Consider the following 56,568-nt stretch of genomic DNA (forward strand, 5'->3'; position numbering starts at 1 on the left):
ACCATCGACGGTCGCAACCCTGCCGACCCGACTTCGACCACGCCGCTGGCCAACAAGCTGCCGTTCAAGTCTGATGGGACCTTGGACACTGCGGCCATGGCCGCAGGCCCGGTAGCTGGTGGCATGACCATCTCCGCCGACAAGACCTTCACCCTTGACAACTGGATCCCGGCGCAGAAGAACGCTGCCGGCGTATGGAGCCCGAACGGCGCAACTGCCAACCTGGCCGGGGTGAACCTGGACATGCTGGGCACCACTCAGTACAACGCGGCAAGCGCCACCACCGCCAAGAGCCAGGACGGCTTCGCCACCGGTGAGTTGTCGGGGCTGACCATCGACCAGAGTGGCTTCATGTTCGCCAACTTCACCAATGGCCAGGACAAGGTAATTGGCCAAGTGGCGATCGCCAACTTCGCCAACCTGCAGGGGCTGACCCCAATTGGTAGCACCGCCTGGAAAGAGTCCTACGCGTCAGGCGTGCCGGTGATCGGTGCCCCGGATACCGGCACCCTGGGCCAGATTGCGGGTGGTGCGCTGGAAGACTCCAACGTCGACCTGACCGGTGAACTGGTCAACCTGATCAAGGCACAGAGCAACTACCAGGCCAACGCCAAGACCATTTCCACCGAAAGCACCATCATGCAGACCATCATTCAGATGACCTGACATCAACCCTGAATGCGCAGGGACGCGCTGCATTCACAGTCGAAAAGGACAGTTTTATGAAAAGTTTATGCGCACTTGCCGTTCTGGTGGCGATCGGCAGTGGTGCCATGTTGTCTGCCTATGCTGCGCCCAAGCCTTTCTACCTCTGGCAGAGCCTTGCCACCGGGCGCTACATGTGCGCGCAAAACAACCCAGGTTCGGGCTGGATGCAGTTTTCAGGGCCTTATAACAATGCGGGTTGCCGTTAATTTTGCGTTCGGCACGCCGCTACTCAGCGACAACAAACTGACACCGCTAAACAGCCCAGGCTCCGAAATGCCCGATTCATTGAAGGGGTGACAGCTGGTTCAAATATTGCTTAAGCCTCAGCCAATGATCGCGCGGCCGCTACGCGCAGAGGAGATACTGTGGACAAGTTGCTTTATGTGGCCATGACCGGCGCCAGCCAGAACGCGCTGGCGCAGAAGGCCCACGCCAACAACCTGGCGAACATTTCCACCAACGGTTTCCAGCGTGACCTGGAGCAAGCGCGCTCGATGCCGGTGTTCGGCGACAGCTTTCCGTCGCGTGCCTTTGCCATGACCGAGCGCCCGGCCACCGACTTCAGTGAAGGGCCGATGGTCGAGACCGGTCGTGACCTGGATGTGGCGGTGACCGGAAAGGGGTTCATTGCCGTGCAGGCACCCGACGGCAGCGAAGCCTATGTGCGTACCGGCAGCCTGAACATCGATGCCTTGGGCGTGCTGCGTGCCGGCAACGGCATGCCGGTGATCGGTAACGGTGGCCCGATTGCCATTCCGCCGGAGCAGAAGGTAGAGGTGGGGGCTGACGGCACCATCAGCATTCGCTCCATGGGTGAAGACCCGCGGGTAATGGCCGAGGTCGACCGCATCAAGCTGGTCAATCCGGACACCCAAGGCCTGACCAAGGGCCTGGATGGCCTGATCCATACCCGCGACGGCCAGCCGGCCGCCGCCGACGTCAATGTGCGGGTGGTGTCGGGTTTCCTGGAGGGCAGTAACGTCAATGCCGTGGAAGAAATGACCTCGGTGCTGGCGCTATCCCGCCAGTTCGAACTGCACGTCAAGATGATGAACGCGGCCAAGGAAGGCGACGAAGCCATGGCTCGGGTTTTGCAAATCGGCTAATCACTTTTGAACGGGTGCCGTAAAACAGGCGCACGAGGAGAATCAACATGCTTCCGGCTCTTTGGGTCGCTAAAACCGGCCTGTCCGCCCAGGACACCAACCTGACGGTCATTTCCAACAACCTGGCCAACGTTTCGACCACCGGCTTCAAGCGTGATCGCGCCGAATTCGCGGACCTGCTCTACCAGATCAAGCGTCAGCCTGGCGCTCAGTCGACCCAGGACAGCGAACTGCCTTCGGGCCTGCAGGTCGGTACCGGTGTGCGTATTGTCGGCACCCAGAAAAGCTTCGTCGCCGGCAGCCTGCAAACCACCGAGAACCCGCTGGACATGGCGGTCAACGGCCGTGGTTTCTTCCAGATTCTGCAGCCGGACGGTACCGTTTCGTACACCCGTGACGGCACCTTCCACCTGAACTCCGACGGCCAGATCGTCACCGCCAATGGCTATGCCCTGGAGCCTGCCATCGTCGTGCCGAACGACGCGCAGACCTTCACCGTCGGCCAGGACGGCACCGTGTCGATCACCACCGCCGGCAACCCGGCTGCACAGGTGATCGGCAACATCCAGACCGCCGACTTCATCAACCCGGCCGGCCTGCAGGCGATCGGTGACAACCTGTTCCTCGAGACTGCTGCCAGTGGTGCGCCGCAAGTCGGCACGCCGGGCCTGAACGGTTTCGGCACCACCCTGCAGCAGACCCTGGAAAACTCCAACGTCAGCACCGTGGAAGAATTGGTGAACATGATCACCACCCAACGTGCCTACGAGATGAACTCCAAGGTCATTTCCACCGCTGACCAGATGCTGTCGTTCGTTACTCAGCAGCTCTGAAGCAGGTAGCTCCAACCCCGTCACTCTGTTGCACCCGTGAGGTAAGCGTCATGAATCGTCTGTTGTCCGTTTTCGCCCTGGGGGGGGCGGTGTTGCTGGCAGGTTGCGTCGCGCCGACGCCCAAGCCCAACGACCCGTACTACGCGCCGGTACTGCCGCGCACCCCGTTGCCGGCAGCGGCCAACAACGGTTCGATCTACCAGGCCGGTTTCGAGCAGAACCTGTACAGCGACCGCAAGGCGTTCCGGGTGGGTGACATCATCACCATCACCCTCAACGAGCGCACCTCGGCCAGCAAGAACGCCGGCTCGCAGATCCAGAAGAACAGCAACGCCAATATCGGCCTGACCTCGTTGTTCGGCAGCACGCCGAGCACCAACAACCCGTTCGGCGGCGGTGACCTGTCGCTGGAGGCCGGCTACAGCGGCGAGCGTGCCACCAAGGGCGACAGCAAGGCCACCCAGGGCAACACCCTGACCGGTTCCATCACCGTGACCGTCGCCGAAGTGCTGCCCAACGGCATCATCGCCGTGCGCGGCGAGAAGTGGCTGACCCTGAACACTGGCGAAGAGCTGGTGCGCATTGCCGGCATGATCCGCGCCGACGACATCGCCACCGACAACACCGTGCCGTCCACCCGTGTGGCCGACGCGCGCATCACCTATTCCGGTACCGGCTCGTTCGCCGATGCCAGCCAGCCCGGGTGGCTGGACCGCTTCTTCATCAGCCCGCTTTGGCCTTTCTGAGTACGGATGACCATGTTCAACGTGAGGCAGCTGATTGCCGCAACCCTGCTCCTGTCCTGTGCCTTCGGCGCCCAGGCCGAGCGCCTGAAGGACATTGCCAGCATTTCTGGCGTGCGCTCCAACCAGCTGATCGGTTACGGCCTGGTGGTGGGGCTCAATGGTACCGGTGACCAGACCACCCAGACGCCGTTTACCCTGCAAACCTTCAACAACATGCTGTCGCAGTTCGGCATCAAGGTGCCGGCCGGCTCCGGCAACGTGCAGCTGAAAAACGTCGCGGCCGTGTCGGTGCATGCCGACCTGCCGGCGTTCGCCAAGCCAGGCCAGGTGGTGGACATTACCGTGTCCTCGATCGGTAACTCCAAGAGCCTGCGCGGCGGCAGCCTGCTGATGACCCCGCTCAAAGGTATCGACGGCAACGTCTATGCCGTGGCCCAGGGCAACCTGGTGGTGGGCGGCTTCGATGCCGAGGGCCGTGATGGTTCGAAGATCACCGTCAACGTTCCGTCGGCCGGTCGTATCCCTGGTGGTGCAACCGTCGAACGTGCAGTACCAAGCGGCTTCAACCAGGGCAACAGCCTGACCCTGAACCTGAACCGCCCCGACTTCACCACCGCCAAGCGCATCGTCGACAAGGTCAACGACCTGCTCGGCCCAGGCGTGGCCCAGGCCGTGGACGGCGGTTCGGTGCGGGTCACTGCGCCGATGGACCCGAGCCAGCGCGTGGACTACCTGTCGATCCTCGAGAACCTCGAGATCGACCCGGGCCAGGCGGTGGCCAAGGTCATCATCAACTCGCGTACCGGCACCATCGTCATCGGCCAGAACGTCAAGGTGTCGCCGGCCGCGGTGACCCACGGCAGCCTGACCGTGACCATTACCGAAGACCCGATCGTCAGCCAGCCGGGGCCGTTCTCCAACGGCCAGACCGCCGTTGTACCGCGCTCGCGGGTCAACGCCGAGCAGGAGGCCAAGCCGATGTTCAAGTTTGGCCCGGGCACCACGCTGGATGAAATCGTCCGTGCGGTGAACCAGGTGGGCGCAGCGCCCAGCGACCTGATGGCCATCCTCGAAGCCCTGAAACAGGCCGGCGCCTTGCAGGCCGACCTGATCGTGATCTGAGGACGGCGCGGATGAACAGCAAAAGCCTGGTTTCCGGCAGCGTCGACAGCGGCGCCTACACCGACCTCAACCGCCTGAGCGCGCTCAAGCATGGCGACCGCGACAGCGATGCCAACGTGCGCAAGGTGGCCCAGGAGTTCGAATCGCTGTTCATCAGCGAAATGCTCAAGGCCTCGCGCAAGGCCAGCGACGTGCTGGCCGACGACAACCCGATGAACACCGAAACGGTGAAGCAGTACCGTGACATGTACGACCAGCAGCTGGCCGTTAGCATGTCCCGCGAAGGTGGCGGTATCGGCCTGCAGGACGTGCTGGTGCGCCAGCTGACCAAGGGCCGCAGCACATCCATCAACACCAGCCCGTTCCCGCGGGCCGAGGGCAGTGGCCCGGCGTTGTGGGGCAACAAGGTGGCCGAGCCGGTGCATGCCGCCGATTCGGCATCTGCCCGCAACGACGTTGCCGCGCTCAACGCGCGGCGCCTGGCGTTGCCGAGCAAGCTCACCGACCGCCTGCTTGCCGGCATCGTGCCGTCTGCGGCCAGTACCAACAGCGCTGCCGTACCGGCCCGTGACGGCCAGCAGGTGGCCCAGGCGTTCGCCGTGCCGGACAACGGTCTGCGCATCCTCGGCCGCGCCGTGGCCCAGCCGCCACTGGCACCGAACAAGGCGTTCGCCGACAGTGACGAATTCGTCGCCACCATGCTGCCGATGGCCGAACAGGCCGCCAAACGCATTGGTATCGACCCGCGCTACCTGGTGGCCCAGGCCGCGCTGGAAACCGGCTGGGGCAAATCGGTCATGCGCAACACCGATGGCAGCAGCAGCCACAACCTTTTCGGCATCAAGGCCACCGGCAACTGGCAGGGTGAACAGGCGCGAGCGATCACCAGCGAGTTCCGTGACGGCCAGTTCGTCAAGGAAACGGCGGCGTTCCGCAGCTACGACTCGTACCAGGACAGCTTCCACGACCTGGTAAGCCTGTTGCAGAGCAATTCCCGCTATCAAGATGCACTGGCTTCGGCCGATAACCCTGAGCAGTTTGCAAGAGAGCTGCAAAAGGCAGGTTATGCGACCGACCCGGGCTATGCGAAGAAAATCATCAGCATCGCCCGGCAAATGCAAGCAACCCCGCAATACGCCATGGCTGGCAGAACCACGAATCTATAAAAGGACTAAATCATGTCGAGCCTGATTTCGATCGGCCTGAGTGGCCTGAGTGCCAGCCAGGCGGCATTGTCGGTTACCAGTAACAACATCGCCAACGCCGCAACCAGTGGCTATTCGCGCCAGCAGACAATCCAGGCCGCGGGCCCGTCGCACAATATCGGCGCGGGCTTCCTGGGTACCGGTACCACGCTGTCGGACGTGCGCCGCATCTACAGCGCCTACCTGGACAACCAACTGCAGACGGCCACCTCGCTGCAGGCCGACTCGGTCGCCTTCCAGGACCAGATCACCAGCGTCGACAAGCTGCTGGCCGACCGTGATACCGGCATCAGCTCGGTCCTTACCGCATTCTTCTCGGCCCTGCAGACCGCAGCGGCCAAGCCCGGTGATGTTGCCTCGCGGCAGCTGCTGCTGACCCAGGCGCAGACCTTGAGCAACCGCTTCAACGCGGTGTCTACCCAGCTGAACCAGCAGAACGAGGTGATCAACTCCCAGCTCGATACGCTGGCCGGGCAGGTCAACAAGCTCAGCGGCAGCATCGCCGAGTACAACAAGCAGATCGCCGCGGCCAGTGCCACCGGCAACACCCCCAACAGCCTGCTGGATGCGCGCAACGAAGCCGTGCGTCAGCTCAACGAGCTGGTTGGTGTGACGGTGCAGGAGCGTGATGGCAACTACGACGTCTACCTGGGCAGTGGCCAGTCGCTGGTCACCGGCAACAAGGCCAACACCCTGTCGGTGCAGCCGGGTGTTGCCGACAAGAGCCAGGCCAGCCTGCGCATCAACTACGAGTCGTTCAGTTCCGACGTGACCTCGGTGATTACCGGTGGCGCCATCGGTGGCCTGTTGCGCTATCGCCAGGACGTGCTGACGCCGTCGATGAACGAGCTTGGCCGTGTCGCCCTGGTGGTGGCCGACAGCATCAACAGCCAGTTGGGCCAGGGCCTGGATGCCAATGGCCAGTTCGGCAGCTCGCTGTTCTCCAGCATCAATAGCGCTACCGCCATTGCTCAGCGCAGCCTGGCCTCGTCGAACAACAGCTCCGGCTCTGGCAACCTCGACGTGACCATTGCCGACAGTGGCAAGCTCACCACCTACGACTACGAGGTGAAGTTCACCAGCGCCAACCAGTACAGCGTGCGCCGCTCCGACGGCACCGACATGGGCACCTTCGACCTCAGCGCCGACCCGGCGCCGGTGATCGACGGCTTCAGCCTGTCGCTCAATGGCGGTGGCCTGGCGGCGGGGGACAGCTTCAAGGTGATCCCTACTCGTGCCGCAGCCGGCAGCATCACCACCACCCTCACCGATGCCAACAAGCTGGCGTTCGCCGGGCCGATCAGTGCCGCGGCGGGTAGTGGCAACAGTGGTACTGGCACCATCACCCAGCCGACCCTGGGCGAATCGCTGGACATCTACGGTGGCGCCGATACTGCGCTGATCCAGCAATCGATTCGCGACTCGATGCCGGTGCGCGTGGTGTTCGACGCCGCCAGTGGCGGTTCCCAGGGCTACAAGCTGTACGATGCCAAGGGAACCCAGATCGGCACCGGCAGCGTGGTGCCAGGTACCGACAACAAGCTGTCGGTGGCCGTGCCGATGCTCGATGCCGCTGGCAACCCGATTCTCGATGGCAGTGGCAACCCGCGTACCTTTACGGTCGAGACCACCATTGGTGGCAGCCCGGCGGCCAACGACAGCTTCACCCTGTCGTTCAATGCCGACGGCAAGGCCGACAACCGCAATGCCACGGCGCTGCTGGACCTGCAGACCAAATCTACGGTGAACACCGGCTCCGGCGGCGGTACCAGCTTCACTTCGGCCTATGCCTCGCTGGTCGAGCGCGTTGGGGCCAAGGCCAACCAGGCCACCATCGACACCACGGCGACCCAGGCGGTGCTCAAGTCCGCCACCGAAAGCCGCAGCGCGGTGTCCGGGGTGAACCTGGATGACGAAGCGGCCAGCCTGGTGAAGTTCCAGCATTACTACACGGCGTCGTCGCAGATCATCAAGGCGGCGCAAGAAACCTTCAGCACCCTGATCAATGCCTTGTAAGGAGTAGACTCTCGTGCGTATTTCCACCGCTCAGTTCTATGAGTCCAGCGCCAACAGCTACTCCAAGAACTTCTCCAGCATGAACAAGACCAACGATCAGGTGACGTCGGGTATCCGCATCCAGACTGCGGCCGATGACCCGGTCGGCGCCGCGCGCCTGTTGCTGCTGCAACAGCAGCAGTCGCTGCTGGACCAGTACAGCGGCAACATCAATACGGTGAGCAATGCCCTGCTGCAGGAAGAGAGCGTGCTCGCCACCATCAACGATGCCATGCAGCGTGCCAGTGAACTGGCAATCCGCGCCGGTGGCGCCGGGGTTACCGACTCCGACCGCGTGGCCATCAGCACCGAGCTGAAAGAGATCGAGGCGAACATTTTCGGCCTGCTCAACTCGCGCGATGCCAATGGCGACTACATGTTCGGCGGCTCCAAGAGCACCTCGCCACCCTATGTGCGCAACTCCGATGGCACCTACAGTTACCACGGTGACCAGACCCAGTTGAGCCTGCAGGTGTCCGACACCCTGAACCTGGCAACCAACGACACCGGCTTCACCATATTCGATTCGGCCAGCAACAAGAGCCGCACCCAGTCGACCCTGCTGGTGCCAGCCACCGACGATGGCGTGGTCGGGGTGTCGCCAGGCCTGCTGACCTCGAGCAGCAGCTACAACAACAGCTTCACTGCGGGCCAGCCTTACAAGCTGACCTTCACCAGCGCGACCCAGTACGTCATTACCGACGCCAATGGCAATGACGTCACCGCTGAAACCCCCACCAACGGTACCTTCGACAGCAAGACCGAAGGCGCCAACCGCATAGCCTTGCGTGGCGTGGAGTTCGAAATCACCGTCACCCTGGAGGAGGGCGCCGATGCCGACGCCGCCGTGGCGGGGCGTGAGTTCTCCCTGGCGGCGCGCCCGGACACGTTCAACACCACCCGCAGCGCTGGCAATACCTCCAGCGCCCAGGTCACCAGCAGCACCGTGACCGACCAGGCCGCGTATCGCAGCACTTTCCCCAGCAATGGTGCGGTGATCAAGTTTACCGGGCCGGGCAGCTACGAGTTCTACGCCCAGCCAATGACCGCCGACAGCAAGCCGGTGGCCACGGGTACCTTCACTGCGCCGGCCTTGACGGTGGCTGGTGTGACCTACCAGGTCTCTGGCGCGCCGCAGGCGGGTGACCAGTTCGCGGTCACGGCCAACACCCACCAGAACCAGAACGTGCTGGAAACCCTCAGCCAGTTGCGCGCGGCGCTGGATACGCCGGTGACCGGTACTGGCCAGGCCAACGCCTTGAAGGATTCGGTGGCGTCGGCAATCGCCAACCTGGCCAGCGCCCGTGAGCAAGTTGATATCACTCGCGGTTCGATCGGTGCCCGTGGCAACTCGCTGGAGATCCAGCGCCAGGAGAACACCAGTCTGGGCCTGGCCAACAAGACCACCCAGAACGCCATCGGCAACACCGACATGTCTCAGGCGGCCATCACCCTGACCCTCCAGCAGGCCATGCTCGAGGCCTCGCAGCTGGCCTTCTCGCGCATTTCTCAGCTGAGCCTGTTCAACAAGCTCTGATCGGTGGTTTAAAAAGATGGGGCTGCTTTGCAGCCCTTCGCGGGCGCGCCCGCTCCCACAGGAACTGCATGGGCTTCAAGCTCATGCCAAACCTGTGGGAGCGGGCATGCCCGCGAAGGGGCGCAAAGCGGCCCCGGCTTTTTCCTGTCTGCGAAAAACTCCAGTACCCACCCTCGGCACGGCTTTCGTAGCATTTCAATGTGACCAATGAGTCAAAACGGTCATCTTCCCTGTATTCTATGCAACAGCTGTTGCAGCATTTTGTTACCGGTGCGCAGGCGAGCACTGCCTTCAGCCCCCAGCGGTGACGTTCCGGTATTTGGCGCCCTCAATTCATCGAGTGGTGGTCTTTGGCTGTTTTCATTGGGAAGCCAGAATGATTGGCATCAAAAGCATCGCGAGTTACGTGCCCACCGCTGGCCTGGACAACTATGTCCAGGGTGCGAAGTTCGGCAAGGACGAAGCGTTCATGTTCGGCAAGATCGGCGCCTCGTTCCTGCCACGCAAGGCCGCCGAGCAGGAAACCTCCGACCTGTGCGTGGAAGCCGCCCAGGCGCTGTTCGCCAGCAACCCCGACCTCGACCCGCAATCGATCGATGCGTTGATCGTGGTCACCCAGAACGGTGACGAAGAAGGCCTGCCGCACACCGCCGCCATCGTCCAGAGCAAACTCGGCCTGTCCACCCGCGTGGCGGCGTTCGACGTGTCGCTGGGCTGCTCCGGCTACGTGTACGGCTTGTACGCCATCAAGGGCTTCATGGAAGCGGCGGGGCTGAAGAACGGCCTGCTGATCACCGCCGACCCGTATTCGAAGATCGTCGACCCGGAAGACCGCAACACCACCATGTTGTTCGGTGATGCCGCCACGGCCACCTGGATGGGTGAAAACGCGGTCTGGAACCTGGGCCAGGCGCGCTTCGGTACCGACGGTTCCGGTGCCGAGCACCTCAAGGTGAGCGATGGCAAGTTCTTCATGAACGGCCGCCAGGTGTTCAACTTCGCCCTGGTCAAGGTGCCGGCGCACCTGCACGAACTGCTGGAGGCCAGCGACCTGAAGTCTTCGGATATCGATGCCTTCTGCATCCACCAGGGCAGTGCGGCGATTGTCGATGCCGTGGCCCGTCGCTTTGAAGAAGAGCATCCGGAGAAGTTCGTCAAGGACATGCTGGAAACCGGCAACACAGTGTCCTCCAGCGTGCCGCTGCTGCTGCAGAAGCACATGCTCGACGGCAGCTGGAAGCGCGTGGCGATCAGCGGCTTTGGCGTAGGCCTGTCGTGGGGTTCGGCGATCCTCTATCGCGACTGATCCCCAGCAGTCCCAAAAAAAGCGCCCGGCGACCACCGCCCGGCGCTTTTTTCATGCCCGAAAGAAAATCGTGTCTGCCACGCAGTTTCTGTGGGAGCGGGCATGCCCGCGAACACCGGCGAAGCCGGTGCCATCCATCGCGTTGCCTTCTTCGCGGGCGCGCCCGTTCCCACAGGGGAGGGTGATGCTCCTGATATGGCATTTCGCCTGTTCCCGCACGGTTTTTGACGCCAATAAACTGCCCTTAAGCCCTTGATTTCTCAGGGCTGGCCCCATGCCAGCATTTTTTTTTCAAAAAGGCCCTCAAGCAACCCGCGCACCCGACGATAACTATTACGAAGGTTCTCTAGGCCAATCCGGCGGTTGCCAAGGCCGGAAGCCGCAGTACCCATCCAACGAGGATTTCGTCATGCCGTTAACCGTTAACACCAACATTGCGTCGATCACTACTCAGGGCAACCTGACCAAGGCCAGCAACGCTCAGACCACTTCGATGCAGCGTCTGTCCTCGGGTCTGCGCATCAACAGCGCCAAAGACGACGCCGCCGGCCTGCAGATCGCCAACCGCCTGACCAGCCAGATCAACGGCCTGGGCCAGGCTGTGAAGAACGCCAACGACGGTATCTCGATCGCTCAGACCGCTGAAGGTGCAATGCAGGCTTCGACCGACATCCTGCAGAAAATGCGTACCCTGGCCCTGTCCTCGGCTACTGGCTCGCTGAGCGCCGACGACCGTAAGTCGAACAACGACGAATACCAGGCTCTGACCGCTGAGCTGAACCGTATTTCCACCACCACCACCTTCGGTGGCCAGAAGCTGCTGGACGGCTCGTACGGTACCAAGGCCATCCAGGTCGGCGCCAACGCCAACGAAACCATCAACCTGACGCTGGAAAACGTTGCTGCGAGCAATATCGGTTCTCAGCAGGTCAAGAGCACTGCGATTGCCCCAAGCGCAGCTGGTCTCGCTGCTGGCAGCATGACCGTTACTGGTAACGGCCAGACCAAAACTGTTTCTTACCTCGCTGGTGCTTCGGCCAAGGACATCGCAGCTGGTTTGAATGGTTCGATTGGTGGCTTGACTGCATCCGCCAGTACTGAAGTCAAACTTGATGTTGCCGCTGCCACTCCTTCGAACTTCAAGCTGGCTGTTGGCAGCAGCGGCACTGTCGACTTTGTTGGCGTGACTGATCTGGCTAGCCTGGCCGACCAGTTGAAATCCAACGCTGCCAAACTGGGTATCAGTGTTAACTATGACGAAGCGAACAAGAGCCTGAGCGTCAAGTCGGACACCGGCGAAAACCTGAACTTCTCCGCTGCTGATGCCAACGCCCAAACGAATATCCTGATCGGTGCCAAAGATGGTGCTGGCAACTTCGCTACCCCTGCTGCATTGGGCGCTGCTGCCATCGTAGTCAACGGCCAGGTCTCCCTGGACTCGGCTAAAGGCTACTCGCTGAGCGACGCTGGTACCGGTGTAAGCGCCGTGTTCGGTAGTGCCACTGTTTCGTCGACCAAGACCACCATTGCCAACACAGACGTGACTGATGCGACCAAGGCCCAGAACGCCCTGGCCGTTATCGACAAGGCCATCGGTTCGATCGACAGCGTCCGTTCGGGCCTGGGTGCTACTCAGAACCGTCTGCAAACCACCGTCGACAACCTGCAGAACATCCAGAAGAACTCCACCGCTGCCCGCTCCACCGTACAGGACGTGGACTTCGCTTCGGAAACTGCCGAGCTGACCAAGCAGCAGACTCTGCAGCAGGCTTCCACCGCGATCCTGTCGCAGGCCAACCAGCTGCCATCCTCGGTCCTGAAACTGCTCCAGTAATTCAGGCGCCTGAGTAAAGGGTGAAAGGGTGCGTTTACGTGCCCTTTCACCCTTTTTGACTTGAGGAGTTCGAAACATGGACATGAGTGTCAAGCTGAGCCAGGTGTACCCCTCTGCGTTGCCCCCGGCGCAAGTCGCTGATCGGGACCCGGTGCAGCCTGCCAAGGTGCAGGAGGCTGCAGCCCCCGATAATCAGCCACACTCGCGTGAAGAGCTGGAAAAAGCGGTTGGCGAAATCCGCGATTTTGTCCAGTCGAGCCAGCGTCAGCTGGATTTTTCCATTGATGATTCCACCGGTCGGGTCGTGGTCAAAGTGATCGCTACCGAATCGGGTGAGGTCATTCGCCAGCTTCCGTCGGAAACCGCACTGAAGCTTGCGCAAAGCCTCAGTGAAGCCGGCAGCCTGCTGTTCGACGGTCAGGCATAGGCTGGCATGATTTTTGTTGTTGTCGACTTTTTGATGGATTTATTCGCCAAGGATCCGGCAGCTACTGAACAAGGAGAGCAATGATGGCAGGTACAACAGTCAGCGGTATTGGCTCGGGCATCGATACCCAGGCGATCGTGGATTCCCTGGTGGCCGCGCAGAAGGCGCCGAAGCAGGCGCAGATCAATACCCAAACGCTGAAGGCAACCACCACGTTGTCCTCGATCGGCAAGATTCAGGCAGCCCTGGATGCCTTCCGCGGCGCCTTGACCAACATGACCGATAGCAGCAGTTTCGGTGGTCTTAGCCTGAAGTCCTCGGATGAGAAGGTTGCGACCGTGACCATGGGCACGGGTGCGGCCAACGGTTCGTTCTCGTTGGTGGTCAGCAAGCTTGCGACCGCCTCGAAAGTGTCGACCAAGGTTTATGCGGGCGGCGCCGGCTCGGTAGTCAATTCCGGCTCCACTCCGACCACCTTGAAGATCAGCCAGAGTGGCAAGGATTACGACCTCAGCGTGCCCCCGGGCGCAACACTGCAGCAAGTGCGCGACAGCATCAACAGCCAGTTTGGCGTGGCGGGCCTGAGTGCCAACGTGCTGACGGATGCCTCGGGCTCGCGTTTGATCATCACCTCGACCAAGATGGGCGATGGTTCCGATATCACCCTTTCGGGAAACTCCGGCATCGATACCGGTTACACCGTTATCGATCCGCCAACGGATGCGGAATACACGCTTGATGGCATTGCCATGAAGTCCAAGACCAATGACATCACGGATGCGGTCAGCGGCCTGAACATCAAGCTGGTCGGTACGTCTCCGAAAAACGCCACCAGCGGGGAGCTGACGCCCACCGTGCTCTCGCTGAGTACCAGCAGCACCGCGCTGAAGTCAGGCCTCAAAGGCTTCATCGATACCTACAATGCTTTGCTGACGGTGCTCAACACCGAAACCAAAGTCACCAAGAATGCCGATGGTTCCATGACTGCGGCAGCGCTGACGGGTGATGCGTCGATGCGTGCATTGATGACGTCCATTCGTGAGGAGCTCAATGCCGTATCCGGCAATGGCACGTTGAAGTCCCTTGCCGCATTTGGTGTTACTTCCTCCCAGGACGGCGGCCTGCTGAGTCTGGATGACAAGAAGTGGGACAAGGTGGCTGCCACCAACGCGGCGGACCTGACCAGTATCTTCAATGGCAAGGACGGCATGCTGGCGCGCCTGCAAAAGGTGACCGAGCCGTTTGCCAAGGCCAGTACCGGTACCCTTGCCGAGCGCTCCAAGACCCTCAGCGAAAGCCTGACCAAGCTCAAGACCGAACAGGACACCCTGGACGCGCGCATGGAAGCCCTGCAAAAGAGCCTGCAGGACAAGTACAACAACATGGATACCCTGGTCACTCAGTTGCGCCAGCAGCAGAACTCGGTGCTGAGCACGCTCAATGCGCTGAACAAGAAGAGCGACGATTAATCCGTGAACATTGCATGAAGTCCGGGCATGATGCCCGGCTTCATGTCATCGGCCGGTAAAGTTTTCCGCCGCCTGCCCGATACAAGGAATATCTCCCTTTAAGCCTGCCCGTCACGAGGTCGCAAGATGAATCCCATGAGAGCCCTTCGTCAGTACCAGAAGGTCAATTCCCATGCCCAGATTTCCGAAGCCACGCCCCACCGCCTGGTGCAGATGCTGATGGAAGGCGGCCTCGATCGCATGGCACAGGCCAAGGGTGCCATGGCGCGCGGCGACATCGCGGAGAAGGGCCTGATGCTCGGCAAGGCGATCGATATCATCATCGGCCTGCGTGATGGTTTATCGCCCGAAAAAAGCGAAAACCCGGAGTATGTCGAGAAGCTCGACGCCCTGTATGTCTACATGACCAATCGCCTGATGCAGGCCAACGTCGACAACGATGCGAGCATCATCGACGAGGTTGCCCAGTTGCTGATTACCGTGAAGAGCGGTTGGGACGGTATCGCCGACACCCAGCCTGCCAGCTGACGGCAAGGAGAACACCGTGACCGCACTGCAACGCCTCGACGACACCTGCGATGCCCTGATCGGCGCCTTGGGCGAACGTGACTGGGATGCCATTGCCAAGCTGGATGTGGCCTGCCGTGCGTGCATCGACGAGGTGCTGGCGACTCACGCGCTGGACCAGGCGTTGCTGCGCGAGAAGCTGGAGGGGGTGCTGGAGGTCTACCGCAATCTGATTGATGTGACAACCGGCGAACGCCAGGCAATTGCCGAAGAGATGATGCAGATCAATCAGGCGAAAAATGCTTCGAAGGTTTACCATCTGTTCAGTTAAGATGCGCACAACTGAACAAAAGGCGCCATAAATTTGACTGTGCGGGCCTTTTTGACTTTACTAGTGGCTGTTTTCGAATTTCAGACGTCCGAACACTGACCATTCAGTCGGAATGATGTCGAGCACGCCTTCGGGCGCCGATATGACTAGGGAAGTTGCTATTGCATGTGGCGTGAAACCAAGATTCTGCTGATCGATGACGACAGCGCACGCCGCCGCGATCTCGCGGTGGTGCTTAACTTCCTGGGCGAAGAAAACCTCGCTTGCTCCAGCCAGGACTGGCAGCAAGTGGTCGAGCCGTTGTCTTCGAGTCGCGAAGTGCTGTGCGTGCTCATCGGCACTGTAAACGCTCCGGGCAGTCTGCTTGGGCTCGTTAAGACAGTGGCTGGGTGGGATGAGTTCCTTCCGGTTCTGCTTTTAGGTGAAATTTCTTCTGCGGAGTTCCCGGAAGACCTTCGCCGCCGCGTGCTTTCCAACCTGGAAATGCCGCCAAGCTACAGCCAGTTGCTGGATTCGCTGCACCGTGCCCAGGTCTATCGCGAGATGTACGACCAGGCGCGCGAACGTGGCCGCCAGCGCGAACCCAACCTGTTCCGCAGCCTGGTCGGCACCAGCCGTGCCATCCAGCATGTGCGGCAGATGATGCAGCAGGTGGCCGATACCGATGCCAGCGTGCTGATCCTGGGCGAGTCCGGCACCGGCAAGGAAGTGGTGGCGCGCAACCTGCACTACCATTCCAAGCGCCGCGAAGCGCCGTTCGTACCGGTCAACTGTGGCGCGATCCCGGCCGAGCTGCTGGAAAGCGAACTGTTCGGCCACGAGAAGGGCGCCTTCACCGGGGCGATCACCAGCCGTGCCGGGCGTTTCGAGCTGGCTAACGGCGGCACCCTGTTCCTCGACGAAATCGGCGACATGCCGTTGCCGATGCAGGTCAAGCTGCTGCGCGTGCTGCAGGAGCGTACCTTCGAGCGCGTGGGTAGCAACAAGACCCAGAGCATCGATGTGCGCATCATTGCCGCGACCCACAAGAACCTCGAGACCATGATCGAGGAGGGCACGTTCCGCGAAGACCTGTACTACCGCCTGAACGTGTTCCCCATCGAAATGGCGCCGCTACGTGAGCGGGTGGAAGACATCCCGCTGCTGATGAACGAGCTGATCTCGCGCATGGAGCACGAGAAGCGCGGGTCCATCCGCTTCAACTCCGCGTCGATCATGTCGCTGTGCCGCCACGGCTGGCCGGGCAACGTTCGCGAGCTGGCCAACCTGGTGGAGCGCATGGCGATCATGCACCCGTACGGGGTGATTGGGGTGTCCGAGCTGCCGAAGAAATTCCGTTACGTCGATGACGAAGACGAGCAGATGGTCGACAGCCTGCGCAGCGACCTGGAAGAGCGTGTGGCGATCAACGGCCATACGCCGAACTTCAATGGTCACGCCATGCTGCCGCCTGAAGGCCTGGACCTGAAGGACTATCTGGGTAGCCTGGAGCAGGGCCTGATCCAGCAGGCGCTGGACGATGCCAACGGTATCGTTGCGCGCGCAGCTGAACGTTTGCGGATCCGCCGTACCACCCTGGTAGAGAAAATGCGCAAGTACGGCATGAGTCGCCAGGGCGGCGAGGAACAGGCGGAGGATTGACGCCTGGCGGTTGGCTGCGCCGGCCTCTTCGCGGGCGCGCCCGCTCCCACAGGAACGATGCACGGCTTGAATCCGGTGATATCCCTGTGGGAGTGGGCATGCCCGCGAAGAGGCCGGCACAGCCAACCCAAATCCCTATCTCCGGCACGGCTATTGCTACACCCCTCGCACCACACCGTTTTTATGACGGTCAGCCACGCGAGAGAGCAAGATGCCCCAGGCCGCCCATCTATCCCGAGCCCCCGTTGCGCAGGGGCAAACCCCGGTCGAGCAGGAAAGCCGCCAGGGTGTCGAGCAAGCCTTCGCCCTGTTCAATCAGGTATCCAGCCAGCTGAGCCAGTCCTACAGCCTGCTCGAAGCCCGGGTCAGTCAGCTCAAGGGCGAACTGGCGGTGGTCAGCGCCCAGCGCATGGACGAGCTCAGCGAAAAGGAACGCCTGGCCAACCGCCTGCAGAACCTGCTGGACCTGTTGCCCGGCGGGGTGATTGTGATCGATGGCCAGGGCCTGGTGCGCGAAGCCAACCCGGCTGCGTGCGAATTGCTCGGCGAGCCGCTGGTCGGCCAGTTGTGGCGCCAGGTGATTGCCCGCAGCTTTGCCCCGCGCAAGGACGACGGCCACGAAGTCTCGCTGCGCGACGGTCGCCGCCTGTCCATCGCCACTCGTTCACTGGATGCCGAGCCCGGCCAGTTGGTGCTGCTCAATGACCTGACCGAAACCCGTCGCCTGCAAGACCAACTGGCCCGCCACGAGCGGCTGTCATCACTGGGGCGCATGGTCGCCTCGCTGGCACACCAGATCCGCACGCCACTGTCGGCGGCCATGCTCTATGCCAGTCACCTGGCCGACCCCGAACAGGACCTGAACCCGGAAACCCGCCAACGCTTCGCCGGTACTCTGAAAGAGCGCCTGCACGAACTGGAGCACCAGGTGCGCGACATGCTGGTGTTTGCCCGTGGCGAGCTGCCGATGGGTGACCGGGTCACTCCGAAAGCCTTGTTCCAGGCCCTGCAGCAGGCCGCCCAGGCGCATGTGCAAGGGCACGCCGTGCGCTGGCAGTGCGACAGCCACCTGGGTGAGCTGCTGTGCAACCGCGACACCCTGGTCGGTGCCTTGCTCAACCTGATCGAGAATGCCCTGCAGGCGAGCGATGGCCCGGCGCGGCTGAAAGTGCACCTGTTCCGCCGCTCACGCAGCCTGCACCTGTGCGTGAGCGATGCCGGCAGTGGTATTGACGCCGATCTGCTCGGCCGCCTGGGCGAGCCGTTCCTGACCACCAAGGCCACTGGCACCGGCCTGGGCCTGGCCGTGGTCAAGGCCGTGGTGCGCGCACACCAGGGCACGCTCGGCCTGCGCTCGAAGGTCGGCCGTGGCACCTGCGTGCGGGTGGAGCTGCCGTTGATCGACGGGCAACTGGCGGAGGGCGTGTAATGGCGATCAAGGTGCTGCTGGTCGAGGACGACCGCGTATTGCGCCAGGCGTTGGGGGATACGTTGGAAATCGGCGGTTTTGCCTACCAGGCGGTGGGCAGTGCCGAAGAAGCGCTGGAAGCGGTGCTGGAGGATGCCTTCAGCCTGGTGGTCAGCGATGTGAACATGCCGGGCATGGACGGGCATCAACTGCTCGCCCGGCTACGTCGCCAGCAACCACAGTTGCCGGTGTTGCTGATGACCGCGCACGCCGCGGTGGAGCGCGCGGTCGAGGCCATGCGCCAGGGCGCCGCCGATTACCTGGTCAAGCCGTTCGAGCCCAAGGCCCTGCTCCGCCTGGTCGAGCGACATGCTGCCGGGCGCGTGGCTGACGAGGAGGGGCCGGTGGCCTGCGAACCGGCCAGCCGCCAGTTGCTGGAACTGGCTGCACGGGTGGCGCGCAGTGACTCGACCGTGCTGATTTCCGGCGAGTCCGGCACCGGCAAGGAAGTGCTGGCGCGCTTCATTCACCAGCAGTCGCCGCGGGCGGCGCAGCCGTTCGTGGCGATCAACTGTGCGGCCATCCCTGACAACATGCTCGAGGCCACCCTGTTCGGCCACGAGAAGGGCGCCTTCACCGGTGCCATAGCCGCCCAGGCCGGCAAGTTCGAGCAGGCCGAAGGTGGCACCCTGCTGCTCGATGAAATTTCGGAAATGCCAATGGCTTTGCAGGCCAAGCTGCTGCGCGTGCTGCAAGAACGTGAGGTGGAGCGGGTAGGCGGGCGCAAGCCGATCAGCCTGGACATCCGCGTGCTGGCCACCACCAACCGTGACCTGGCTGGTGAAGTGGCAGCCGGGCGCTTCCGGGAAGACCTGTACTACCGCCTGTCGGTGTTCCCCCTGGCCTGGCGCCCGCTGCGAGAACGCCCGGGTGACATCCTGCAACTGGCCGAGCGCCTGTTGGCGCGTCATGTGGCCAAGATGAAGCACGCCCCGGTGCGCCTGTCAGCCCAGGCTCGGGCCTGCCTGCAGGCGCATGCCTGGCCGGGCAATGTGCGCGAACTGGACAACGCCTTGCAGCGGGCGCTGATCCTGCAGCAGGGCGGGGTGATCGAGGCGGCGGATTTTTGTCTGGCAGGTGCCATTCCATTGTCGGCCGCTATCGAACCATCACCCGAGGTCGCGGCCGACGCAGGCGGGCTCGGCGATGACATGCGTCGCCATGAGTACCAGATGATCATCGACACCCTGCGCGCCGAGCGTGGCCGGCGCAAAGAGGCGGCCGAACGCCTGGGGATCAGCCCGCGTACCTTGCGCTACAAGCTGGCGCAGATGCGTGATGCCGGGTTTGACGTCGAGGCCAGCCTGTTCGGCTGACGGGCAATATATCTCGCTGCTGGCACGGCCCCTGTGTGGGAGCGGGCGTGCCCGCGAAGAATTCGACGCGGTGGCTGGCACCGGCTGCGCCGGTGTTCGCGGACACGCCCGCTCCCACAGGAATCGCGTTGCTCGCCAAGGCTGGCACCTTTGTTGCTTCAGGTTGGCTATTCGCCGCATGACTGTCAAAAAAATGCGGCCGCAGGAGAGAGAAGGGTCATGAGCCAAGGTGTTGAATTCAATCGTCTGATGTTGGACATGCGGGCCATGCAGGCCGATGCCATGTCGCTGCCCAAGGTGGCTGCAGCCCCCGAGCTGGCACCGGGGCAAAGTACCTTTGCCGACATGCTCGGCCAGGCCATCGGCAAGGTGCATGAGACGCAGCAGGCTTCGACCCAGCTGGCCAACGCTTTCGAGATCGGCAAGAGTGGCGTCGACCTGACCGACGTGATGATCGCTTCGCAAAAGGCCAGCGTGTCGATGCAGGCCCTGACCCAGGTACGCAACAAGCTGGTCCAGGCGTACCAGGACATCATGCAGATGCCGGTTTGAGGACGGACGTAAACCATGGCTGAAGCAGTCGTCGACAACGCCCCCGCCAAAAGCGGCCCGCCAGCGGCCAAGCCGCCGCTGTTCGGCATGGCGTTTCTGGAAAACATCGCGCAGATGCCCATGCTGCGTCAGGTCGGCCTGCTGGTCGGTCTGGCCGCCAGCGTGGCGATCGGCTTTGCCGTGGTGCTGTGGTCGCAACAACCCGATTACCGTCCGCTGTACGGCAGCCTGGCGGGCATGGACACCAAGCAGGTCATGGACACCCTGGCCGCTGCCGACATCCCCTACAACGTCGAGCCCAACTCCGGCGCTCTGCTGGTCAAGGCCGACGACCTCTCCCGTGCGCGCCTGAAGCTGGCCGCTGCCGGTGTGGCGCCAAGCGATGGCAACGTCGGCTTCGAGCTGCTCGACAAGGAGCAGGGTCTGGGCACCAGCCAGTTCATGGAAGCCACCCGTTACCGTCGCAGCCTGGAAGGCGAGCTGGCGCGTACCGTGTCCAGCCTGAACAACGTCAAGGGCGCGCGCGTGCACCTGGCCATTCCGAAAAGTTCGGTGTTCGTGCGTGACGAACGCAAGCCAAGCGCCTCGGTACTGGTAGAGCTGTACCCGGGTCGTGCCCTGGAAGCCGGGCAGGTGATGGCCATCGTCAACCTGGTTGCCACCAGCGTGCCGGAACTGGATAAATCCCAGGTCACCGTGGTCGACCAGAAGGGCAACCTGCTGTCCGAGCAGATCCAGGACACCGCCCTGACCCAGGCCGGCAAGCAGTTCGACTACAGCCGCCGGGTGGAAAGCATGCTCACCCAGCGGGTGCACAACATCCTGCAACCGGTGTTGGGCAATGACCGCTACAAGGCCGAAGTGTCCGCCGACCTCGACTTCAGCGCGGTCGAGTCCACTTCAGAGCAGTTCAACCCCGACCAGCCGGCGCTGCGCAGCGAACAGTCGGTCGACGAACAACGCGCCAGCAGCCAGGGCCCGCAAGGTGTGCCCGGTGCGCTGAGCAACCAGCCTCCAGGCCCTGCCTCCGCGCCGCAGACCACCGGTGGCGCTGCTACCCCGGCCGCGGCCATCCAGCCTGGCCAGCCGCTGGTGGATGCCAACGGCCAGCAGATCATGGACCCGGCCACCGGCCAGCCGATGCTCGCGCCGTACCCGTCGGACAAGCGCCAGCAAAGCACCAAGAACTTCGAGCTGGACCGTTCCATCAGCCACACTCGCCAGCAACAGGGGCGCATGACCCGCCTGTCGGTAGCGGTGGTGGTGGACGACCAGGTCAAGATCGACCCGGCCACCGGCGACACCACCCGTGCGCCTTGGGGCGCCGAGGACCTGGCACGCTTCACGCGCCTGGTGCAGGACGCGGTCGGCTTCGATGCCAGCCGTGGCGACAGCGTGACAGTGATCAACGTGCCGTTCGCCGCCGACCGTGGCGAAGAGATCGCCGACATCGCCTTCTACCAGCAGCCGTGGTTCTGGGACATCGTCAAGCAAGTGCTAGGTGTGGTGTTCATTCTGGTGCTGGTGTTCGGTGTGCTGCGGCCGGTGCTGAACAACATTACAGGGGGCGGCAAGCAGGCTGCCCCGGATAGCGACATGGAGCTGGGCGGCATGATGGGTCTGGATGGCGAACTGGCCAACGACCGCGTCAGTCTGGGTGGCCCGACAAGCATTCTGCTGCCTAGCCCGAACGAGGGTTACGAGGCACAGCTCAACGCAATCAAAGGCCTGGTGGCCGAAGACCCGGGCCGCGTTGCCCAGGTCGTGAAAGAGTGGATCAACGCCGATGAGTGATAACCGAGCCGTTACCGCCAAGCTGAGCCGCGTCGACAAGGCGGCGATCCTCCTGCTTTCGCTGGGCGAGACCGATGCCGCCCAGGTGCTGCGGCACATGGGGCCCAAGGAAGTGCAGCGGGTAGGTGTGGCCATGGCGCAGATGGGCAATGTGCACCGTGAGCAGGTCGAGCAGGTGATGAGTGAGTTCGTCGAGATCGTTGGCGACCAGACCAGCCTCGGCGTGGGCTCCGATGCCTACATCCGCAAGATGCTCAACCAGGCCCTGGGCGAGGACAAGGCCAACGGCCTGGTCGACCGCATCCTGCTCGGTGGCAACACCAGCGGCCTGGACAGCCTCAAGTGGATGGAGCCGCGCGCCGTGGCCGACGTGATCCGCTACGAGCACCCGCAGATCCAGGCTATCGTGGTCGCCTACCTCGACCCCGACCAGGCTGGCGAAGTGCTGAGCAACTTCGACCACAAGGTGCGCCTGGACATCGTCCTGCGCGTGTCGTCGCTGAACACCGTGCAGCCGGCGGCGCTGAAGGAACTGAACCAGATCCTCGAAAAGCAGTTCTCGGGCAACTCCAACGCGGCGCGCACCACCCTGGGCGGCATCAAGCGTGCCGCCGACATCATGAACTTCCTCGACAGTTCGGTGGAAGGTGCCCTGATGGACGCGATCCGCGAAATCGACAGCGACCTGTCGGAGCAGATCGAAGACCTGATGTTCGTCTTCAACAACCTGGCCGACGTCGACGACCGTGGTATCCAGGCGCTGCTGCGCGAAGTCTCGTCCGACGTGCTGGTGGTGTCGCTCAAGGGTGCCGACGAGCGGGTCAAGGACAAGATCTTCAAGAACATGTCCAAGCGTGCCTCGGAGCTGCTGCGTGACGACCTGGAGGCCAAGGGGCCGGTGCGGGTCAGCGACGTGGAAACGGCGCAGAAGGAAATCCTCACCATCGCCCGCCGCATGGCCGAGGCCGGCGAGATCGTGCTCGGCGGCAAGGGTGCCGAGGAAATGATCTAAGGTATTCGCGATCTGAAGGCCGACGCCGCCCCTTGTGGGAGCGGGTTTACCCGCGAAGGCGTCGGACCTGACGATAGAGGTTGTCGCTGCCGACGCATTCGCGGGTAAACCCGCTCCCACAGGGACCGTGTCGGCTGAACATGGTTTGAGAACATGACAGCATGCCCACCAAAGAACATCACCCCAGCGACCTGATCCGCGCCCGCGACCTCGAGGGCGTGGACGTGTGGGCGCTGCCCAGCTTCGACCCGGAGCCTGAGCCCGAACCGGAGCCGGAACCCGAACCCGAGGTAATCGAGGAAGAAGTCGAGGAAGTGCCGCTGGAAGAAGTCCAGCCACTGACCCTGGAAGAACTCGAGGCCATCCGCCAGGAAGCCTACAACGAAGGCTTCGCCACCGGTGAGCGCGAAGGCTTCCATAGCACCCAGCTCAAGGTTCGCCAGGAAGCCGAAGAGGCCCTGAAAACCAAGCTGGAAAGCCTTGAACGGCTGATGGCCAACCTGATGGAGCCGATCGCCGAGCAGGACACGCAGATCGAGAAAACCCTGGTCCATCTGGTGGCGCACATGACCCGCCAGGTGATCGGTCGCGAACTGCGGGGCGATTCCAGCCAGATCACCCAGGTATTGCGCGAAGCGCTGAAGCTGCTGCCCATGGGCGCTGACAATATCCGCATCCACCTCAACCCGCAGGATTTCGAGCTGGCCAAGGCCCTGCGCGAGCGTCATGAGGAACACTGGCGGCTGCTCGAAGACGACGCGCTGCTACCCGGCGGCTGCCGTATCGAAACCGCTCACAGTCGCATCGACGCGACCATGGAGACCCGCATCGAGAAAGCCGTAGCGCAACTGTTCGACCAGTTGCACGACCATTCGCTGCACCCGGCGGCACCGGACATGTCGGTAGACCTGGACAACCCGCCAGAGCGCGGCATAGGTAGCCCGGATGCAACTTGAGCGCACCAGTTTCGGCAAGCGCCTGGGCAGTTATGCCGAGGCCATCGAACTGCCGGCCCAGCCCATCGTCGAAGGCCGCCTGCTGCGCATGGTCGGCCTCACCCTGGAGGCCGAAGGCTTGCGCGCCGCAGTCGGCAGCCGCTGCCTGGTGATCAACGACGACAGCTATCACCCGGTGCAGGTCGAAGCGGAAGTCATGGGCTTTGCCGGGCCCAAGGTATTTCTCATGCCCGTCGGCAGCATCGTCGGCATCGCCCCTGGTGCCCGGGTGGTGCCGCTGGATGATGGCGGCCGCTTGCCGATGGGCATGAGCATGCTCGGCCGGGTGCTCGACGGCGCTGGCCGTGCGCTGGATGGCAAGGGCGGGATGAAAGCCGAAGACTGGGTGCCGATGGACGGCCCGGTGATCAACCCGCTGAATCGTGACCCCATCAGCAAGCCGCTGGACGTGGGTATTCGCAGCATCAATGGCCTGCTCACCGTCGGTCGTGGCCAGCGCCTGGGCCTGTTCGCCGGTACCGGGGTGGGCAAGTCGGTGTTGCTGGGCATGATGACCCGCTTTACCGAGGCCGAAATCATAGTCGTCGGCCTGATTGGTGAGCGGGGCCGCGAGGTCAAGGAATTCATCGAGCATATCCTGGGTGAGGAAGGCCTCAAGCGCTCGGTGGTGGTTGCGTCGCCTGCCGACGATGCACCGCTGATGCGCCTGCGCGCTGCCATGTACTGCACACGTATCGCCGAGTACTTTCGCGACAAGGGCAAGAACGTATTGTTGCTGATGGATTCGCTGACCCGTTTCGCCCAGGCCCAGCGCGAAATCGCCTTGGCCATCGGTGAGCCGCCGGCTACCCGGGGTTACCCGCCGTCGGTGTTCGCCAAGCTGCCCAAGCTGGTGGAGCGGGCGGGCAATGGCGAGCCGGGTGGTGGTTCGATCACTGCGTTCTACACCGTCCTGTCCGAGGGCGACGACCAGCAGGACCCGATTGCCGACTCGGCGCGCGGCGTGCTCGATGGCCACTTCGTGCTGTCGCGGCGGCTGGCCGAGGAGGGTCATTACCCGGCCATCGACATCGAAGCTTCGATCAGCCGGGTCATGCCCCAGGTGGTCGATGCCGACCATCTGCGCCAGGCGCAAAAATTCAAGCAGTTGTGGTCGCGCCTGTCGCAAAGCCGTGACCTGATCAGCGTGGGCGCCTATGTGGCGGGCGGCGATCCGGAAACCGACCTGGCCATCGCCCTGCAATCGCAGCTGGTGGAGTTTTTGCGCCAAGGCCTGCGCGAGAACGTGGGCATGGCGCAAAGCCGCGAACAGTTGGGGGCGATCTTCACGCCCCCTGCAGGCTGATAGGCCATGGCGCTGCCCGGACGTGCCGCGCGCCTGGCGCCGGTGGTGGACATGGCCGAGGAGGCCGAGCGCAAGGCGGCCCAGCGCCTTGGGCATTTCCAGCAGCAGGTGGCCATGGCCCAGGCAAAACTGGCCGAGCTCGAGCGGTTTCGTGAGGATTACCAGCTGCAGTGGATCAACCGTGGCGGGCAGGGGGTCAATGGCAGCTGGCTGGTCAACTACCAGCGCTTCCTCGGGCAGCTGGAAACGGCCATGACCCAACAGCGCCAGAGTCTGGTCTGGCACCAGAACAACCTCGACAACGCACGCGGCACCTGGCAGCAGGCCTATGCCCGTGTGGAGGGCTTGCGCAAGCTGGTGCAGCGTTACCTGGACGAGGCCCGGCGGGCCGAGGACAAGCGCGAGCAGCGGCTGCTCGACGAGCTGTCGCAGCGCCTGCCGCGGCAGAATCACCTATAGCCTGTACTGGCCTCTTCGTGGGTAAACCCGCTCCCACAGGTACGGCGCAGGATTCGAATTTGTGAAAAGCCTGTGGGAGCGGGTTTACCCGCGAAGAGGCCGGGACAGGCAATCCACATTTACCGCGCCGCATGCAGAATCGTGTGCTTGCCACCCCCGTCATCGCCTGCTAAACCTGTAAGGAGTTGCATCCGCCATCATCGAAGGAATCGCTAGCATGGCAGTCGAGACTGACTTTTCGCAGGACGGGAAAAAGCTGACGATCAAGATCAAGGGGCGCTTCGATTTCGGCAAGCACCAGGAATTTCGCGACGCCTACGAACGCCAGCCCAGCCGGCCCGATTCGGTAGTCGTCGACCTGAAGGACACCACCTACCTCGACAGTTCCGCGCTTGGCATGCTGCTGTTGCTGCGCGACCACGCGGGCGGCGACGAGTCGGATGTGCGGGTGGTGCATGCCAGCTCCGATGTACGCAAGATCCTCGCCATTTCCAATTTCGAAAAACTCTTCGATATCAGTTGAGCGCCGACATGCCGGCCGAACAGGCGTTGACCGTGCTGGTCGCCGAGGACGGTGCCGCCGACCGCATGCTGCTGGCGCAGATCGTGCGCCGCCAGGGCCATCAGGTATTCACTGCGGAAAACGGCGAGCAGGCGGTGGCGCTGTTCATCGAGCGGCGCCCGCAGCTGGTGCTGCTGGATGCGCTGATGCCGGTGATGGATGGCTTCGAGGCGGCGCGGCAGATCAAGGCCCTGGCCGGCGAGGCGCTGGTGCCGATCATTTTCCTGACTTCATTGAACGAGGAGGAGGGCCTGGTGCGCTGCCTGGAGGCCGGCGGCGACGACTTCATGGCCAAGCCCTATAGTGCGGTGATCCTCGGCGCCAAGATCCGCGCCATGGACCGCCTGCGCCGGCTGCAGGCCACCGTGCTGGAACAGCGCGACCAGATTACCCGGCACCACCACCACCTGCTCAACGAGCAGCGGGTAGCCAAGGCGGTGTTCGACAAGGTGGCCCACTCCGGCTGCCTGGCTGCGCCCAACATCCGCTACCTGCAATCGCCCTATGCGCTGTTCAATGGCGACCTGATGCTGGCCGCGTTCGCCCCGTCCGGCGACATGCGCGTGCTGCTCGGTGATTTCACCGGCCACGGCCTGCCGGCGGCGGTAGGGGCCATGCCGTTGGCCGAAGTGTTCTACGGCATGACCGCCAAGGGCTACGGCATTGCGCAGATCCTGCGTGAGATGAACGCCAAGCTCAAACGCATCCTGCCGGTGGACATGTTCTGTTGTGCGCTGCTGCTCAACCTCAGCATGCAGCGCGGTTCGGTGGAAGTGTGGAACGGTGGCATGCCTGATGGCTATCGCCTGGCAGTGGATGGCCAGGTGCTGTCGGTGCTGAGTTCGCGCCACCTGCCATTGGGCATCCTGGATGCCGAGCGTTTCGATGACAGTACCGAAGTGTTGCCGCTGGCTCCGGGCGAGCGCCTGCTGTTGCTGTCGGATGGTGTGCTCGATACCGCCGACGACCAGGAACGCCTGTTCGGCGTGCAGCGCTTGCGCCAGGTGCTGGCCGACAACCGTGACCCGGCCCTGCTGTTCGACGAAGTGATGCAGGCCCTGGAGCGCTTTGGCGGGCGCCCGCGCGACGACATCAGCCTGTGCGATATCCGGATGTTCAACGCCGAGGAGCGGGTGCCGGCGCCGATAATCTACTCTGACAGTGGCCGCTCCAGCCCGCTGGACTGGTCGCTGGGGTTCGAGGTGCGTGGCGAGAGCCTCAAACGCTTCAACCCGGTCCCGTATCTGGTGCAGTTATTGCAGGAGATTCATGGCCTGCGCACGCAAACCGGCAACCTGCACAGTGTGCTCAGCGAGCTGTATTCCAACGCCCTGGAGCACGGCGTGCTGGGCCTGGACTCGCAGCTCAAGCGCGATGTTCAGGGCTTTGCCGACTATTATCAGGAACGCGCCCGGCGCCTTGGGGTGCTGACCGACGGTTACGTACGCATCGATTTCAAGGTTGAACCGCAGGCTGATGGCGGGCGTCTGAAGATCGAGGTTCGTGACAGTGGCGCCGGGTTCGATGTGCAGCGCGTATTGTCGCGCCCCTCGCTGGAGCAGGGGCTGAGCGGGCGTGGTCTGAACCTGGTACGGCGGCTGGCCAGCAGCGCGCACTGGCGTGACGGCGGGCGCTGCGCGCATGTGGAGTTCGTCTGGTGAGCCACGGGTTGGCTCGGGCATAATCTGGCTTGATCAAGGAGTGAACAAGTGACTGACATGCATATTGACCACAAGGTACTCAGTGACCTGCGTGAGGTCATGGAAGATGGCTACCTGCAGTTGGTGCAAACGTTTCTAGACGACTCCGAACGGCGCCTGGGCCAGTTGCATGCGGCCAAAAGTGCCGAAGAGCTCGGTTCTGCGGCCCACAGTTTCAAAGGGAGCAGCAGCAACATGGGCGCGGTTGCATTGGCCAGCCTGTGTCAGCAGCTGGAAGAGCGCGCGCGGCGGCCCCCGCTGTATGGCATCGAGGACCTGATCAACCGCATCGACCTGGAGTTCGTCGAGGTGCAGCGCTTCTACCGGGATGAGCAGCAACGCATTTCGGCGGGTTGATGCACGACTTGGCGCGAGTTTTGCCTGTTTCTGGCTGGATGATTTTTTTGTTTCTGGCGCGGAGACCGCTCGATGCCTGTCGCACCCAACCCACTGTTGCAAGGCAACGCCATTGCCAACACCTCGCGTTCTGCCAACGCCCCGGCCGACAAGCTGCTGCAGGCGCCGGGCGACAAGGGCGACGGCTTCGGCCAGGTGATGGCCAGGCAGGGTCGCGACAAGGCCGCCGGGCAAGACGACAAGGTTGCCCAGGCCAAGCCCAGGGACAAATCCGAGGCGGCTCAGGGTGGCAAGAAAGACCCCGTCGACACGCCCGCGGTTGCCGATGACGGCAAACAATTGCCAGCTGACGACCAGGTTCAGGCCGACACCGGCTTGCGCGATGCCAGCTTGGTGGCTGGCCAGGTCAGCGATGCCCTGCCTGGCGCACACCTGATCCAGGCACAGGCCGAGGCGGTGGCGCCGGTATTGCAGGCTGCCACGACGCAGGTTACGGCCGCACTGCCCGAGGAACCGGTCACCGAGGAAGTTTTTGACCCTGAAGCCGACCCGCTGGCCAACCTGCCTACCTTGCGCCTGGCGCTGGAGCACAGCGCCCAGGCCAAAGGGGCGACCTCGGCGCATGCCCTGGACCCTTCACAGGCTCAGGGCGAGGAAGCGCAGATGGCCGTCAATACCTTGGCGAATATGGTCGAGAATGCCGAGGGTGAAGCGGGCGAGGCTGGCGACAAGGCCTTTGCCGGATTGCTCGAGGATGGCCTGAAGGACACCAAGAGCGCTGGTAGCGATACGCGTGTCGACGATTTTGCCAACCGCCTGGCCAACCTGACCCAGGCCGCCACGGCCAAGACCGCCAATGCCGTCCCGGCCAATACCAGCCCGTTGCATCAGCCGCTGCCGATGAACCAGGGCGCCTGGGCCGAGGGCCTGGTCAACCGGGTCATGTATTTGTCCAGCCAGAACCTCAAGTCGGCGGATATCCAGCTGGAGCCGGCGGAACTGGGCCGCCTGGACATTCGCGTCAATGTTGCGACGGACCAGTCGACCCAGGTCACTTTCATCAGCGGTCACGCCGGCGTGCGTGACGCCCTCGACAGCCAGGTGCACCGCCTGCGCGAGCTGTTCGCCCAGCAGGGGCTGGCGCAGCCGGATGTCAACGTGGCCGACCAGTCGCGCGGGCAGCAACAGCAACAGGGGCAGGCGCAGGGCAGCAACCTGTCCGGGGTGGCGGCGCGGCGGGCCGGGCAGGATGGCGGCGAGGCAGTCGATAGCGCCCGGCCTGTTGAGCACCAGGTGGTTGTTGGCGACAGTGCGGTCGATTATTACGCCTGATAACCGTTAGCCTGAGCTGGCCTCTTCGCGGGCACGCCCGCTCCCATAGGTACTGCACGGTCCTGTGGGAGCGGGCGTGCCCGCGAAGATGGCAGCACCGTAAAACCTGCTGGAACCCATCCTCTGCAAAATCTGGCATAACACTTGCTCAAGCCAAGCCATCCTCCCTTGAACCCCCGATGGACGACGGATTATTGGCATGGCGAAGAGCGAAGCAGTCAAAGACCCCGCCACTAAAGGCAAACTCAAGCTGATCCTGCTGGCAGTAGTGGGCCTGTTGCTGGCGATCGGCCTTTCGGTGGGCGCTACCTGGTTCATCATGCACAAGAGCGAGCCGGCTCCGGCCGCCGACACTGCAGCCAGCAACGTCAAGCCGGCGGCTATCTACGAAGCGCTGGCCCCGGCCTTCGTGGTCAACTTCAACCAGAACGGTCGCCAGCGCTACATGCAGGTGAGCATCACCCTGCAAGCGCGCAACCAGGCCGACCTGGATGCCCTCAAGGTGCATATGCCGGTGATTCGCAACAACCTGGTGATGATGTTCTCCGGGCAAGGCTTCGATACCCTGGCCGGTAGCCCGGTCGGCCAGGAAATGCTGCGTCAGAAGGCCACCGCGGTGGTTCAGGAAGTGGCGCAGAAGGAAGTCGGCAAGCCGGTCGTCGACCAGTTGCTGTTCACCAATTTCGTATTGCAGTAGGAGTCCGCAATGGCCGTACAGGACCTGCTGTCCCAGGATGAAATCGATGCCCTGTTGCATGGCGTCGACGACGGGCTGGTGCAGACCGAGAGTGCATCCGAGCCTGGCAGCATCAAAAGCTACGACCTGACCAGTCAGGACCGTATCGTGCGGGGTCGCATGCCGACCCTGGAAATGATCAACGAGCGTTTCGCCCGTTACACCCGCATCAGCATGTTCAACCTGCTGCGCCGTTCCGCCGACGTGGCGGTGGGTGGCGTGCAGGTGATGAAATTTGGCGAATACGTGCATTCGCTGTATGTGCCGACCAGCCTCAACCTGGTCAAGATCAAGCCGCTGCGCGGCACCTCGCTGTTCATTCTCGACGCCAAGCTGGTGTTCAAGCTGGTGGACAACTTCTTCGGCGGCGACGGCCGCCACGCCAAGATCGAGGGGCGCGAGTTCACCCCCACCGAATTGCGGGTGGTGCGCATGGTGCTGGACCAGTGCTTCGTCGACCTCAAGGAAGCCTGGCAGGCAATCATGCCGGTCACCTTCGAGTACATGAACTCCGAGGTCAACCCGGCCATGGCCAACATTGTCGGCCCCAGCGAGGCGGTGGTGGTGTCCACGTTCCACATCGAGCTGGACGGTGGGGGCGGTGACCTGCACGTGACCATGCCGTACTCGATGATCGAGCCGGTACGGGAAATGCTCGATGCCGGTTTCCAGTCCGACCTGGACGACCAGGACGAGCGCTGGGTCAAGGCCCTGCGCGAGGACGTGCTGGACGTGGCCGTGCCGCTGACCGCCACGGTCGCCCGGCGCCAGCTCAAGCTGCGCGACATCCTGCACATGCAACCCGGCGACGTGATCCCGGTGGAACTGCCCGAGCACCTGGTGCTGCGCGCCAACGGCGTGCCTTCGTTCAAGGCGCGCCTGGGTTCGCACAAGGGCAACCTGGCGCTGCAGATCATCGACCCGATCGAACGCCGCTGACGGCGTGCCGGTCGCTCATTACGAATTGAATGCCTGTCGAGGAAACCATGGCTAACGAAAACGAGATTACCTCCGCAGAGGACCAGGCTCTGGCCGATGAATGGGCTGCGGCACTGGAAGAAACCGGTGCAGCCGGCCAGGCGGATATCGATGCACTGCTGGGTGGTGACACCGGTAGCAGCACCAGCGGCCCGGGCCGACTGCCGATGGAGGAGTTCGCCAGCTCGCCGAAGCCGAACGAGAACGTCAGCCTCGAAGGCCCTAACCTGGACGTGATCCTGGATATCCCGGTGAACATTTCCATGGAAGTGGGCAGTACCGAGATCAATATCCGCAACCTGCTGCAGCTCAACCAGGGCTCGGTGATCGAGCTCGATCGCCTGGCCGGCGAGCCGCTCGACGTGCTGGTCAACGGTACGCTGATCGCCCACGGCGAAGTGGTGGTGGTCAACGAAAAGTTCGGCATCCGCCTGACCGACGTGATCAGCCCCAGCGAACGTATCAAGAAGCTGCGCTGAGTGAAGGGCACGATGCGCGCCATCGCGGCGCTCGCCGCGCTGCTTGCCAGCCAGGCCTGCCTGGCCGCGGCCACGCCGGCGGCAACCCCAACTGCGCCTGGCAGCCTCGGCGGGCAGCTGGCGCAGATGGTTTTCGGCCTGCTGCTGGTGGTCGGCCTGATCTTCTTCCTGGCCTGGTTGCTGCGGCGTTTGCAGAGCACGGCGGTGAAGGGCGGGCAGGTGATCGAGATCGTCGGCAGCCGGGCCATCGGCCCGCGTGACCGCCTGCTGCTGGTGCAGGTGGGCAAGGAGCAGATCCTGATCGGCCATACTCCTGGCAGCATCGAGGCCCTGCATGTGCTGGCCGAACCCGTGGAAGTGCCGGAAAGCGCCCGCCAGGCGACGCCGGAGTTCGCCCAGCGGCTGATGGAGTTGATGGGCAAGAACCCTAAGGACAACACGTGATGAGCGGCGCGCTGCGTATGTTGCTGATTTTGGCGCTGTTGCTGGTTGCGCCGCTGGCCTTGGCCGCCGACCCGCTGTCGATCCCGGCCATTACCCTGTCCAATACCCCGGACGGGCAGCAGGAGTATTCGGTCAGCCTGCAGATCCTGCTGATCATGACGGCGCTCAGTTTCATCCCGGCGTTCGTCATCCTGATGACCAGCTTCACCCGCATCATCATCGTGTTCTCGATCCTGCGCCAGGCGCTGGGCCTGCAGCAGACGCCGTCGAACCAGTTGCTGACTGGTATGGCGCTGTTCCTGACCATGTTCATCATGGCCCCGGTGTTCGACCGGGTGAACCAGGACGCGCTGCAGCCGTACCTGAAGGAGCAGATGACCGCCCAGCAGGCCATCGACAAGGCCCAGGGGCCGCTCAAGGATTTCATGCTGGCGCAAACCCGGCAAAGCGACCTCGACTTGTTCATGCGTCTGTCCAAGCGTACCGATATCGCCGGCCCGGACCAGGTGCCGCTGACGATTCTGGTGCCGGCGTTCGTCACCTCCGAACTGAAGACTGCGTTCCAGATCGGTTTCATGATTTTCATCCCGTTCCTGATCATCGACATGGTGGTGGCCAGTGTGCTGATGGCCATGGGTATGATGATGCTGTCGCCGCTGATCATTTCGCTGCCGTTCAAGATCATGCTGTTCGTGCTGGTCGATGGCTGGGCGCTGATCATGGGCACCTTGGCCAGCAGTTTCGGCGGCGTCTGACGCCGTCAAGGAGAGCCGCCGATGACACCTGAAATCGCTGTCGACCTGTTCCGTGATGCGCTGTGGCTGACCACCCTGATGGTTGCCGTGCTGGTGGTGCCGAGCCTGCTGGTGGGCCTGGTGGTAGCGATGTTCCAGGCCGCCACGCAGATCAACGAACAGACACTGAGTTTCCTGCCGCGCCTGCTGGTGATGCTGGTCACGCTGATCATCGCCGGGCCGTGGCTGGTGCAGAAGTTCATGGAATACATCACCAGCCTCTATACCAACATCCCGCAGCTGATCGGTTGACGCGGCGATGCTGGAGCTGACCGACACGCAGATCGGCACCTGGGTTGCCACCTTCATCCTGCCGTTGTTCAGGGTGACTGCGGTGCTGATGACCATGCCGATCTTCGGCACGCGCATGCTGCCGGCACGGGTGCGCCTGTACGTGGCAGTGGCGATTACCGTGGTGATCGTGCCGGCGCTGCCGCCGCTGCCTGAATTCGACCCGTTGAGCCTGCGCGGTTTGCTGCTGTGCGCCGAACAGATCATCGTTGGCGCGCTGTTCGGCCTGGCCTTGCAGCTGCTGTTCCAGGTCTTCGTGATCGCCGGGCAGATCGTGGCGGTGCAGATGGGCATGGCCTTCGCTTCGATGGTCGACCCGGCCAACGGTGTCAACGTCACGGTGATCAGCCAGTTCATGACCATGCTGGTGAGCGTGTTGTTCCTGTTGATGAATGGCCACCTGGTGGTGTTCGAGGTGCTGACCGAAAGCTTCACCACCTTGCCGGTGGGCAATGCGCTGGTGGTCAACCATTTCTGGGAGCTGGCCGGGCGCCTGGGCTGGGTGTTCGCCGCCGGCCTGCTGCTGATTCTTCCGGTCATCGCTGCGCTGCTGGTGGTGAACATTGCCTTTGGTGTAATGACCCGTGCCGCGCCACAGCTGAACATCTTCTCCATCGGTTTCCCGCTGACCCTGGTCATGGGCATGTTCATTTTCTGGGTCGGCCTGGCCGATGTGCTGTCCCACTACCAGGCGTTGGCCAGCGAAGCGCTGCAATGGCTGCGTGAACTGGCGAGGGCGCGCTGAGCATGGCGGAAAGCGAGAGCGGTCAGGACAAGACGGAAGACCCCACCGAGAAACGCAAGCGCGATGCCCGCGAGAAAGGCGAGATCGCGCGCTCCAAGGAGCTGAACACGGTGGCGGTGACCCTGGCCGGCGCCGGTGGCCTGCTGGCGTTCGGCGGCCACCTGGCCGAGACGCTGCTGGAAATGATGCGCATGAACTTCAGCCTGACCCGCGACATCATCGTTGACGAGCGTGCGATGGGCGCCTTCCTGATGGCCTCGGGCAAGATGGCGATATGGGCGACGCAGCCGGTGCTGATCCTGCTGTTCGTGATCTCCTTCGTGGCGCCTATCGCCCTGAGCGGTTTCCTGTTCTCCGGCAGCCTGTTGCAACCCAAGTTCAGCCGCATGAACCCGCTGTCGGGGATCAAGCGCATGTTCTCGATGCATGCCCTGACCGAGCTGCTCAAGGCGCTTGCCAAGTTCTTCGTGATCCTGGTGGTCGCGGTGGTGGTGCTGATCAGCGATCGCCAGGCCTTGCTGTCGATCGCCAACGAGCCGCTGGAGCAGGCGATCATTCACAGCCTGCAGGTCGTGGGTTGGAGTGCGTTGTGGATGTCGGCCGGGCTGCTGCTGATTGCGGCGGCAGACGTGCCGTTCCAGCTGTGGCAGACGCACAAGAAAATGAAGATGACCAAGCAGGAGGTCAAGGACGAGTACAAGGACAGCGAAGGCAAGCCCGAGGTCAAGCAGCGTATTCGCCAGTTGCAGCGCGAAATGTCGCAGCGGCGCATGATGGCGGCGGTGCCGGAGGCTGATGTGATCATCACCAACCCGACACATTATGCGGTGGCCTTGCAGTACGACCCGGAGAAGGGCGGGGCGGCGCCGTTGCTGCTGGCCAAGGGCAGCGACTTCATGGCCTTGAAGATTCGCGAGATCGGTGTGGAGCACAAGATCCAGATCCTCGAATCGCCAGCCCTGGCGCGGGCGATCTATTACTCCACCGAGCTGGAGCAGGAAATCCCTGCCGGCTTGTACCTGGCGGTGGCGCAGGTGCTGGCCTATGTGTTCCAGATCCGCCAGTACCGGGCCGGCAAGGGCAAGCGGCCGGAGCCGCTGAAAGACGACCTGCCGATACCGCCGGACCTGCGTCGCGACAGTTGACCTTGTGTCAGGGCTTCTGGCCCTTTCGCGGGCACGCCCGCTCCCACAGGTGCGGTGTCCAGCTGTGAGGTCCCTGTGGGAGCGGGCGTGCCCGCGAAGAGGCCGGAACAGGCAACATAAATCCCCCGTCGAGCAAAGTTGGAAAGCTTCTTGCAAAGCCAGCGCCAGGCGCCGCCTGTGCGTCAAAGTTTTGCATCAAGAGGACTCGCGGTGGATCGCACTCAGTTAATCAGCAACGCCCGTAACAACCTGGCCGGGCTCGGCCGGGGCAACCTGGGTGTGCCGCTGTTGCTGCTGGTGATGTTGGCAATGATGATGCTGCCAATACCACCGTTCCTGCTCGACGTGTTCTTCACCTTCAACATCGCCTTGTCGATCGTGGTCCTGCTGGTTTGCGTTTACGCCCTGCGCCCGCTCGACTTCGCCGCGTTCCCCACCATCCTGCTGGTGGCCACGTTGTTGCGCCTGGCCCTGAACGTGGCTTCCACCCGGGTAGTGATGCTGCACGGCCAGGAGGGCCACGGCGCTGCCGGCAAGGTGATCCAGGCCTTCGGCGAGGTGGTGATCGGCGGTAACTATGTGGTCGGTGCCGTGGTGTTCGCCATCCTCATGATCATCAACTTCGTGGTGGTGACCAAGGGCGCCGGGCGTATCTCGGAAGTGAGCGCGCGTTTCACCCTCGACGCCATGCCCGGCAAGCAGATGGCCATCGACGCCGACCTCAACGCCGGCCTGATCGACCAGGCCCAGGCCAAACACCGTCGTGCCGAAGTGGCGCAGGAAGCCGAGTTCTACGGTTCGATGGACGGTGCCAGCAAGTTCGTCCGCGGTGACGCCATCGCCGGCCTGCTGATCCTGTTCATCAACCTGATCGGCGGCATGCTGATCGGCATGCTGCAGCACGGCATGAGCTTCGGTGAGGCCGGCAAGGTATACGCCTTGCTGACCATCGGTGACGGTTTGGTGGCGCAATTGCCATCACTGCTGCTGTCTACCGCTGCCGCGATCATGGTTACCCGGGCCTCGGGCTCCGAGGACATGGGCAAGCTGATCAACCGGCAGATGTTCGACTCGCCCAAGGCCCTGGCGGTTTCCGGCGCGCTGATGATCGTCATGGGCCTGGTGCCGGGCATGCCGCATGTGGCTTTCCTCAGCCTCGGCCTGCTGGCCGGTGGCGGTGCCTACCTGGTGTGGAAGAAGCAGCAGAAAGCCAGGCTGCAGGCGCAGCAAGAGGCGCAGCGCCAGCAGGACCTGCTGCCCTCGCCGCAGCGTGCACTGGAGACCAAGGAACTGGGCTGGGACGACGTCACGCCCATCGACATGATCGGCCTTGAGGTTGGCTACCGGCTGATTCCGCTGGTCGATCGCAACCAGGGCGGCCAATTGCTGGCGCGGATCAAGGGCGTGCGCAAGAAACTGTCGCAAGACCTGGGCTTCCTCATGCCCACCGTGCACATCCGCGACAACCTCGACCTGCAGCCCAGCGCCTATCGCCTGACCTTGATGGGGGTGATCCTGGCCGAGGCCGAGATCTACCCGGATCGTGAGCTGGCCATCAACCCGGGGCAGGTGTTCGGCACCCTCAACGGCATTGCCGCACGCGACCCGGCGTTTGGCCTGGAGGCGGTGTGGATCGACGTTGGCCAGCGTTCCCAGGCGCAGTCGCTGGGCTACACCGTGGTCGACGCCAGCACCGTGGTGGCCACCCACCTCAACCAGATCCTGCAGAAGCACTGCCACGAGCTGATCGGCCACGAAGAGGTCCAGCAACTGTTGCAGGTGCTGGCCAAGGCATCGCCTAAACTTGCAGAGGAGCTGGTGCCAGGTGTCATTTCCTTGTCGGGCCTGCTGAAGGTGCTGCAAGCGTTGTTGTCGGAACAGGTGCCAGTGCGCGATATTCGCAGTATCGCCGAGGCGATCGCGAACAACGCCGGCAAGAGTCAAGATACCGCCGCGCTGGTGGCCGCAGTGCGCGTCGGATTGTGTCGCGCCATCGTGCAAAGCATTGTCGGCGTTGAGTCGGAGCTGCCAGTGATTACCCTGGAGCCAAGGTTGGAACAGATTTTGCTGAATAGTCTGCAAAGGGCCGGGCAAGGTCAGGAAGACGGTGTTCTTCTGGAACCGAGCATGGCCGAGAAGCTGCAGCGTTCGTTGATCGAAGCGGCCCAGCGCCAGGAAATGCAGGGCCAGCCGGCCATCCTGCTGGTCGCCGGCCCGATCCGCGCCATGCTGTCGCGTTTCGGTCGCCTGGCTGTACCGAATTTGCATGTTCTGGCGTATCAGGAAATACCTGACAACAAGCAAGTCACCATCGTTGCCACCGTGGGCCCTAACGGCTGAGGTAGTGGATAATGCAAGTTAAGCGATTTTTCGCCGCCGATATGCGTCAGGCCATGAAGCTGGTCCGCGATGAGCTGGGCGCCGATGCCGCGATCATCGGCAACCGCCGCATCGCCGGCGGTGTCGAACTGACGGCTGCGCTGGACTACAAGCTGTCCGCCCTGGCCCCGCGTGTGCCCAATGCCGAGCTGGAAGAAGAGCTGCGCAAGACCCATACGCGCATCGCCACTGCCCAGGCCGAACTGGGCCACCGCCAGGACAGCAGTGACAACAACCGCCAATTGTTCGCCGGGCAATCGCTGACCGCCGCCGAGCCATTGATCGAACCGCACGTCGATGCGCCCGAGGCCGTTGCGCCAGCCCCTGCCTCGGCACCGGTCGACCCACGCCTGTTCGATGCCATGCGCTCCGAGCTGTCGGGCCTGCGCGAGCTGCTGGAAGTGCAGCTCGGTTCGCTGGCCTGGAATCAGCTGCAGGGCAGCAAGCCGCAGCAGGCCACGGTCTGGCGCCGCCTGCAGCGCATCGGCCTGTCCGGGCCGATCGCCCGCGAGCTGCTTGACCTGACCGCCGAGATCGACGAGCCACGTCAGGCCTGGCGCATGCTGCTGGCGCACCTGGCGCGGATGATCGAAATTCCCGAGATCGAGCCGATCGAAGAGGGCGGGGTGATCGCCATGGTCGGCCCGGCCGGCATGGGCAAGACCACCACCCTGGCCAAGCTGGCCGCCCGCTACGTGCTCAAGTACGGCGCGCAGAACCTGGCGCTGGTGAGCATGGACAGCTTCCGCATCGGCGCCCAGGAACAGCTCAAGACGCTGGGCCGTATCCTCAACGTGCCGGTGACCTATGTCGACCCGGGCCAGTCGTTGGCCGCGGCGCTGGAGCCGCTGTTGCGCAAGCGCGTGGTGCTGATCGATACCGCCGGCCTGCAAGCCAGCGACCCGGCCCTGCGCCTGCAACTGGAAACCCTGGCCGGGCGGGGCATTGCCGCCAAGAACTACCTGGTGCTGGCCACCACCAGCCAGAAGCAGGTGCTGACTGCCGCCTACCACAGCTACAAGCGCTGCGGCCTGGCCGGTTGCATCCTGACCAAACTCGATGAAACGGCGAGCCTTGGCGACGTGCTGAGCCTTGCCATCAGTCACGAACTGCCAGTGGCCTACCTGACCGATGGGCCGCGCATTCCTGACGACCTGCACCTGCCTCGCGGGCACCAGCTGGTTACCCGCGCGGTCAATGTGCAGCAGCAGGACGAGCCCAGCGAAGAGGCCATGGCCGACATGTTCGCTGATCTCTATCACAACCCACGGCGAGCGGGTTGATGATGAAGCGTGTGCAAGGTAGCTATGCCAAAGGGTACGCAGAATTGCCCTACGTGTGGCCTGAGTCCCAGCGAGACAAGGTAAAGAACAGACATGGGTAGCATGCATCCCGTACAGGTGATCGCCGTGACCGGTGGCAAAGGTGGCGTCGGCAAGACTAACGTTTCAGTGAACCTGTCCCTGGCGCTGGCCGAGCTTGGTCGCAGGGTCATGCTGCTTGACGCCGACCTGGGCCTGGCCAATGTCGACGTGCTGCTGGGGCTGACCCCCAAGCGGACGCTGGCCGATGTCATCGAAGGGCGCTGCGAGCTGCGCGACGTGATGTTGCAGGGGCCGGGCGGGGTGCGCATCGTGCCGGCGGCCTCGGGCACGCAGAGCATGGTGCACCTGGCCCCGGCCCAGCATGCCGGGTTGATCCAGGCCTTCAGCGAAGTCGGCGACAACCTGGACGTGCTGGTGATCGACACCGCGGCCGGTATCGGTGACTCGGTGGTCAGCTTCGTCCGCGCCGCCCAGGAAGTGCTGCTGGTGGTGTGCGACGAACCCACCTCTATCACCGATGCCTACGCCCTGATCAAGCTGCTTAACCGCGACTACGGCATGAACCGCTTCCGTGTGCTGGCCAACATGGCACAAAGCCCGCAGGAAGGGCGCAACCTGTTCGCCAAGCTGACCAAGGTCACCGACCGCTTCCTCGACGTTGCCCTGCAGTACGTGGGCGCCGTGCCGTATGACGAGTGCGTGCGCAAGGCAGTGCAGAAGCAGCGCGCGGTTTACGAAGCCTTCCCTCGCTCCAAGTGCGCGCTGGCATTCAAGGCGATTGCCCAGAAGGTCGACAGCTGGCCGCTGCCGGCCAACCCGCGCGGTCATCTGGAGTTCTTTGTCGAGCGCCTGGTGCAACCCACCAGCGCGGGACCTGTGTTATGAATGCCAGCGGTTTCAAGATGTATAGCCGCGCGTCGAAAGACGCCCAGTACGAGCTGATCGAGCGTTACGCCCCGCTGGTCAAGCGCATCGCCTACCACTTGCTGGCGCGGCTGCCGGCCAACGTGCAGGTCGAGGACTTGATCCAGGCCGGCATGATCGGCCTGCTGGAAGTGGCCAACAAGTATGACGCCAGCAAGGGCGCCAGCTTTGAAACCTACGCCGGCATCCGCATTCGCGGGGCCATGCTCGATGAAGTGCGCAAGGGTGACTGGGCGCCGCGTTCGGTGCACCGCAACACGCGCATGGTCAGTGACGCGATGCGTGCCGTGGAGGCCAGAACCGGTCGCGACGCTAAAGATCATGAAGTTGCTGCCGAACTCCAATTGAGTCTCGATGATTACTACGGGATCTTGAACGATACCCTGGGCAGCCGCCTGTTCAGTTTCGACGACCTGCTGCAGGACGGCGAGCACGAAGGGCTGCATGAGGACGGCGCCAGCGGCCAGGTCGAGCCTGCGCGTGGCCTGGAGGACGAGCGCTTCCAGGTTGCCCTGACCGAGGCCATCGCCAACCTGCCGGAGCGTGAACGCCTGGTGCTGGCGCTGTACTACGACGAAGAGCTGAACCTCAAGGAAATCGGTGAGGTGCTTGGGGTCAGCGAGTCGCGGGTCAGCCAGTTGCACAGCCAGTGTGCCGCGCGCCTGCGCAGCCGCCTGGGGGAATGGCGGGCGCGTTGAGCCCGCTGGCATTGCCGTCTTTTTCCACGTGCGTTTTCCATGTTGCACCGAATTGATTGAATGCGCGCTCGGGACCGAGCGCGTTTGAGACTGCTTGGAGGTCTACTTGAACAAAGATATGAAAATCCTCATCGTTGACGACTTTTCGACGATGCGGCGGATCATCAAGAACCTGTTGCGTGACCTGGGCTTCACCAACACCGAAGAAGCCGATGATGGCACCACGGCGCTGCCGATGCTGGAAAACGGCCACTTTGATTTCCTCGTGACCGACTGGAACATGCCCGGCATGTCCGGCATCGACCTGCTGCGTAAAGTGCGTGCCAGCGACAAGCTGAAAACCATGCCGGTCCTGATGGTGACGGCCGAGGCCAAGCGCGACCAGATCATCGAAGCGGCCCAGGCCGGGGTCAACGGCTATGTGGTCAAGCCGTTCACCGCCCAGGTGCTCAAAGAAAAGATCGAGAAGATCTTCGAACGCGTCAACGGCTGAGTCACGTCAGGGGGGCGCGCCATGGATTCATCACAAACGTCTTTGGGCGAGTTCGAATCGACCCTGAAGAAGCATGCCCAGGAGCTGGTTGAGAGCCTGGAGCGAGGCCGTTTCGGCGAGGCGGTGCAGCTGATTCACGAGCTGAACCAGACCCGCGACCGCGGCCTGTACCAGGAAGTCGGCAAGCTGACCCGCGAGCTGCACAGTGCCATCGTCAGTTTCCAGATCGACCCGACCATGCCGCAGGCCGAGGAGGTGTCGCAGATAACCGACGCCACCGAGCGCCTGTCGTATGTGGTCAGGCTTACCGAGGGCGCGGCCAACCGCACCATGGACCTGGTCGAGGAAAGCACCCCGGTGCTCAACGAGCTGGCCAGCGAGGCCAAGGCCCTGAGCGCCGACTGGCAGCGCTTCATGCGCCGCGAAGTCGCTGCGCCGGAGTTCCGTGAGCTGGTCAAGCGCGTCGACAGTTTCCTGACGCACAGTGCCGAAGGTAACCGCAAGGTCGCCGGCCACCTCAACGACATTCTGCTGGCTCAGGACTATCAGGACCTGACCGGCCAGGTGATCAAGCGCGTCACCAACCTGGTCACCGAGGTGGAAAGCAACCTGCTCAAACTGGTGCTGATGGCCAGCCAGGTCGACCGCTTTGCCGGTATCCAGCATGACCACGATCAACTGCGTGCAGAAAAAGATCGAGAAAAACATCCGACTCGGGGTGAAGGTCCGCAGATTCATGCCGATAAGCGTGAAGACGTCGTGTCCGGTCAGGACGATGTCGATGATCTGCTGTCCAGCCTTGGTTTTTAAGGAGCACGTTTGATGAGCTTCGGCGCCGATGAAGAAATCCTCCAGGATTTCCTGGTAGAAGCCGGCGAAATTCTTGAGCAACTGTCCGAGCAACTGGTCGAGCTGGAAAGCCGGCCCGACGATGCCGACCTGCTCAATGCGATCTTTCGCGGTTTCCACACTGTAAAAGGGGGCGCCGGCTTCCTTCAGCTGAACGAGCTGGTGGAGTGCTGCCATATCGCCGAGAACGTGTTCGACGTCCTGCGCAAAGGTGAGCGCCGGGTCGACGCGGAACTGATGGATGTGGTGCTCGAGGCACTGGATACGGTCAACAGCATGTTTGGCCAGGTGCGCGAGCGCACTGAAGTGACCGCGGCTACCCCCGAGCTGTTGGCGGCGTTGTCGCGCCTGGCCGAGCCGGGCGGCGCCGAAAGCGTTGAAGTGCCTGCCGCTGCGGCGCCGGCGCCGGTTGCCGAGGCGCCAGCCGAGGAGCAGGACATCACCGACAGCGAGTTCGAACAGCTGCTCGATTCGCTCGATGCGGTCAAGGCACAAGCTGCGGCCGACGAGCAGATGCAGGGCGAGACTGTCAGCGGTGAAGGTGACGAAATCACCGACGCCGAGTTCGAGTCGCTGCTCGACCAGTTGCACGGCAAAGGCCAGTTCAGCGCCGAGGTGGCTGCGCAGCCGGTTGTCAGCGCGCCGGAAACGGCCAGCGACGAAATTACCGACGCCGAATTCGAATCGCTGCTGGACCAGTTGCATGGCAAGGGCACCTTCCAGGCCGATGCCTTGCCCGGCGCCAAGGCGCCAGCGCCTGCCGCAGCGGACACCCATGCTGGCGGCGACGACATCAGCGAGCACGAGTTCGAGGCGCTGCTGGACCAACTGCATGGCAAGGGCAAGTTCGGTAGCGACGTTGCCGCCGTCGAAGCCCCGGCTGCGGCCAAGGCGCAAGCGCCGGCAGCGGCCAAGGCCGACAGCCAGCCCGTGGCCAAGCCAGCCGCAGCTACGCCGGCACCTGCCAGCAAACCTGCCGCAGCACCCCGCGCCCCGGCCGCGGCCGCCGACAAGCATGGCGCCAGCGAAGCGGAGACCACCGTACGGGTCGATACCGCACGCCTGGACGAGATCATGAACATGGTCGGCGAACTGGTGCTGGTACGTAACCGCCTGGTGCGCCTGGGCCTGAACAGCGGCGACGAGGCCATGTCCAAGGCCGTGTCCAACCTTGACGTGGTCACCGCCGACCTGCAGACCGCGGTGATGAAAACCCGCATGCAGCCGATCAAGAAAGTCTTCGGCCGCTTCCCGCGCCTGGTGCGTGACCTGGCCCGCCAGCTGAAGAAAGAGATCAACCTGGAGCTGGTCGGCGAAGAGACCGACCTGGACAAGAACCTGGTCGAGGCCCTGGCCGACCCGTTGGTGCACCTGGTGCGCAACGCCGTCGACCATGGTGTGGAAATGCCCGATGAGCGTGAAGCGTCCGGCAAGGCGCGCACCGGCCGTGTGGTGCTGTCGGCCGAACAGGAAGGCGACCACATTCTGCTGTCGATCTCGGACGACGGCAAAGGCATGGACCCCAACATCCTGCGCGCCAAGGCCGTGGAAAAGGGCCTCATGGACAAGGATGCCGCCGACCGCCTGAGCGAGTCGGACTGCTACAACCTGATCTTCGCCCCGGGCTTCTCGACCAAGACCGAGATTTCCGACGTGTCCGGTCGTGGCGTGGGCATGGATGTGGTCAAGACCAAGATCTCCCAGCTCAACGGCTCGATCAACATCTTCTCGGCCAAGGGCCAGGGCTCGAAGATCGTCATCAAGGTGCCGCTGACCCTGGCGATCATGCCCACCTTGATGGTGATGCTGGGCAACCAGGCGTTTGCTTTCCCGCTGGTAAACGTCAACGAGATCTTCCACCTCGACCTGTCGCGCACCAACGTGGTCGACGGCCAGGAAGTGGTGATCGTGCGTGACAAGGCGCTGCCGCTGTTCTACCTCAAGCGCTGGCTGGTCCAGGGCCAGGTGCACGAAGAGCAGCACGAGGGCCATGTGGTGATCCTGTCGGTCGGCACCCAGCGCATCGGCTTTGTCGTCGATCAACTGGTTGGCCAGGAAGAAGTGGTAATCAAGCCGCTGGGCAAGATGTTGCAGGGCACCCCGGGCATGTCCGGGGCCACCATCACTGGCGACGGTCGCATCGCGTTGATTCTCGACGTCCCGAGCATGCTCAAGCGTTACGCCGCGCGGCGTATTTGATTTCGGTGGCGCACCCTGGCGGGTTGCGCCGCCTAATGGAGTGTTTATGGCAGTCAAGGTCCTGGTGGTGGATGATTCCGGTTTCTTCCGCCGCCGCGTCTCGGAAATCCTCTCGGCGGATCCGACGATCCAGGTAGTGGGTACCGCGACCAACGGCAAGGAAGCAATCGACCAGGCGCTGGCGCTCAAGCCCGATGTCATCACCATGGACTACGAAATGCCCATGATGGACGGCATCACTGCGGTGCGGCACATCATGCAGCGCTGCCCGACGCCGGTGTTGATGTTTTCGTCGCTGACCCACGAAGGCGCCCGTGTCACCCTCGATGCGCTGGATGCCGGTGCGGTGGATTACCTGCCGAAGAACTTCGAGGACATTTCGCGCAACCCCGAGAAGGTCAAGCAGTTGCTGTGCGAGAAGGTGCATACCATTTCCCGCAGCAATCGCCGTTTTGGCAGCTATGCCAGCCATGCGCCGGTCGCCGCACCTGTGCCGGCAAGCAGCAGCCACACCCCTGCCAGCAGTCTTGCCAGCCCGGCAGCGGCGCGCACGCCTGCGCCTGCCCGTGCGGCGGCACCGGCAGCGGCGCCAGCGCACTCGCCGGCACCCAAGCGCAAGCCTTACAAACTGGTGGCCATCGGTACCTCCACGGGCGGCCCGGTCGCCCTGCAGCGGGTGCTGACCCAGCTGCCGGCCAACTTCCCGGCACCGATCGTGCTGATCCAGCACATGCCGGCGGCCTTCACCAAGGCCTTTGCCGAACGCCTGGACAAGCTGTGCCGCATCAGCGTCAAGGAAGCCGAGGACGGCGACATGCTGCGCCCGGGCCTGGCCCTGCTGGCGCCCGGTGGCAAGCAGATGATGATCGACGGCCGTGGCGCGGTGAAGATCCTGCCCGGTGACGAGCGCCTGAACTACAAACCGTGCGTGGACATCACCTTCGCCTCTGCGGCCAAGTCGTATGGCGACAAGGTGCTGTCGGTGGTGCTTACCGGCATGGGCGCCGATGGCCGCGAAGGTGCGCGCCTGCTCAAGCAGGGCGGCAGCACGGTGTGGGCCCAGGATGAAGCCAGCTGCGTGATCTATGGCATGCCCATGGCCATCGTCAAGGCCAACCTGGCCGACGCGGTGTACAGCCTGGACGAAATCGGCAAGCACCTGGTGGAGGCGTGCGTCTGATGGACGTGCTCAGCCTGATCGGCCTGATCCTCGCCTTTGTCGCCATTGTCGGTGGCAATTTCCTCGAAGGCGGCCATGTCGGTGCGCTGATCAATGGTCCGGCGGCGCTGATCGTGCTGGGCGGCACCCTGGCGGCGGCCTTGCTGCAGTCGCCATTGTCGTCGTTCAAGCGTGCCTTGCAGATTCTGCGCTGGATCCTGTTTCCGCCGCGGGTCGACCTGGCGGGCGGGGTTGACCGTGTCGTCAACTGGAGCCTGACGGCGCGCAAGGAAGGCCTGCTGGGCCTGGAAGGGGTAGCCGACAGCGAGCCTGACCCATATGCGCGCAAGGGCCTGCAGCTGCTGGTGGATGGTGCCGAGCCAGAAGCCATCCGCAGCATCCTGGAAGTCGATTTCCTGACCCAGGAAAGCCGCGATATCCAGGCTGCCAAGGTGTTCGAGAGCATGGGGGGCTACGCGCCGACCATCGGTATCATTGGTGCGGTGATGGGCCTGATCCACGTGATGGGCAACCTTGCCGACCCGTCGCAACTGGGCAACGGCATTGCCGTGGCTTTTGTCGCGACCATCTACGGCGTGGCCAGCGCCAACCTGATACTGCTGCCGATCGCCAACAAGCTCAAGGCCATCGTCATGCGCCAGTCGCGCTACCGCGAGATGCTGCTCGAGGGCCTGCTGTCGATTGCCGAGGGTGAGAACCCGCGCTCGATCGAGCTGAAGCTGCAAGGCTTCATGGAGTAGCCCATGCGTCGCCGTCGTCATACCGAGGAACACGAAAACCACGAACGCTGGCTGGTGTCGTACGCCGACTTCATCACGTTGCTGTTCGCCTTTTTCGTGGTGATGTACTCGATTTCCTCGATCAACGAGGGCAAGTACAAGGTCATTTCCCAGGCCTTGCTCGGCGTGTTCAACGACCCCGAGCGCAGCATGAAGCCGATCCCCATCGGCGAAGAGCGGCCGCTGAGCGTGCGCCCGGCCGAGCCGTTGGTGAAGGACAGCGAGCAGACCGAGGCGGGCCTGGGGGCGACCAGTGTCGACCCGCTGAAAACCATCAGCGATGACGTGCGCGATGCCTTTGGCGACCTGATCAACAGCGACCAGATGACCGTGCGCGGCAATGAGCTGTGGATCGAGATCGAGCTCAATTCCTCGTTGCTGTTCGGCAGTGGCGATGCCATGCCTAGCGACAAGGCATTTGCCATCATCGAGAAGGTGGCCGGCATTCTCAAGCCGTTCGCCAACCCGGTGCATGTCGAAGGCTTTACCGACAACCTGCCGATCCGCACTGCACAGTACCCGACCAATTGGGAGCTGTCGTCGGCGCGGGCGGCGAGCATCGTGCGCCTGCTGGCCATGGAAGGGGTCAACCCGGCGCGCATGGCCTCGGTCGGCTATGGCGAATACCAGCCGGTGGCGAGCAACGACACTGCCGACGGCCGTGCGCGCAACCGGCGCGTGGTGTTGGTGATTTCGCGCAACCTCGAAGTGCGCCGCAGCCTGACTGGCTCGGGCAGTGCCAATGCCACGCCGGATGCCGCATTGCGCCGGGCTGGCACACAAAGTGCACCGGCTACGCCAGCAACGGTTGCGGGGCAGTGATCCGTCAATTCCCCGACGTTGCCACGGACACGATGTTGAAGATGGCGCTACCCCCTGTGGGAGCGGGCATGCCCGCGAAGCAGAAGACGCGGTGAGTGGCACCGGCTGCGCCGGTGTTCGCGGGCGCGCCCGCTCCCACAGGGATCGTGCAGGCTTTTGAATAGTTGTTTCTACAGTGTCCCTGCCAAATCAATAGATAGAGTTTGCTTGATGAGAGTCTGGGCAGTAGCCAATCAAAAAGGTGGCGTCGGCAAGACCACCACTACCATCGCCCTGGCCGGCCTGCTGGCCGAGGCCGGCAAGCGCGTGGTCGTCGTCGACCTCGACCCGCACGGCTCGATGACCAGCTATTTCGGGCACAACCCCGATGCCCTGGAACACAGCTGCTACGACCTGTTCCTGCACAAGGGGGCGGTGCCCGAGGGCCTGCCCGGGCAATTGCTGCTGCCCACCAGTGACGATCGCATCTCGCTGTTGCCGTCGAGCACCGCGCTGGCGGTGCTGGAGCGCCAGTCACCAGGGCAGAACGGCCTGGGCCTGGTGATCGCCAAGAGTCTGGCGCAGCTGTGGCAGGATTTCGACTATGCCTTGATCGACAGCCCACCCTTGCTCGGTGTGCTGATGGTCAATGCGCTGGCAGCCAGCCAGCAGCTGGTGATTCCGGTACAAACCGAATTTCTTGCGGTCAAGGGCCTGGAGCGCATGGTCGGTACCCTGGCCATGGTCAACCGCTCGCGCAAGCAGGCGCTGCCGTACCAGATCGTGCCGACTCTGTTCGACCGCCGTACCCAGGCCTCGCTGGGCACGCTCAAGCTGCTGCGTGACACCTACGGCCAGCATGTGTGGCAGGGCTACATCCCGGTGGATACGCGCCTGCGCGATGCCAGCCGCAAGGGCGTTACGCCCTCGCAATTCGACAGCAAGAGCCGCGGGCTGATTGCCTATCGGGCGCTGCTCAAGCACCTGCTGACCTACAAGACTGCGGCGCAGGTGGCCTGATGACCCAGACCCGGAAAACCGGCACCCGGCCACAGATGGCCCTGCAGTCGTACCTCGACGGCCTGCTGCAGGAGGCCACCGAAACCGAAGACCTGTTCGAGGCGCCGGAAGCGGCGGACAGGTTCGCTGAAGCCGTGCGCGAAGAGCAGGCGCGTGATGCCGTGCAGCAGGCCAGGCCGGCGCCAGCCGAAGCAACCGCCAGCCCTTCACCGAGGCCGTTCGCCGAGCCCAGGCTGGCGGTGCTGCCCAGCGTGATGCCGGTGGAAGCACCGGTGGTGACGGTGGTGGAACGCGAGGTGGTGGCCCAGGCCAGCATCCCGGTGCTGGCCGAAGAACAGATCGTGGAGCCGGCAGTGCCGCTGGTGGATGTGCACCTGCCGGCCCCTGACCTGCCAGTGCCCCCGGCCACCGTCGATGGCCGCCCGGCGTGGGCCGCCGAACCGTTCGAATGCCTGCTGTTCGACGTGGCCGGCCTGACTCTGGCGGTACCGCTGGTGTGCCTGGGTTCGATCTATACCCTGGCAGGTCAGGAACTGACGCCGCTGTTCGGCCAGCCCGACTGGTTCCTGGGCATCCTGACCTGCCAGGCCGGCAACCTGAAGGTGCTGGACACTGCGCGTTGGGTAATGCCCGACCGCTACCGCGATGATTTTCGCCAGGGCCTGCAGTACGTGATTTCCGTGCAGGGCTACGAATGGGGGTTGGCCGTGCACCAGGTCAGCCGCTCGCTGCGCCTGGACCCGTCCGAAATCAAGTGGCGCAGCCAGCGTGGCCAGCGCCCGTGGCTGGCCGGCACGGTGATTGAACACATGTGTGCACTGCTCGACGTCGCCGCACTGGCCGAGCTGATCGCCAGTGGCGCGGTCAAGCAGATGCATGCCAAACAGAAATGACACCGAACACACCGCCGATGGCGGATTTTGAGGGTAGGGGAATGAAAAAGTCGTCTGCACAAGGTTCCGAAGATCCGATCCTGCAGTGGGTTACCTTCCGTCTGGACAATGAGTCCTACGGCATCAATGTGATGCAGGTGCAGGAAGTGTTGCGCTACACCGAGATCGCCCCGGTGCCGGGTGCGCCAAGCTATGTGCTGGGCATCATCAACCTGCGCGGCAACGTGGTGACCGTGATCGACACCCGCCAGCGCTTTGGCCTGATGCCGACGGAAGTCACCGACAACACCCGTATCGTCATCATCGAAGCCGACAAGCAAGTGGTCGGTATCCTGGTCGACAGCGTGGCCGAGGTGGTGTACCTGCGTCAGTCCGAAATCGAGACCGCGCCGAACGTGGGTAACGAAGAGTCGGCCAAGTTCATCCAGGGCGTGTGCAACAAGAATGGCGAGCTGCTGATCCTGGTCGAGCTGGACAAGATGATGACCGAGGAAGAATGGTCCGAGCTGGAGAACATCTGAGTTGATCCTAGAGGTAGCTGTCATCTTCCTGGCGCTGGTCTGGGCGCTGAGCCTGTGGTTTTTCCTCAACTACAGCAAGCGCCAGCGCGAGCTGGCTGCGCAGCAGGCGGAGGGTGATGCGCTGCGTGACCAGCGCATCAAGGACCTCGCCAAGCGCCTGGACGACTACCAGAACGGTACCGTGCGCATGGGCGAGGCGCTGCATGAACTGAGCGTGGCGGTTGCCCCACTGCCCGACAAGATCCAGCAACTGGAGCAGCGCGACCCGCATAACGTCACCTTCACCCAGGCGGCCAAGCTGGTGGGCATGGGCGCCAGCGTGGCCGAACTGACCGAAAGCTGCGGCCTGACCCAGGCCGAGGCCGAGCTGATGAGCAAGCTGCACCGCAGTGGCTGATGAAACGGGCGACACAAGTCGCCCGGTTTGTTTCAGGGCCTGCCCCACGAGTGGTAGTTGCCGATCCCTATGAAGCTACTGAGCGCTTGGTCAGTCTTCGCGGCATCATCGCTAAACGTAAACACATCGGGCAGCAGGAACCTGAGCCGGTTCTGAGGAAGGAGGCAAAGTTTGGCGAGTTGTCGCTGAATGCGCAGCCTGGCCAACTCAACGTTGTTCACATCGTCAATAACTTCATTGAGCACGGCAGGCCCGGTCATGCTGCTCAATGCCTTGACGTAGGCTTCATGACCGGGTTGACCCTTCAACGGTCTGCTTTCATAAAACGTTTCGTTGTTAAGGTAGTGTTCGCGTATGCGATCAGAGATTATCTGTAACGTATCGTTGTTTGCGTGGCTGCCGATCATGTTGGTGTTGTAATCGGCATGCATTCCCATCATGTCGTTGCTGACCGGGGAGCCCAGCACCAGGCCTTCGGGGGTCGTGCTCAAGTGGCTTGAACTGATCAGCGCCTTGTCATCCAGCTCGGCAGCGAGCAACTCGTCGTCGATGTCCATATATATTCCACCCTCTGCGTCCAGCAACGGGTAGCGCAGGACATCACAAGCCGAAGAGTAGTGTTTGCGTTCAATGGCTTTTGCATATTGCTCGTAATATTCTGTTTCCTTGAAGTCATGAAACAGCGGCTCGTCTTCCAGCGTTTTCATTTCCAGCTTATCGCTGAATTCGGCCAGCCTTGTCTTGTTGATTTCATAAACTTCCGAGCTGCCATTCGACAGGTACAGGCGATATCGATATTGTGTCCCCCGCAACCTTTCGACATTGGTTTCGATCTTTTTCAGTAGTTCATCGGGGAGGGTTTGGTCACCGACCCATATGCTTAGAATCTGCTTGGGTAGCGGCCTCAGATCGGCGCTGTTGACAGGTGGAATCTCGATGGGCAGCTTCAAGTCGACGCCCAATGCATGCAGTGTCTTCATGCGCATCTCATCGGTAACCGTCCGGTTGGCGACTTCGATCACAGCCAGGCCGTCATGTCCGTCACTGACGTGGTAGTAGGTGGGTTGCCTGCTTTGTCGTTCTGCGTCGAGGACGAACGCATCGTGTTCACTGTCGTAAACCACTGTGACCCTGCGCTCGTCCAGCACCGCTTCCATACGCATGCCGCCAGTTTGCGGATCAATGACTCTGGTGATCTGCCTGGCTACCGGGCTCTCATTCAGTGGGGGGGGCGGCAAGGAGAATGGGGGTGGGGAGAAGTACTGTGCCGCAGCCCCCTCTTCTTGCAAATGGGGCGGGCTGTTGGGACTCAAGGGATACCCCAACTGATCGTTCACTCGCGTCGGCAGGGTGAACCGTGAGCACTTGCCCGGGAACAGGATCTTTGTGCGGGTCGCTGGTAGCAAGGCCAGGGGCGCAGCATTGAGCAGGCCGAACGTGATGTTGCCTACGCCATCGTCCTTTTCATCAAGCGTCTTGCCGTTGATTGCCTGATCGAGCCCCAGGCCAAACTGCGCTATGCCGCCAACGGCCAGCAGCGGTATGAGTTCGGGCACCACGATGGCCAGAGGCGCCAGCAGATTGATCGAGGTCACCAGATAGCCACGCCAGCGTGCCTTGGTCACTTGCGCATCGCTGGTGATGATGAAATCGGCGTCGGCGTAGCTGCGTTTGCGTTGTCGCAATGTGAGGGCTGCGAACAGTTCACCTTCGAGCAATGGGCTGTACTTGTGCGGCCGATAGTTGACGTACTCGGCGGGGGGCCAGGGGCCGTCGACGGTGAAGCCTGAGCGGTTGGGCGATCGGTGGTGAAAGGCCGGATAAATGCCGAGGCCGTCCAGGGCGGTATCCAGGCCACTGAAATCCAGTCCATCCGGGGTGTCGGCAAGTTTGAAGTGCTGGCGCAGGCTTTGACGTTTTTCGGCATCACGGCATTGGTCACCGAACCAGGTCTTCAGACCTGCCATGTCGTCGAATTCATGGAAGGGTGATGAGTTGCCAGGCACGTACAGCAGTACTTTCTGCTGTGCCGGGGTAGCGATGTACATCAAGTCAGTGGCGGTGTAGCCATAAACGTTCAAGGCCCTGATCTCCAAGCCAGGAACGCTTTGCATGATGCCGGCAGCCTGCCAGGCCAGTTGGCGACCTGCATCGCTCAACGAGCCTTCCTGGACCTGCTTGTTGCAAGCAGCGATGAAGCTGATTTGCAGGGACTGTCGATGAGTATCGTTGGCCTTGTTCCAGTAGCTATCCAGCATGGTGGTGAAGCGCTTGTAGAAGTCCAGGTTCCAGATGAACTGCTGCATGGCCTCGACGTCGACCGGCAGGTGCGTGGTGCTGTCGTAGCGTGCCGGGGTGGTCCTGCGGAACAGGCCGTTGAACACCGAGAAGTGGGCGCCGTTGTCAAACACGCCGGGTTCCGGCAGGCGTTCGACGATAGTCAACGGGTCGCTTGGCAAAGTGCCTGCCCAGTGGCCCGGGAACAATTGGCCGATCACATTCCTGTTGGTCTCACCTTGCCAGTTCGAGAGCACCGCCTGGGTGAGAGAAATGCGCTGGGTAATGACTGCCTGATTGCCACGGTAGTGCAGGGTGACTACGTCGGTCCGGTCGGGGTCGAGATCATGGCCCTGTTGCATGGCCCATTCACGGATAGCGCTGCAAGCGTGCCGGTCCGGGCGGGGAATATGCTGCAGATGGTTGCGGACGAACTGCTCGCCCGCGGGGTTCACCAAGGTGCCTGTCATGGGTATCAGCCTGTGCGGATAAATGAGGCACTACCGTAGCCAGGCAGAGGGTTCAGGCTGTTCTACATGGTTACCACCTTGCGCGGCTGTTCGTCTTGCACGGTCCCTGTAGAGAAGTTCGCCGGCTGAACGGCTGATGCCGACCGGGGTGGTAGATAGCTACCGGTGGCCCCCAGGTGGCAGCAGCGCGGTTACCGGGGTGATGTCGCGCGGTGCCTCGGGTTCGTCGCTGAAACCGGCGGGCACCTTGCCACGCAGTTGCCAGGCGAAGGCAATGATCTCGGCAATGGTCAGGTACAGCGCTTCAGGGATCTGCTCGCCCAGCTCCAGGCGTGCCAGCAGGCGCACCAACTCGGCGTTTTCGTAGATTGGCACCTCGTGCTCGCGGGCCAGGGCCAGGATGGCCTCGGCCAGCGCATCGTCACCCTTGGCGCTGAGGGTGGGGGCTTGCTGGCCGTCGTAGCTCAGGGCAATGGCCTGGCGGGTGGTTTTTTGTGTCATGCGTTTTCATCTACCCAGCGTTGTTCCACCCGCGTACGCGGGCCATGGGGTGGCGTGCCGGGGTGGCATTCCAGGTCGCCTACCTCCAGGCCCCGTGCCAGCAGGCGTTCGCGCAGGGTGCCCAGTTGGGTGTCGATCAGCCGGGCGGTTTGCTCGCGCTCTGCCCACAGCTGGCCGCTCAAGCGGCCCTGGCTCAGCTGCGCCTGTACCTGCATGGGGCCGAGCGGCGACAGGTCGAAGGCCAGCTCGATGCGCCACAGTGCTTGCAGCGGGTCTGGCGCTTCGTGCTGGCGGTCTGCCTGCTGTTGCGGGATTTCCTCGCGCTGCAGCTTGACCTGCAACGGGATGAACTCCTGACCGTGACGAATCGGCACTTCGGTTTGCCAGGTGGTCTGCAGGTTGCCGTTTTCCAGGGTACCGGTTTGTTGCAGGCTGCTCATGGCATGGCTTTGCAGGCGCGATACGGCAGCGGCGGCCAGGCGCAGCAGTTGTTGCAGGTCGCCTTCGTCCTCCATGGCCTTGAGCAGGCGCGACGGCAGCGGGAATGCGCCCGGTTGCGGTTTCGGGCTGACCCGTTCGAGCATGCCCAACGCGCTGCGGGCCAGGGTCGGCATGGTAACGGCCAGGCTGGCGGGAGCCAGGTTGGGTGCACCGGGTACGCTGGCCGGGGCGATGGTGATCAGCCGCAGCAAATGCGCCTTGAGGTCGGTGGCGACGCTGGCCGGGAAACCGCCCAGCAGTTTGGCTTCGAGAAAGGCGCCGCTGTTGTTCAGGGCTTGGGCTACTGCCTTGGCATCACCCAGTTGCCGGGCTTCCGGCAGGCTGGCCAACAGGCGTTCGGCGCTGGCTCGCAGCTCGCCATCGGCGCCCGGGTCGCGGGCCACCTGTTGCAGCGCATTGAGCAGGCCGGGCAGCGAAGCCTGGCGGTTTTGCTGGGTCAGCAGCTGCTGGGCAATGCTGAGCTGGTCCTGGCGGCCGCTGAGCGGTACGAAACGCAGTGACTGGTCGCCCTGCACCAGCGCGCTGAGCAGGCTGCCGACGGCCAGAGGGCGCGGGCTGTCCACACTCAGGGTGGCGCCGGCCTGGGCGCTGTTGAGCAGGCTGACCAATGCCCGGTAGACGGCGGGCTGGCCGGGTGCCTGGGCCAGCGCCTGGTTGGTCAGGACCTTGCCCTGCAGCAGGGTGCCGACCGGCACCTTGCCGGTGTCCAGGCGGGTGAGGGTGGCGATCTGGCTGGCGCTGGCCTGCTGCAGCATGATCGCCAGGCGGTTGCTTTCGGGCTGGCTGACCGTGACCTGGCTACCTTGGGGCAGGGGCTGGCTGGCGCTGGCTTGCAGCTGGGTCTGGGTGCCGTTGGCCTGCATCAACCGCAGCACCAGCTGGAAGTCCTGGCCCACCTGGCGCAACGACATGACCTCTGCCTGCGCGGTCTCGCCGGGCGCCATCAAACCGGGCTGCGGTTGCGTCAGGCGCAGCAGTTCACCGGTCATGCCTGCCTTGATGGCCTGGGGGCTGATCGCGGTTTGTGCGCCGAGACTATTGATTTCAGTCATGATTGTATACAACCTGTCGAACCCGGCCTCTTGGCAGCGCGGCGGCGCGTGTAATAATGCCGACCGTCCGTCGTTGTCAGTATAACGGCAGCGAGTGGGGCGACTTGAGACACAAGGGTTTTGGAGCGGTGTCGCCTGCTTCGCGGGCACGCCCGCTCCCACAAGGTTTCACGCAAGGTTTGAAAGCTGCGCGAAACCCTGTGGGAGCGGGCGTGCCCGCGAAGCAGGCGACACCGCTATGGAACCCTACAAAGATAAGGCGAAACCGTGACCCTTCACCTCCAAGCCGCGGGCCTGGCCTGCGAGCGCGACTGGCGCCTGCTATTCGAGCACCTCGCTTTCGAGCTGCGACCCGGCGACATGTTGCAGATCAGCGGCCCCAACGGCAGCGGCAAGACCAGCCTGCTGCGCCTGCTGGCCGGCCTGATGCAGCCGACCGCCGGGCAGATCCTGCTGGGCGGCAAGCCACTGGCCGAGCAGCGCCACGCCCTGGCCAGCATCCTGGTGTGGATTGGCCACGCCGCCGGCATCAAGGACCTGCTCACCGCCGAGGAGAACCTCACCTGGTTGTGCGCCCTGCACCAGCCGGCCAGCCGCGAGGCGATCTGGACGGCACTGGCGGCCGTGGGCCTGCGTGGCTTCGAAGATGTACCCTGCCACACCCTGTCCGCCGGCCAGCAGCGCCGCGTGGCCCTGGCCCGGCTGTACCTGGCCAGCCCGCCGCTGTGGATTCTCGACGAACCGTTCACCGCCCTCGACAAGCAGGGCGTGGCGCAGCTTGAAGCGCACCTGGCTGCCCACTGCGAGCAGGGCGGCACGGTGGTGCTCACCACTCACCACACGCTGGAACGCAAGCCCTCCGGTTACCGTGAACTGAACCTGGGGCAATGGGCGGCATGAGCGTATTCATCCTGTTGTTGCGCCGCGAAGCACGCTTGCTGTTCCGCCGACCGGCCGAGCTGGCCAACCCGTTGGTGTTCTTCGCCATCGTGGTGGCGTTGTTCCCGTTGGCAGTCGGCCCGGAAAGCCAATTGTTGCAAACCTTGTCGCCCGGCCTGGTCTGGGTGGCGGCACTGCTGGCGGTGCTGTTGTCGCTGGACGGCCTGTTCCGCAGCGATTTCGAGGACGGCTCGCTGGAGCAGTGGGTGCTGTCGCCGCATCCGTTGGCGTTGCTGGTGCTGGCCAAGGTGCTGGCGCACTGGATCTTTTCCGGGCTGGCGCTGGTATTGTTGGCGCCGCTGCTGGCGCTGATGCTGGGGCTGCCGAGCCATTGCCTGCCGGTGCTGCTCGGCTCGCTGTTGCTGGGCACGCCGGTACTGAGCCTGCTGGGCGCGGTGGGCGCGGCGCTGACAGTCGGTCTGAAGCGCGGCGGTTTGCTGCTGGCATTGCTGATTCTGCCGTTGTATATCCCTGTATTGATCCTGGGCAGTGGTGCGTTGCAAGCGGCGTTGCAGAATATGCCAGCAACCGGCCACCTGCTCTGGCTCGCCAGCCTGACGGCCCTGGCCGTGACCCTGGCACCCTTTGCGATAGCGGCCGGCCTGAAGATCAGCGTTGGCGAATAACGAGTCCCGGGCTTTCAAGCCCGGCCAATACCCTGGATGTACCCTGATGAAAATAAGCTGGACGTGGTTCCACAAGCTGGGCTCCCCCAAATGGTTCTATGCCATCAGTGGCCGCATGCTGCCGTGGCTTGCCGGTGCAGCCGTGCTTCTGCTGCTGGTCGGCATCACCTGGGGCCTGGCCTTCGCCCCGCAGGACTACCAGCAAGGCAACAGCTTCCGCATCATCTACATCCATGTGCCGGCGGCCATGCTGGCGCAGTCCTGTTACGTGCTGCTGGCCGTGGCCGGGGTGGTGGGGCTGGTGTGGAAGATGAAACTGGCCGACGTCGCCTTGCAATGCGCCGCACCGATTGGCGCCTGGATGACCGCCGTGGCGCTGGTCACCGGCGCCATCTGGGGCAAGCCGACCTGGGGTAGCTGGTGGGTATGGGATGCCCGCCTTACGTCCATGC

At 63.2% G+C, this 56,568-nt stretch carries 55 protein-coding genes (2 of these 55 only partly in view); 52 read left to right on the top strand and 3 right to left on the bottom strand.

The genetic code is table 11. The features are described 5' to 3' along the window. The 49 genes from flgE to CAF70_RS21430 all read left to right on the top strand — a co-directional run. Positions 1-666, top strand: partial view of a flagellar hook protein FlgE gene (flgE, locus tag CAF70_RS21185; RefSeq protein ID WP_085623114.1) — the 3' portion only. 657 nt of this gene lie to the left of the window's left edge; only the last 666 of its 1,323 coding nucleotides appear in the window; its start codon lies off the left edge, out of view; its stop codon occupies positions 664-666. A 407-nt stretch (positions 667-1,073) separates the two neighbouring features. Then, positions 1,074-1,814 carry a flagellar basal-body rod protein FlgF gene (flgF, locus tag CAF70_RS21195; protein WP_038410058.1) on the top strand — a complete coding sequence of 247 codons (741 nt, stop codon included), beginning with the start codon at positions 1,074-1,076 and terminating at the stop codon, positions 1,812-1,814. 47 nt (positions 1,815-1,861) lie between these two features. After that, positions 1,862-2,647, top strand: a complete 786-nt coding sequence (gene flgG / locus CAF70_RS21200) for a flagellar basal-body rod protein FlgG (RefSeq protein WP_038410057.1) — start codon at positions 1,862-1,864, stop codon at positions 2,645-2,647. Between the two features lie 50 nt (positions 2,648-2,697). Then, a complete protein-coding gene (gene flgH, locus CAF70_RS21205) occupies positions 2,698-3,393 on the top strand; it encodes a flagellar basal body L-ring protein FlgH (RefSeq protein WP_038410056.1) in 696 nt (231 codons plus the stop codon). A 12-nt stretch (positions 3,394-3,405) separates the two neighbouring features. Next, complete coding sequence (locus tag CAF70_RS21210; protein WP_015271237.1) at positions 3,406-4,515, top strand: flagellar basal body P-ring protein FlgI; 1,110 nt, start codon at positions 3,406-3,408, stop codon at positions 4,513-4,515. Between the two features lie 11 nt (positions 4,516-4,526). Next, entirely contained in the window at positions 4,527-5,681 is a 1,155-nt protein-coding gene (gene flgJ / locus CAF70_RS21215; RefSeq protein WP_085623116.1) for a flagellar assembly peptidoglycan hydrolase FlgJ, read from the top strand. Between the two features lie 12 nt (positions 5,682-5,693). Beyond that, a complete protein-coding gene (gene flgK / locus CAF70_RS21220) occupies positions 5,694-7,736 on the top strand; it encodes a flagellar hook-associated protein FlgK (RefSeq protein WP_085623117.1) in 2,043 nt (680 codons plus the stop codon). Positions 7,737-7,749: 13 nt separating this feature from the next. Then, positions 7,750-9,312, top strand: a complete 1,563-nt coding sequence (locus CAF70_RS21225) for a flagellar hook-associated protein 3 (protein WP_085623118.1) — start codon at positions 7,750-7,752, stop codon at positions 9,310-9,312. Positions 9,313-9,688: 376 nt separating this feature from the next. Continuing rightward, positions 9,689-10,618 carry a ketoacyl-ACP synthase III gene (locus CAF70_RS21230; RefSeq protein ID WP_085623119.1) on the top strand — a complete coding sequence of 310 codons (930 nt, stop codon included), beginning with the start codon at positions 9,689-9,691 and terminating at the stop codon, positions 10,616-10,618. 409 nt (positions 10,619-11,027) lie between these two features. Then, on the top strand, positions 11,028-12,452 hold the full coding sequence (locus tag CAF70_RS21235; protein WP_085623120.1) for a flagellin: 1,425 nt from the start codon (positions 11,028-11,030) through the stop codon (positions 12,450-12,452). 76 nt (positions 12,453-12,528) lie between these two features. Continuing rightward, a complete protein-coding gene (locus CAF70_RS21240; RefSeq protein ID WP_085623121.1) occupies positions 12,529-12,879 on the top strand; it encodes a flagellar protein FlaG in 351 nt (116 codons plus the stop codon). Positions 12,880-12,962: 83 nt separating this feature from the next. After that, positions 12,963-14,348 (top strand): flagellar filament capping protein FliD, encoded by a 1,386-nt coding sequence (gene fliD, locus CAF70_RS21245; protein ID WP_085623166.1) that lies wholly within the window; start codon positions 12,963-12,965, stop codon positions 14,346-14,348. A gap of 126 nt (positions 14,349-14,474) precedes the next feature. After that, the gene (fliS, locus tag CAF70_RS21250) at positions 14,475-14,876 is read left to right on the top strand and encodes a flagellar export chaperone FliS (protein WP_085623122.1); all 402 of its coding nucleotides are present in this window, start codon (positions 14,475-14,477) and stop codon (positions 14,874-14,876) included. Between the two features lie 16 nt (positions 14,877-14,892). Then, positions 14,893-15,186, top strand: coding sequence for a flagellar protein FliT (fliT, locus tag CAF70_RS21255; RefSeq protein ID WP_085623123.1), 294 nt, complete (start codon positions 14,893-14,895; stop codon positions 15,184-15,186). Positions 15,187-15,351: 165 nt separating this feature from the next. Continuing rightward, the gene (gene fleQ, locus CAF70_RS21260) at positions 15,352-16,827 is read left to right on the top strand and encodes a transcriptional regulator FleQ (RefSeq protein ID WP_085623124.1); all 1,476 of its coding nucleotides are present in this window, start codon (positions 15,352-15,354) and stop codon (positions 16,825-16,827) included. A gap of 211 nt (positions 16,828-17,038) precedes the next feature. Further along, the gene (locus CAF70_RS21265) at positions 17,039-18,256 is read left to right on the top strand and encodes a PAS domain-containing sensor histidine kinase (RefSeq protein WP_085623125.1); all 1,218 of its coding nucleotides are present in this window, start codon (positions 17,039-17,041) and stop codon (positions 18,254-18,256) included. Beyond that, positions 18,256-19,611 carry a sigma-54 dependent transcriptional regulator gene (locus CAF70_RS21270; RefSeq protein WP_085623126.1) on the top strand — a complete coding sequence of 452 codons (1,356 nt, stop codon included), beginning with the start codon at positions 18,256-18,258 and terminating at the stop codon, positions 19,609-19,611. The genes CAF70_RS21265 and CAF70_RS21270 overlap by 1 nt, the downstream gene beginning before the upstream one ends. 219 nt (positions 19,612-19,830) lie before the next feature. Beyond that, positions 19,831-20,163, top strand: a complete 333-nt coding sequence (gene fliE, locus CAF70_RS21275; RefSeq protein ID WP_013973606.1) for a flagellar hook-basal body complex protein FliE — start codon at positions 19,831-19,833, stop codon at positions 20,161-20,163. Positions 20,164-20,178: 15 nt separating this feature from the next. Next, entirely contained in the window at positions 20,179-21,957 is a 1,779-nt protein-coding gene (fliF, locus tag CAF70_RS21280) for a flagellar basal-body MS-ring/collar protein FliF (protein WP_085623127.1), read from the top strand. After that, complete coding sequence (gene fliG / locus CAF70_RS21285; protein ID WP_003257289.1) at positions 21,950-22,969, top strand: flagellar motor switch protein FliG; 1,020 nt, start codon at positions 21,950-21,952, stop codon at positions 22,967-22,969. The genes fliF and fliG overlap by 8 nt, the downstream gene beginning before the upstream one ends. Positions 22,970-23,130: 161 nt before the next feature. Next, positions 23,131-23,925 carry a flagellar assembly protein FliH gene (fliH, locus tag CAF70_RS21290; protein WP_085623128.1) on the top strand — a complete coding sequence of 265 codons (795 nt, stop codon included), beginning with the start codon at positions 23,131-23,133 and terminating at the stop codon, positions 23,923-23,925. Next, positions 23,915-25,270, top strand: a complete 1,356-nt coding sequence (gene fliI / locus CAF70_RS21295; RefSeq protein ID WP_085623129.1) for a flagellar protein export ATPase FliI — start codon at positions 23,915-23,917, stop codon at positions 25,268-25,270. The genes fliH and fliI overlap by 11 nt, the downstream gene beginning before the upstream one ends. A gap of 6 nt (positions 25,271-25,276) precedes the next feature. After that, the gene (gene fliJ / locus CAF70_RS21300) at positions 25,277-25,729 is read left to right on the top strand and encodes a flagellar export protein FliJ (protein WP_085623130.1); all 453 of its coding nucleotides are present in this window, start codon (positions 25,277-25,279) and stop codon (positions 25,727-25,729) included. 217 nt (positions 25,730-25,946) lie between these two features. Further along, positions 25,947-26,252, top strand: coding sequence for an STAS domain-containing protein (locus CAF70_RS21305; protein ID WP_013973600.1), 306 nt, complete (start codon positions 25,947-25,949; stop codon positions 26,250-26,252). An 8-nt stretch (positions 26,253-26,260) separates the two neighbouring features. Beyond that, complete coding sequence (locus tag CAF70_RS21310) at positions 26,261-27,952, top strand: fused response regulator/phosphatase (RefSeq protein ID WP_085623131.1); 1,692 nt, start codon at positions 26,261-26,263, stop codon at positions 27,950-27,952. Between the two features lie 48 nt (positions 27,953-28,000). Continuing rightward, complete coding sequence (locus CAF70_RS21315) at positions 28,001-28,348, top strand: Hpt domain-containing protein (protein WP_085623132.1); 348 nt, start codon at positions 28,001-28,003, stop codon at positions 28,346-28,348. Positions 28,349-28,420: 72 nt separating this feature from the next. Further along, a complete protein-coding gene (locus CAF70_RS21320; RefSeq protein ID WP_085623133.1) occupies positions 28,421-29,680 on the top strand; it encodes a flagellar hook-length control protein FliK in 1,260 nt (419 codons plus the stop codon). 199 nt (positions 29,681-29,879) lie between these two features. Then, positions 29,880-30,377: a flagellar basal body-associated protein FliL gene (gene fliL / locus CAF70_RS21325; protein ID WP_085623134.1), complete on the top strand. Its 498-nt coding sequence runs from the start codon at positions 29,880-29,882 to the stop codon at positions 30,375-30,377. A gap of 9 nt (positions 30,378-30,386) precedes the next feature. Beyond that, positions 30,387-31,355, top strand: a complete 969-nt coding sequence (gene fliM / locus CAF70_RS21330) for a flagellar motor switch protein FliM (protein ID WP_013973595.1) — start codon at positions 30,387-30,389, stop codon at positions 31,353-31,355. Between the two features lie 47 nt (positions 31,356-31,402). Further along, a complete protein-coding gene (gene fliN / locus CAF70_RS21335; RefSeq protein WP_024087456.1) occupies positions 31,403-31,873 on the top strand; it encodes a flagellar motor switch protein FliN in 471 nt (156 codons plus the stop codon). 12 nt (positions 31,874-31,885) lie between these two features. Next, positions 31,886-32,317, top strand: coding sequence for a flagellar biosynthetic protein FliO (fliO, locus tag CAF70_RS21340; RefSeq protein ID WP_085623167.1), 432 nt, complete (start codon positions 31,886-31,888; stop codon positions 32,315-32,317). Next, positions 32,317-33,072, top strand: coding sequence for a flagellar type III secretion system pore protein FliP (gene fliP / locus CAF70_RS21345; protein WP_085623135.1), 756 nt, complete (start codon positions 32,317-32,319; stop codon positions 33,070-33,072). Before fliO ends, fliP begins: the two co-directional genes overlap by 1 nt. 21 nt (positions 33,073-33,093) lie before the next feature. Beyond that, positions 33,094-33,363 (top strand): flagellar biosynthesis protein FliQ, encoded by a 270-nt coding sequence (gene fliQ, locus CAF70_RS21350; RefSeq protein ID WP_085623136.1) that lies wholly within the window; start codon positions 33,094-33,096, stop codon positions 33,361-33,363. Between the two features lie 7 nt (positions 33,364-33,370). Beyond that, positions 33,371-34,147 (top strand): flagellar biosynthetic protein FliR, encoded by a 777-nt coding sequence (gene fliR / locus CAF70_RS21355; protein ID WP_025340075.1) that lies wholly within the window; start codon positions 33,371-33,373, stop codon positions 34,145-34,147. Positions 34,148-34,149: 2 nt separating this feature from the next. Continuing rightward, on the top strand, positions 34,150-35,292 hold the full coding sequence (gene flhB, locus CAF70_RS21360; RefSeq protein ID WP_085623137.1) for a flagellar biosynthesis protein FlhB: 1,143 nt from the start codon (positions 34,150-34,152) through the stop codon (positions 35,290-35,292). A gap of 210 nt (positions 35,293-35,502) precedes the next feature. Beyond that, positions 35,503-37,632 carry a flagellar biosynthesis protein FlhA gene (gene flhA / locus CAF70_RS21365; protein WP_085623138.1) on the top strand — a complete coding sequence of 710 codons (2,130 nt, stop codon included), beginning with the start codon at positions 35,503-35,505 and terminating at the stop codon, positions 37,630-37,632. 11 nt (positions 37,633-37,643) lie between these two features. Beyond that, positions 37,644-38,954, top strand: a complete 1,311-nt coding sequence (gene flhF / locus CAF70_RS21370) for a flagellar biosynthesis protein FlhF (protein ID WP_085623139.1) — start codon at positions 37,644-37,646, stop codon at positions 38,952-38,954. A gap of 93 nt (positions 38,955-39,047) precedes the next feature. Continuing rightward, on the top strand, positions 39,048-39,881 hold the full coding sequence (gene fleN / locus CAF70_RS21375; protein WP_039612698.1) for a flagellar synthesis regulator FleN: 834 nt from the start codon (positions 39,048-39,050) through the stop codon (positions 39,879-39,881). Continuing rightward, the gene (gene fliA / locus CAF70_RS21380; RefSeq protein ID WP_013973585.1) at positions 39,878-40,618 is read left to right on the top strand and encodes an RNA polymerase sigma factor FliA; all 741 of its coding nucleotides are present in this window, start codon (positions 39,878-39,880) and stop codon (positions 40,616-40,618) included. The genes fleN and fliA overlap by 4 nt, the downstream gene beginning before the upstream one ends. 118 nt (positions 40,619-40,736) lie before the next feature. Beyond that, a complete protein-coding gene (locus CAF70_RS21385) occupies positions 40,737-41,111 on the top strand; it encodes a chemotaxis response regulator CheY (RefSeq protein WP_178076412.1) in 375 nt (124 codons plus the stop codon). A 21-nt stretch (positions 41,112-41,132) separates the two neighbouring features. Then, positions 41,133-41,921 (top strand): protein phosphatase CheZ, encoded by a 789-nt coding sequence (locus CAF70_RS21390; RefSeq protein WP_085623141.1) that lies wholly within the window; start codon positions 41,133-41,135, stop codon positions 41,919-41,921. 12 nt (positions 41,922-41,933) lie between these two features. After that, entirely contained in the window at positions 41,934-44,159 is a 2,226-nt protein-coding gene (locus CAF70_RS21395) for a chemotaxis protein CheA (RefSeq protein ID WP_085623142.1), read from the top strand. 46 nt (positions 44,160-44,205) lie between these two features. Further along, positions 44,206-45,339 (top strand): chemotaxis response regulator protein-glutamate methylesterase, encoded by a 1,134-nt coding sequence (locus CAF70_RS21400; RefSeq protein WP_085623143.1) that lies wholly within the window; start codon positions 44,206-44,208, stop codon positions 45,337-45,339. Next, a complete protein-coding gene (locus tag CAF70_RS21405; RefSeq protein ID WP_085623144.1) occupies positions 45,339-46,079 on the top strand; it encodes a flagellar motor protein in 741 nt (246 codons plus the stop codon). Before CAF70_RS21400 ends, CAF70_RS21405 begins: the two co-directional genes overlap by 1 nt. Positions 46,080-46,082: 3 nt before the next feature. Beyond that, the gene (motD, locus tag CAF70_RS21410; RefSeq protein ID WP_085623145.1) at positions 46,083-46,940 is read left to right on the top strand and encodes a flagellar motor protein MotD; all 858 of its coding nucleotides are present in this window, start codon (positions 46,083-46,085) and stop codon (positions 46,938-46,940) included. A gap of 210 nt (positions 46,941-47,150) precedes the next feature. Then, positions 47,151-47,939 (top strand): ParA family protein, encoded by a 789-nt coding sequence (locus CAF70_RS21415; RefSeq protein ID WP_085623146.1) that lies wholly within the window; start codon positions 47,151-47,153, stop codon positions 47,937-47,939. Next, positions 47,939-48,832 carry a CheW domain-containing protein gene (locus CAF70_RS21420; RefSeq protein WP_085623147.1) on the top strand — a complete coding sequence of 298 codons (894 nt, stop codon included), beginning with the start codon at positions 47,939-47,941 and terminating at the stop codon, positions 48,830-48,832. The genes CAF70_RS21415 and CAF70_RS21420 overlap by 1 nt, the downstream gene beginning before the upstream one ends. Positions 48,833-48,873: 41 nt before the next feature. Next, a complete protein-coding gene (locus tag CAF70_RS21425; RefSeq protein ID WP_003254393.1) occupies positions 48,874-49,353 on the top strand; it encodes a chemotaxis protein CheW in 480 nt (159 codons plus the stop codon). Between the two features lies 1 nt (position 49,354). Then, on the top strand, positions 49,355-49,750 hold the full coding sequence (locus CAF70_RS21430; RefSeq protein WP_085623148.1) for a DUF2802 domain-containing protein: 396 nt from the start codon (positions 49,355-49,357) through the stop codon (positions 49,748-49,750). 32 nt (positions 49,751-49,782) lie between these two features. Here CAF70_RS21430 and CAF70_RS21435 read toward each other — a convergent pair whose 3' ends face one another. From CAF70_RS21435 to CAF70_RS21445, 3 genes are all read right to left on the bottom strand, one after another. Beyond that, entirely contained in the window at positions 49,783-52,497 is a 2,715-nt protein-coding gene (locus CAF70_RS21435; protein WP_085623149.1) for a dermonecrotic toxin domain-containing protein, read from the bottom strand. A 159-nt stretch (positions 52,498-52,656) separates the two neighbouring features. Further along, complete coding sequence (locus CAF70_RS21440; RefSeq protein WP_085623150.1) at positions 52,657-52,998, bottom strand: EscU/YscU/HrcU family type III secretion system export apparatus switch protein; 342 nt, start codon at positions 52,996-52,998, stop codon at positions 52,657-52,659. Then, a complete protein-coding gene (locus CAF70_RS21445) occupies positions 52,995-54,551 on the bottom strand; it encodes a flagellar hook-length control protein FliK (RefSeq protein WP_085623151.1) in 1,557 nt (518 codons plus the stop codon). Before CAF70_RS21445 ends, CAF70_RS21440 begins: the two co-directional genes overlap by 4 nt. 267 nt (positions 54,552-54,818) lie before the next feature. On the opposite strand from CAF70_RS21445, the gene ccmA reads away from it, so the two are divergent. The 3 genes in view from ccmA to CAF70_RS21460 are tightly spaced (at most 46 nt apart) and all read left to right on the top strand, a layout consistent with a single transcriptional unit that may run on beyond the window. Then, a complete protein-coding gene (gene ccmA / locus CAF70_RS21450; RefSeq protein WP_085623152.1) occupies positions 54,819-55,451 on the top strand; it encodes a cytochrome c biogenesis heme-transporting ATPase CcmA in 633 nt (210 codons plus the stop codon). Continuing rightward, positions 55,439-56,116 (top strand): heme exporter protein CcmB, encoded by a 678-nt coding sequence (gene ccmB, locus CAF70_RS21455; protein WP_013973563.1) that lies wholly within the window; start codon positions 55,439-55,441, stop codon positions 56,114-56,116. Before ccmA ends, ccmB begins: the two co-directional genes overlap by 13 nt. A 46-nt stretch (positions 56,117-56,162) precedes the next feature. Beyond that, positions 56,163-56,568, top strand: the 5' portion of a protein-coding gene (locus CAF70_RS21460; RefSeq protein ID WP_012273476.1) for a heme ABC transporter permease. It continues 362 nt past the right edge of the window; only the first 406 of its 768 coding nucleotides appear in the window; its start codon is at positions 56,163-56,165; its stop codon lies off the right edge, out of view.

The sequence above is a fragment of the Pseudomonas sp. B19(2017) genome, assembly GCF_002113165.1.
GTDB lineage: Bacteria > Pseudomonadota > Gammaproteobacteria > Pseudomonadales > Pseudomonadaceae > Aquipseudomonas.

Bases quoted from the DNA above. Each gene is read 5' to 3' on its own strand.
- flgG (WP_038410057.1), top strand. From the start codon at position 1,862: ATGCTTCCGGCTCTTTGGGTCGCTAAAACCGGCCTGTCCGCCCAGGAC.
- flgH (WP_038410056.1), top strand. From the start codon at position 2,698: ATGAATCGTCTGTTGTCCGTTTTCGCCCTGGGGGGGGCGGTGTTGCTG.
- CAF70_RS21210 (WP_015271237.1), top strand. From the start codon at position 3,406: ATGTTCAACGTGAGGCAGCTGATTGCCGCAACCCTGCTCCTGTCCTGT.
- flgJ (WP_085623116.1), top strand. From the start codon at position 4,527: ATGAACAGCAAAAGCCTGGTTTCCGGCAGCGTCGACAGCGGCGCCTAC.
- flgK (WP_085623117.1), top strand. From the start codon at position 5,694: ATGTCGAGCCTGATTTCGATCGGCCTGAGTGGCCTGAGTGCCAGCCAG.
- CAF70_RS21230 (WP_085623119.1), top strand. From the start codon at position 9,689: ATGATTGGCATCAAAAGCATCGCGAGTTACGTGCCCACCGCTGGCCTG.
- CAF70_RS21235 (WP_085623120.1), top strand. From the start codon at position 11,028: ATGCCGTTAACCGTTAACACCAACATTGCGTCGATCACTACTCAGGGC.
- CAF70_RS21240 (WP_085623121.1), top strand. From the start codon at position 12,529: ATGGACATGAGTGTCAAGCTGAGCCAGGTGTACCCCTCTGCGTTGCCC.
- fliD (WP_085623166.1), top strand. From the start codon at position 12,963: ATGGCAGGTACAACAGTCAGCGGTATTGGCTCGGGCATCGATACCCAG.
- fliS (WP_085623122.1), top strand. From the start codon at position 14,475: ATGAATCCCATGAGAGCCCTTCGTCAGTACCAGAAGGTCAATTCCCAT.
- fleQ (WP_085623124.1), top strand. From the start codon at position 15,352: ATGTGGCGTGAAACCAAGATTCTGCTGATCGATGACGACAGCGCACGC.
- CAF70_RS21265 (WP_085623125.1), top strand. From the start codon at position 17,039: ATGCCCCAGGCCGCCCATCTATCCCGAGCCCCCGTTGCGCAGGGGCAA.
- CAF70_RS21270 (WP_085623126.1), top strand. From the start codon at position 18,256: ATGGCGATCAAGGTGCTGCTGGTCGAGGACGACCGCGTATTGCGCCAG.
- fliE (WP_013973606.1), top strand. From the start codon at position 19,831: ATGAGCCAAGGTGTTGAATTCAATCGTCTGATGTTGGACATGCGGGCC.
- fliF (WP_085623127.1), top strand. From the start codon at position 20,179: ATGGCTGAAGCAGTCGTCGACAACGCCCCCGCCAAAAGCGGCCCGCCA.
- fliG (WP_003257289.1), top strand. From the start codon at position 21,950: ATGAGTGATAACCGAGCCGTTACCGCCAAGCTGAGCCGCGTCGACAAG.
- fliH (WP_085623128.1), top strand. From the start codon at position 23,131: ATGCCCACCAAAGAACATCACCCCAGCGACCTGATCCGCGCCCGCGAC.
- fliI (WP_085623129.1), top strand. From the start codon at position 23,915: ATGCAACTTGAGCGCACCAGTTTCGGCAAGCGCCTGGGCAGTTATGCC.
- fliJ (WP_085623130.1), top strand. From the start codon at position 25,277: ATGGCGCTGCCCGGACGTGCCGCGCGCCTGGCGCCGGTGGTGGACATG.
- CAF70_RS21305 (WP_013973600.1), top strand. From the start codon at position 25,947: ATGGCAGTCGAGACTGACTTTTCGCAGGACGGGAAAAAGCTGACGATC.
- CAF70_RS21310 (WP_085623131.1), top strand. From the start codon at position 26,261: ATGCCGGCCGAACAGGCGTTGACCGTGCTGGTCGCCGAGGACGGTGCC.
- CAF70_RS21320 (WP_085623133.1), top strand. From the start codon at position 28,421: ATGCCTGTCGCACCCAACCCACTGTTGCAAGGCAACGCCATTGCCAAC.
- fliL (WP_085623134.1), top strand. From the start codon at position 29,880: ATGGCGAAGAGCGAAGCAGTCAAAGACCCCGCCACTAAAGGCAAACTC.
- fliM (WP_013973595.1), top strand. From the start codon at position 30,387: ATGGCCGTACAGGACCTGCTGTCCCAGGATGAAATCGATGCCCTGTTG.
- fliN (WP_024087456.1), top strand. From the start codon at position 31,403: ATGGCTAACGAAAACGAGATTACCTCCGCAGAGGACCAGGCTCTGGCC.
- fliO (WP_085623167.1), top strand. From the start codon at position 31,886: ATGCGCGCCATCGCGGCGCTCGCCGCGCTGCTTGCCAGCCAGGCCTGC.
- fliP (WP_085623135.1), top strand. From the start codon at position 32,317: ATGAGCGGCGCGCTGCGTATGTTGCTGATTTTGGCGCTGTTGCTGGTT.
- fliQ (WP_085623136.1), top strand. From the start codon at position 33,094: ATGACACCTGAAATCGCTGTCGACCTGTTCCGTGATGCGCTGTGGCTG.
- fliR (WP_025340075.1), top strand. From the start codon at position 33,371: ATGCTGGAGCTGACCGACACGCAGATCGGCACCTGGGTTGCCACCTTC.
- flhB (WP_085623137.1), top strand. From the start codon at position 34,150: ATGGCGGAAAGCGAGAGCGGTCAGGACAAGACGGAAGACCCCACCGAG.
- flhF (WP_085623139.1), top strand. From the start codon at position 37,644: ATGCAAGTTAAGCGATTTTTCGCCGCCGATATGCGTCAGGCCATGAAG.
- fleN (WP_039612698.1), top strand. From the start codon at position 39,048: ATGGGTAGCATGCATCCCGTACAGGTGATCGCCGTGACCGGTGGCAAA.
- fliA (WP_013973585.1), top strand. From the start codon at position 39,878: ATGAATGCCAGCGGTTTCAAGATGTATAGCCGCGCGTCGAAAGACGCC.
- CAF70_RS21385 (WP_178076412.1), top strand. From the start codon at position 40,737: ATGAAAATCCTCATCGTTGACGACTTTTCGACGATGCGGCGGATCATC.
- CAF70_RS21390 (WP_085623141.1), top strand. From the start codon at position 41,133: ATGGATTCATCACAAACGTCTTTGGGCGAGTTCGAATCGACCCTGAAG.
- CAF70_RS21395 (WP_085623142.1), top strand. From the start codon at position 41,934: ATGAGCTTCGGCGCCGATGAAGAAATCCTCCAGGATTTCCTGGTAGAA.
- CAF70_RS21400 (WP_085623143.1), top strand. From the start codon at position 44,206: ATGGCAGTCAAGGTCCTGGTGGTGGATGATTCCGGTTTCTTCCGCCGC.
- CAF70_RS21405 (WP_085623144.1), top strand. From the start codon at position 45,339: ATGGACGTGCTCAGCCTGATCGGCCTGATCCTCGCCTTTGTCGCCATT.
- motD (WP_085623145.1), top strand. From the start codon at position 46,083: ATGCGTCGCCGTCGTCATACCGAGGAACACGAAAACCACGAACGCTGG.
- CAF70_RS21415 (WP_085623146.1), top strand. From the start codon at position 47,151: ATGAGAGTCTGGGCAGTAGCCAATCAAAAAGGTGGCGTCGGCAAGACC.
- CAF70_RS21420 (WP_085623147.1), top strand. From the start codon at position 47,939: ATGACCCAGACCCGGAAAACCGGCACCCGGCCACAGATGGCCCTGCAG.
- CAF70_RS21425 (WP_003254393.1), top strand. From the start codon at position 48,874: ATGAAAAAGTCGTCTGCACAAGGTTCCGAAGATCCGATCCTGCAGTGG.
- CAF70_RS21435 (WP_085623149.1), bottom strand. From the start codon at position 52,497: ATGACAGGCACCTTGGTGAACCCCGCGGGCGAGCAGTTCGTCCGCAAC.
- CAF70_RS21440 (WP_085623150.1), bottom strand. From the start codon at position 52,998: ATGACACAAAAAACCACCCGCCAGGCCATTGCCCTGAGCTACGACGGC.
- CAF70_RS21445 (WP_085623151.1), bottom strand. From the start codon at position 54,551: ATGACTGAAATCAATAGTCTCGGCGCACAAACCGCGATCAGCCCCCAG.
- ccmB (WP_013973563.1), top strand. From the start codon at position 55,439: ATGGGCGGCATGAGCGTATTCATCCTGTTGTTGCGCCGCGAAGCACGC.